Source organism: Coprococcus sp. LG101-27, assembly GCF_027695515.1.
GTDB lineage: Bacteria > Bacillota > Clostridia > Lachnospirales > Lachnospiraceae > Allocoprococcus > Allocoprococcus comes.
This window is the reverse complement of the sequence record NZ_JAQEUJ010000008.1, coordinates 1-57,671: the sequence shown is the minus strand read 5'-3', so window position 1 is coordinate 57,671 and position 57,671 is coordinate 1. Positions and strand designations below refer to the sequence as shown.

At 40.6% G+C, this 57,671-nt stretch carries 51 protein-coding genes, 1 tRNA gene and 3 pseudogenes (1 of these 55 running past the window's edge); 9 read left to right on the top strand and 46 right to left on the bottom strand.

The window, feature by feature from the left end; genetic code table 11:
- The 23 genes from pknB to PG766_RS07725 all read right to left on the bottom strand — a co-directional run.
- Positions 1–1,408, bottom strand: the 5' portion of a protein-coding gene (pknB, locus tag PG766_RS07835) for a Stk1 family PASTA domain-containing Ser/Thr kinase (protein ID WP_118198805.1). Its footprint begins 695 nt before the window's first position; 1,408 of the gene's 2,103 nt are visible here — the first part of the coding sequence; it begins with the start codon at positions 1,406–1,408; the stop codon falls past the left edge of the window.
- The gene (locus PG766_RS07830) at positions 1,402–2,145 is read right to left on the bottom strand and encodes a Stp1/IreP family PP2C-type Ser/Thr phosphatase (RefSeq protein ID WP_022220921.1); all 744 of its coding nucleotides are present in this window, start codon (positions 2,143–2,145) and stop codon (positions 1,402–1,404) included. The genes pknB and PG766_RS07830 overlap by 7 nt, the downstream gene beginning before the upstream one ends.
- Before the next feature lie 3 nt (positions 2,146–2,148).
- The gene (gene rlmN / locus PG766_RS07825) at positions 2,149–3,186 is read right to left on the bottom strand and encodes a 23S rRNA (adenine(2503)-C(2))-methyltransferase RlmN (RefSeq protein ID WP_055157425.1); all 1,038 of its coding nucleotides are present in this window, start codon (positions 3,184–3,186) and stop codon (positions 2,149–2,151) included.
- A complete protein-coding gene (gene rsmB / locus PG766_RS07820; protein WP_118198804.1) occupies positions 3,186–4,490 on the bottom strand; it encodes a 16S rRNA (cytosine(967)-C(5))-methyltransferase RsmB in 1,305 nt (434 codons plus the stop codon). The genes rlmN and rsmB overlap by 1 nt, the downstream gene beginning before the upstream one ends.
- Positions 4,477–5,187, bottom strand: a complete 711-nt coding sequence (locus PG766_RS07815; RefSeq protein ID WP_008372155.1) for a zinc metallopeptidase — start codon at positions 5,185–5,187, stop codon at positions 4,477–4,479. The genes rsmB and PG766_RS07815 overlap by 14 nt, the downstream gene beginning before the upstream one ends.
- A gap of 337 nt (positions 5,188–5,524) precedes the next feature.
- Complete coding sequence (fmt, locus tag PG766_RS07810; protein WP_118198803.1) at positions 5,525–6,463, bottom strand: methionyl-tRNA formyltransferase; 939 nt, start codon at positions 6,461–6,463, stop codon at positions 5,525–5,527.
- A gap of 25 nt (positions 6,464–6,488) precedes the next feature.
- A complete protein-coding gene (def, locus tag PG766_RS07805) occupies positions 6,489–6,959 on the bottom strand; it encodes a peptide deformylase (protein ID WP_008370813.1) in 471 nt (156 codons plus the stop codon).
- 24 nt (positions 6,960–6,983) lie between these two features.
- Positions 6,984–9,212 (bottom strand): replication restart helicase PriA, encoded by a 2,229-nt coding sequence (gene priA, locus PG766_RS07800; RefSeq protein WP_270590714.1) that lies wholly within the window; start codon positions 9,210–9,212, stop codon positions 6,984–6,986.
- Entirely contained in the window at positions 9,191–10,747 is a 1,557-nt protein-coding gene (locus PG766_RS07795) for a UDP-N-acetylmuramoyl-L-alanyl-D-glutamate--2,6-diaminopimelate ligase (RefSeq protein WP_055246345.1), read from the bottom strand. Before PG766_RS07795 ends, priA begins: the two co-directional genes overlap by 22 nt.
- Before the next feature lie 153 nt (positions 10,748–10,900).
- The gene (locus tag PG766_RS07790) at positions 10,901–12,418 is read right to left on the bottom strand and encodes a Mur ligase family protein (RefSeq protein ID WP_008370817.1); all 1,518 of its coding nucleotides are present in this window, start codon (positions 12,416–12,418) and stop codon (positions 10,901–10,903) included.
- Positions 12,419–12,451: 33 nt separating this feature from the next.
- Positions 12,452–13,156 carry an aspartate/glutamate racemase family protein gene (locus tag PG766_RS07785; RefSeq protein WP_008370818.1) on the bottom strand — a complete coding sequence of 235 codons (705 nt, stop codon included), beginning with the start codon at positions 13,154–13,156 and terminating at the stop codon, positions 12,452–12,454.
- A 25-nt stretch (positions 13,157–13,181) separates the two neighbouring features.
- Positions 13,182–14,393, bottom strand: a complete 1,212-nt coding sequence (locus PG766_RS07780) for a carboxylate--amine ligase (protein ID WP_055297612.1) — start codon at positions 14,391–14,393, stop codon at positions 13,182–13,184.
- A gap of 116 nt (positions 14,394–14,509) precedes the next feature.
- Positions 14,510–15,763, bottom strand: a complete 1,254-nt coding sequence (locus tag PG766_RS07775; RefSeq protein WP_118198842.1) for a Y-family DNA polymerase — start codon at positions 15,761–15,763, stop codon at positions 14,510–14,512.
- Between the two features lie 218 nt (positions 15,764–15,981).
- On the bottom strand, positions 15,982–16,182 hold the full coding sequence (locus tag PG766_RS07770; protein WP_117835589.1) for a hypothetical protein: 201 nt from the start codon (positions 16,180–16,182) through the stop codon (positions 15,982–15,984).
- A gap of 234 nt (positions 16,183–16,416) precedes the next feature.
- A complete protein-coding gene (locus PG766_RS07765; RefSeq protein ID WP_117555551.1) occupies positions 16,417–17,256 on the bottom strand; it encodes a tyrosine-type recombinase/integrase in 840 nt (279 codons plus the stop codon).
- A 135-nt stretch (positions 17,257–17,391) separates the two neighbouring features.
- Entirely contained in the window at positions 17,392–17,592 is a 201-nt protein-coding gene (locus tag PG766_RS07760) for a hypothetical protein (protein ID WP_008370830.1), read from the bottom strand.
- Between the two features lie 23 nt (positions 17,593–17,615).
- On the bottom strand, positions 17,616–18,521 hold the full coding sequence (locus PG766_RS07755; RefSeq protein ID WP_055297615.1) for a YitT family protein: 906 nt from the start codon (positions 18,519–18,521) through the stop codon (positions 17,616–17,618).
- Positions 18,497–20,530: a beta-galactosidase gene (locus PG766_RS07750; RefSeq protein WP_118198800.1), complete on the bottom strand. Its 2,034-nt coding sequence runs from the start codon at positions 20,528–20,530 to the stop codon at positions 18,497–18,499. Before PG766_RS07750 ends, PG766_RS07755 begins: the two co-directional genes overlap by 25 nt.
- A 31-nt stretch (positions 20,531–20,561) precedes the next feature.
- Positions 20,562–21,371 (bottom strand): carbohydrate ABC transporter permease, encoded by an 810-nt coding sequence (locus PG766_RS07745; protein WP_008370839.1) that lies wholly within the window; start codon positions 21,369–21,371, stop codon positions 20,562–20,564.
- A complete protein-coding gene (locus tag PG766_RS07740) occupies positions 21,364–22,257 on the bottom strand; it encodes a carbohydrate ABC transporter permease (RefSeq protein ID WP_055297617.1) in 894 nt (297 codons plus the stop codon). The genes PG766_RS07745 and PG766_RS07740 overlap by 8 nt, the downstream gene beginning before the upstream one ends.
- A 71-nt stretch (positions 22,258–22,328) precedes the next feature.
- Positions 22,329–23,609, bottom strand: coding sequence for an ABC transporter substrate-binding protein (locus PG766_RS07735; RefSeq protein ID WP_118198799.1), 1,281 nt, complete (start codon positions 23,607–23,609; stop codon positions 22,329–22,331).
- Between the two features lie 16 nt (positions 23,610–23,625).
- Positions 23,626–24,477 carry a PfkB family carbohydrate kinase gene (locus PG766_RS07730; protein ID WP_055246327.1) on the bottom strand — a complete coding sequence of 284 codons (852 nt, stop codon included), beginning with the start codon at positions 24,475–24,477 and terminating at the stop codon, positions 23,626–23,628.
- Between the two features lie 9 nt (positions 24,478–24,486).
- Positions 24,487–25,482 (bottom strand): SIS domain-containing protein, encoded by a 996-nt coding sequence (locus PG766_RS07725; protein WP_004074321.1) that lies wholly within the window; start codon positions 25,480–25,482, stop codon positions 24,487–24,489.
- A gap of 315 nt (positions 25,483–25,797) precedes the next feature.
- On the opposite strand from PG766_RS07725, the gene PG766_RS07720 reads away from it, so the two are divergent.
- Positions 25,798–26,508, top strand: coding sequence for a GntR family transcriptional regulator (locus tag PG766_RS07720; protein WP_118198798.1), 711 nt, complete (start codon positions 25,798–25,800; stop codon positions 26,506–26,508).
- Positions 26,505–27,242: a GntR family transcriptional regulator gene (locus PG766_RS07715; protein WP_008370857.1), complete on the top strand. Its 738-nt coding sequence runs from the start codon at positions 26,505–26,507 to the stop codon at positions 27,240–27,242. Before PG766_RS07720 ends, PG766_RS07715 begins: the two co-directional genes overlap by 4 nt.
- A gap of 304 nt (positions 27,243–27,546) precedes the next feature.
- Here the strand turns inward: PG766_RS07715 and PG766_RS17095 are convergent, their stop codons facing one another.
- Positions 27,547–27,654, bottom strand: coding sequence for a helix-turn-helix domain-containing protein (locus PG766_RS17095; RefSeq protein WP_227084887.1), 108 nt, complete (start codon positions 27,652–27,654; stop codon positions 27,547–27,549).
- A gap of 151 nt (positions 27,655–27,805) precedes the next feature.
- On the opposite strand from PG766_RS17095, the gene PG766_RS17090 reads away from it, so the two are divergent.
- Complete coding sequence (locus tag PG766_RS17090; RefSeq protein WP_082421158.1) at positions 27,806–27,973, top strand: helix-turn-helix domain-containing protein; 168 nt, start codon at positions 27,806–27,808, stop codon at positions 27,971–27,973.
- Positions 27,974–28,051: 78 nt separating this feature from the next.
- Here PG766_RS17090 and clpB read toward each other — a convergent pair whose 3' ends face one another.
- The 13 genes and pseudogenes from clpB to PG766_RS07640 all read right to left on the bottom strand — a co-directional run bounded on the left by clpB (position 28,052) and on the right by PG766_RS07640 (position 42,237).
- Positions 28,052–30,652 (bottom strand): ATP-dependent chaperone ClpB, encoded by a 2,601-nt coding sequence (gene clpB / locus PG766_RS07700; protein WP_118198797.1) that lies wholly within the window; start codon positions 30,650–30,652, stop codon positions 28,052–28,054.
- Between the two features lie 166 nt (positions 30,653–30,818).
- On the bottom strand, positions 30,819–31,853 hold the full coding sequence (locus tag PG766_RS07695; protein WP_118198796.1) for a DnaJ C-terminal domain-containing protein: 1,035 nt from the start codon (positions 31,851–31,853) through the stop codon (positions 30,819–30,821).
- 66 nt (positions 31,854–31,919) lie between these two features.
- Positions 31,920–32,390 carry an Hsp20/alpha crystallin family protein gene (locus PG766_RS07690; protein ID WP_008370865.1) on the bottom strand — a complete coding sequence of 157 codons (471 nt, stop codon included), beginning with the start codon at positions 32,388–32,390 and terminating at the stop codon, positions 31,920–31,922.
- Between the two features lie 294 nt (positions 32,391–32,684).
- Complete coding sequence (locus tag PG766_RS07685) at positions 32,685–32,846, bottom strand: hypothetical protein (RefSeq protein WP_243000039.1); 162 nt, start codon at positions 32,844–32,846, stop codon at positions 32,685–32,687.
- 31 nt (positions 32,847–32,877) lie between these two features.
- Complete coding sequence (locus PG766_RS07680) at positions 32,878–33,111, bottom strand: hypothetical protein (protein WP_243014392.1); 234 nt, start codon at positions 33,109–33,111, stop codon at positions 32,878–32,880.
- A gap of 113 nt (positions 33,112–33,224) precedes the next feature.
- Positions 33,225–33,557, bottom strand: a complete 333-nt coding sequence (locus PG766_RS07675) for a hypothetical protein (RefSeq protein WP_270590712.1) — start codon at positions 33,555–33,557, stop codon at positions 33,225–33,227.
- 252 nt (positions 33,558–33,809) lie between these two features.
- Positions 33,810–34,040: a hypothetical protein gene (locus PG766_RS07670; protein ID WP_118198794.1), complete on the bottom strand. Its 231-nt coding sequence runs from the start codon at positions 34,038–34,040 to the stop codon at positions 33,810–33,812.
- Between the two features lie 202 nt (positions 34,041–34,242).
- Positions 34,243–35,199, bottom strand: a complete 957-nt coding sequence (locus PG766_RS07665; protein ID WP_117555945.1) for a carbohydrate kinase family protein — start codon at positions 35,197–35,199, stop codon at positions 34,243–34,245.
- 51 nt (positions 35,200–35,250) lie between these two features.
- A complete protein-coding gene (locus PG766_RS07660; protein ID WP_118198793.1) occupies positions 35,251–37,071 on the bottom strand; it encodes an amylosucrase in 1,821 nt (606 codons plus the stop codon).
- A 104-nt stretch (positions 37,072–37,175) separates the two neighbouring features.
- Complete coding sequence (locus PG766_RS07655) at positions 37,176–38,660, bottom strand: glycoside hydrolase family 32 protein (protein ID WP_118198792.1); 1,485 nt, start codon at positions 38,658–38,660, stop codon at positions 37,176–37,178.
- A 25-nt stretch (positions 38,661–38,685) separates the two neighbouring features.
- The gene (locus tag PG766_RS07650) at positions 38,686–40,365 is read right to left on the bottom strand and encodes an ABC transporter substrate-binding protein (RefSeq protein ID WP_117822665.1); all 1,680 of its coding nucleotides are present in this window, start codon (positions 40,363–40,365) and stop codon (positions 38,686–38,688) included.
- Positions 40,366–40,386: 21 nt separating this feature from the next.
- Positions 40,387–41,268, bottom strand: a pseudogene (locus PG766_RS07645) (carbohydrate ABC transporter permease); the annotation flags it as partial.
- Between the two features lie 30 nt (positions 41,269–41,298).
- Positions 41,299–42,237: an ABC transporter permease gene (locus PG766_RS07640; RefSeq protein WP_117822661.1), complete on the bottom strand. Its 939-nt coding sequence runs from the start codon at positions 42,235–42,237 to the stop codon at positions 41,299–41,301.
- Between the two features lie 225 nt (positions 42,238–42,462).
- Here PG766_RS07640 and PG766_RS07635 point away from each other — a divergent pair, with 225 nt between their 5' ends.
- Positions 42,463–43,488: a LacI family DNA-binding transcriptional regulator gene (locus PG766_RS07635; protein WP_117555433.1), complete on the top strand. Its 1,026-nt coding sequence runs from the start codon at positions 42,463–42,465 to the stop codon at positions 43,486–43,488.
- Positions 43,489–43,610: 122 nt separating this feature from the next.
- On the opposite strand, the pseudogene PG766_RS07630 reads toward PG766_RS07635, so the two are convergent.
- Positions 43,611–44,036: pseudogene (locus PG766_RS07630) on the bottom strand (AAA family ATPase); the annotation flags it as partial.
- A 101-nt stretch (positions 44,037–44,137) separates the two neighbouring features.
- A pseudogene (locus PG766_RS07625) lies at positions 44,138–44,800 on the bottom strand (MATE family efflux transporter); the annotation flags it as partial.
- Positions 44,801–45,028: 228 nt separating this feature from the next.
- On the opposite strand from PG766_RS07625, the gene PG766_RS07620 reads away from it, so the two are divergent.
- Positions 45,029–46,252, top strand: coding sequence for a M28 family metallopeptidase (locus PG766_RS07620; RefSeq protein ID WP_118198790.1), 1,224 nt, complete (start codon positions 45,029–45,031; stop codon positions 46,250–46,252).
- A gap of 280 nt (positions 46,253–46,532) precedes the next feature.
- On the opposite strand, the gene PG766_RS07615 is transcribed toward PG766_RS07620, so the two are convergent.
- A tRNA-Gly gene (locus tag PG766_RS07615) sits at positions 46,533–46,603 on the bottom strand.
- Positions 46,604–46,806: 203 nt separating this feature from the next.
- On the opposite strand from PG766_RS07615, the gene PG766_RS07610 reads away from it, so the two are divergent.
- The gene (locus PG766_RS07610; RefSeq protein ID WP_118198789.1) at positions 46,807–47,631 is read left to right on the top strand and encodes a polysaccharide deacetylase family protein; all 825 of its coding nucleotides are present in this window, start codon (positions 46,807–46,809) and stop codon (positions 47,629–47,631) included.
- A 33-nt stretch (positions 47,632–47,664) separates the two neighbouring features.
- On the opposite strand, the gene PG766_RS07605 is transcribed toward PG766_RS07610, so the two are convergent.
- Complete coding sequence (locus tag PG766_RS07605; RefSeq protein ID WP_117555425.1) at positions 47,665–48,459, bottom strand: Cof-type HAD-IIB family hydrolase; 795 nt, start codon at positions 48,457–48,459, stop codon at positions 47,665–47,667.
- Between the two features lie 177 nt (positions 48,460–48,636).
- On the opposite strand from PG766_RS07605, the gene PG766_RS07600 reads away from it, so the two are divergent.
- Together PG766_RS07600 and PG766_RS07595 are read left to right on the top strand one after the other, a co-directional pair.
- The gene (locus tag PG766_RS07600) at positions 48,637–48,984 is read left to right on the top strand and encodes a DUF6465 family protein (protein WP_117555423.1); all 348 of its coding nucleotides are present in this window, start codon (positions 48,637–48,639) and stop codon (positions 48,982–48,984) included.
- A gap of 11 nt (positions 48,985–48,995) precedes the next feature.
- On the top strand, positions 48,996–49,244 hold the full coding sequence (locus PG766_RS07595) for a hypothetical protein (protein WP_022219869.1): 249 nt from the start codon (positions 48,996–48,998) through the stop codon (positions 49,242–49,244).
- Positions 49,245–49,303: 59 nt separating this feature from the next.
- Here the strand turns inward: PG766_RS07595 and PG766_RS07590 are convergent, their stop codons facing one another.
- From PG766_RS07590 to PG766_RS07570, 5 genes are read right to left on the bottom strand one after another with little or no spacing between them, the layout of a single operon-like run.
- Positions 49,304–51,139 (bottom strand): alpha-amylase family protein, encoded by a 1,836-nt coding sequence (locus tag PG766_RS07590; protein WP_118198788.1) that lies wholly within the window; start codon positions 51,137–51,139, stop codon positions 49,304–49,306.
- A gap of 2 nt (positions 51,140–51,141) precedes the next feature.
- Positions 51,142–53,325 (bottom strand): alpha-galactosidase, encoded by a 2,184-nt coding sequence (locus tag PG766_RS07585; RefSeq protein WP_118198787.1) that lies wholly within the window; start codon positions 53,323–53,325, stop codon positions 51,142–51,144.
- A gap of 27 nt (positions 53,326–53,352) precedes the next feature.
- Positions 53,353–54,195, bottom strand: a complete 843-nt coding sequence (locus tag PG766_RS07580) for a carbohydrate ABC transporter permease (RefSeq protein WP_117555417.1) — start codon at positions 54,193–54,195, stop codon at positions 53,353–53,355.
- Positions 54,195–55,070: a carbohydrate ABC transporter permease gene (locus PG766_RS07575; RefSeq protein ID WP_118198786.1), complete on the bottom strand. Its 876-nt coding sequence runs from the start codon at positions 55,068–55,070 to the stop codon at positions 54,195–54,197. The genes PG766_RS07580 and PG766_RS07575 overlap by 1 nt, the downstream gene beginning before the upstream one ends.
- 14 nt (positions 55,071–55,084) lie before the next feature.
- On the bottom strand, positions 55,085–56,359 hold the full coding sequence (locus PG766_RS07570) for an ABC transporter substrate-binding protein (RefSeq protein WP_118198785.1): 1,275 nt from the start codon (positions 56,357–56,359) through the stop codon (positions 55,085–55,087).
- A gap of 290 nt (positions 56,360–56,649) precedes the next feature.
- Between PG766_RS07570 and PG766_RS07565 the strand changes: the two genes are divergently transcribed.
- Positions 56,650–57,501, top strand: coding sequence for an AraC family transcriptional regulator (locus PG766_RS07565; RefSeq protein WP_117822643.1), 852 nt, complete (start codon positions 56,650–56,652; stop codon positions 57,499–57,501).
- The last annotated feature ends 170 nt before the right edge of the window (positions 57,502–57,671 follow it).

The following is a 57,671-nucleotide window of genomic DNA, read 5'->3' as shown; positions in this document are numbered from 1 at the left end:
CTACACTCTGGATCATGATCTTTTCCGGTCCTGAACTTATTACAACCTTGATCACCGTATTTTTCTTGACTTTCTTTCCTGCTTTTGTCTTCTGCTCAATAATCGTACCTGCTGCCTTATCTGATGCTTTCTCGGATTCTACTTCCAGCTTCAGCTGCTTCTTTTCGCACATCGTCTCTGCAACATTCTGCGGCTGTCCGACCAGATTTGGCACTTCAATCTCATTGGAAACTGAAATCTGACTGTCTGAACGCTTACCGAACACACCTGCTGCTTTGCCGATCAGGAAAATCAGCGCAAATGCAACGATCACTGCAACTGCAACCATGAGGATCTTCATCATCTTGTTCATCTTCGGATCTACGCCATTTTTACTGTTACCGTGTCTGCCCCCGTTATAATTATCCTCTTCGTCATCCTCATCATAGTCATCATTTTCGTCATATTCTTCATCGTCATAGCCATCATCATACTCTTCGTCATCATAACCATCGCCCTGACGCTTTTTCATACGTGCCATCCGCTCCGGCGAGATCATCACCGTATCTCCCATACTCCGGATCGGAACCATATCTACAAATTCGCCACTCGGATCGACCAACGCCCTCTTCAGATCCTGGATCAGTTCTCCGGCACTCTGGTAACGTCTTTCCGCGCTCTTCTGTGTACACTTGAGAATAATCTTCTCCAGCGCCGGATATAAATCCGGTGCATACTCAGAAGGCGGGGTAATATTCTCCTGTAAATGCTTCATTGCAACCGAAACAGTAGAATCGCCATCGAAAGGAACCCTTCCGGTCACCATCTCATACATGGTGATACCTGCAGAATAGATATCACTCTTCTCATCACAATAGCCGCCCCGTGCCTGCTCCGGAGATACATAGTGTACCGATCCCATTGCACTGGTGCTGACTGTCTGCGATGTTGTCGCCTTTGCAATACCAAAATCTGTAACCTTTACCTTTCCTTCTTTGGAAATGATAATATTCTGCGGTTTGATATCTCTGTGTATGATGTGATGATTGTGAGCTGCCTCAATACCAGTACACATCTGAATTGCAATACTGATCGCTTCCTTGGAAGAAAGCTTTCCTTTTTTCTGCACATATTCTTTCAGAGTGATTCCTTCTACCAGCTCCATGACCATATAATAGAGTCCTCGATCCTCCCCTACATCATATACATTGACAATATTCGGGTTCAGAAGCCCTGCTGCTGCCTGTGCTTCTGACCGGAATTTCTTTACAAAGTTTTCATCTTCCCTGTATTCTTTTTTCAGGACTTTCACTGCGACATATCTGTTCAGCATACAGTCCTTCGCCTTATATACATCCGCCATTCCACCGGCTCCGATCTTGCTCAGAACCTGATAACGACCACTTAAATAAATCCCGTCTTTTACCATATACTCACCTCATCAGAAAACGGTTCTGCAAGAACAACACTGATATTGTCATTGCCTCCGTTCTCATTCGCCCGGTCAATCAGATTCTGACCGGCTTCTACGATATCTCTTGCCCCTTTAACTATCGCAAAAATTTCTTCATCCTCTATCATATTACTGAGTCCATCGGAACACATCAGGATGATATCTCCCTTTTTGAGGCTGAATTCATAAAAATCCACCTCTACATCCTCTTTTACTCCAATTGCTCTGGTAATGATATTCTTATCCGGATGATGTCTTGCCTCTTCCTCATTGATTCCTCCCAGACGAACCATCTCTTCTACCAGGGAATGGTCTCTGGAAAGCTGCCTGATATCCTTATTCAGAAGATACAGACGGCTGTCACCTACATTTATAAAATAAAGCGTATGATCGATCACAGTTGCCGCAACCAGAGTGGTTCCCATCCCCTCCAGATTAATGTCTTCATCTGCTTTCTCGATCAGCTTGTGGTTCGCTGTCTGAGCCGCATCTTTTAAAATCTCTTCCGGCCCATCCTTTAATGTATGCTTCAGTTCTTCTTTCAGAACTTCCACCGTATATTTTGACGCAAAATCGCCTGCCTTGTGTCCACCCATTCCATCGGCTACTACCAGAAGATTCGGCAGCGTACCTAATGACTCATCTGTGGCAAACACGTAATCCTGGTTCATTTCACGTTTTCTTCCAACATCTGTCATAGAAAATATTTTCATATTTTATACTCCTTGCATCGTCTTGCGCCGTAACTGTCCACAGGCTCCGTCTATATCTGAGCCCATTTCTCTTCTTATAGTAACATTTATCCCGTTTTTTTCAAGTTTATTTTTGAAATTCTCGGCACTTTTTTTGTCCGGTTTTTCGTAGTTTCTCTCCTTGATCGGGTTCACCGGAATCAGGTTTAAATGGCAGTTTCTGTCTTTTAAGATTCCCATCAGCTCTTTTGCATCTTCCGGTGTATCGTTTACGCCGTGAACCAGGCTGTACTCAAAAGTGATCCTCCGTCCGGTTTTTTCAAAGTAATAATCACACGCTTCCAGAACCTCATGAAGCTCGTATTTATTTGCCACCGGCATCAGCGATCTTCTCTTTTCCTGGTTGGAACCGTGCAGGGAAAGTGCCAGCGTGATCTGCAGCTTTTCTTCTGCAAGTCTCCGGATGTTCGGTACAATTCCACAGGTAGACGCCGTGATATTTCTCTGGCTGATATTGAGCCCGTGCTCATCACTGACCATGTGAATGAATTTCAGAAAATTGTCATAATTATCCAGCGGTTCTCCGGTTCCCATGATCACAATATTAGAAACTCTCTCGCCAGTGATCTTCTGGATCTGGTAAACCTGTCTTAACATCTCTGACGGTGTCAGGTTTCGTTCCAGCCCGTCCAGTGTTGATGCACAGAAACGGCATCCCATCCGGCAGCCAACCTGCGAGGATATGCATACCGAATTGCCATGTTTATATTTCATCAGAACACTTTCTACCATATTCCCGTCTTTCAGACAAAACAGGAATTTATTGGTCCCGTCAATCTTTGAAATCTGTCTTTTTTCCATTTCGACTCTTCGTATTTCGTATGCTGCTTCCAGTTTCTGGCGTAAAGTTTTTGGAAGATTGGTCATTTCTTCAAAATCATCCACCAGCTTTTCATGGATCCAGGAATAAATCTGTCGACTGCGGAATCCTTTTTCTCCAATCGCCAGCATTTCTTCCTGCAACTCTTCAAATGAATACGAAGCGATATCTTTTTTTTCCATTATCTGCCCCTCCGGATAAATTTAGCAATATAGAAACCATCGGTTATATCAGACGGAAAAATCTGTTTCTCCCATTCCAGGTCAAATTCCGGATGTTTTTCGGCAAACCATCCGGCGTTTTCCTCGTTCTCTGTCCTGCTGATCGTACAGGTGCTGTACATCAGTGTTCCCTCCGGCTTCACATATCGGCAAACCGCATCCAGGATCTCTCTCTGAAGTGCTGCAACTTCAGTCTCCGTCTCCGGGTTCATCTTATACTTCAGATCAGTCTTCTTCGCAAGGACACCAAGACCGGAACACGGAAGATCCGCGATCAGAACATCTGCTTTTTCCTCAGAGTCCGCATCGAAGCAGGTTGCATCCTGCTGCACTGCACGGATATTTTCAAATCCCATCCGTGAAATATTTTCCCGAATCAGCTCTACCTTCATCTCTGTCAGATCCCTTGCCTCTACCATACCTGTCCCATTCAGGATCTGTGCCGCATGGAGCGCTTTTCCTCCCGGTGCCGCGCACACATCCAGTATGTAATCTCCTTCTTTGATTCCTGCCTGTTCTGCTACCATGATCGAAGCTGCATCCTGTACCTGGAATTTTCCTTCCCGGAACGCCGGGATTGCTGCCAGATAATCATAGCCTGAGATCAGAAGCGCAGACGCAAGAAGCGGATGTTCTTTTACCTGAATGCCTTCTCCTGTCAGCTCTCTGATCAGCTCTTCTTTGGTGGTTGCATTTCCATTGATCCGGATTGTTGTTGCACGTTCTTTATAAAAACCTTCCAGGATGTATTTCGTCTTCTCTTCTCCATAATCTCTCACCCACATACGGATGATCCATTGTGGCATGGAATACTTTATTGAGAGAAATTCTTCTGTATTCTCCGGATACGCAATCTTATCAATGTTTCGCGCGATATTTCTAAGTACCCCATTTACAAATCCCCGCAGGTTCTTAAAGCCTTTCCGGGTAGCAAGGTTGACTGCTTCATTGCATGCTGCCGAATCCGGAACCTGATCCATGTATTTGATCTGATAGACCGCACAGCGCAGGATATTGCGGATCACCGGTTTCATTTTTTCTGTCTTTACTTTTGAAAACTGGTTGATAATATAGTCCAGTTCTATCCTCCGCTCTGTTGTCCCTTCTGCAAGCCTGGTCAGAAATGCACGGTCCTGCTTGGACAGATACTGATATTTTTCCAGCACCTGTCTGAGCACGATATGACTTTTCTCTCCACGCTCGATTTCCAGCAGGATTATCAGTGCAAGTTCTCTTGTACCTACTCCCTGGTTATTCGTCGTCATTTCTTCTTCCTCCTGTCAGGATCAGTATTCTTAAAAGCTGCAGAAGTGCAGATGCTGCACTCGCCACATAGGTAAGCGCTGCCGCTGTAAGAACACTTCTTGCCTCACGTACTTCTGATTCATATAGCATGCCTGAATTTTTCAGGATTTTAAGTGCTCTTCCCGATGCATTAAACTCTACCGGAAGCGTGATGATCTGGAACAGCACTGCCAATGAAAACATCAGGATCCCAAGATTGATAAACAATGTAGACATTTCTCCTCTGATAAATAATCCCATTATGATCAGCGGCCATGAAATCCCGGATCCAAAATTCGCCACCGGAACAAGTGCTCCGCGTATTGTCAGCGGTACATAATGCCTTGCATGCTGGATCGCGTGTCCACATTCATGTGCTGCAACTCCAAGTGCCGCAACCGATGTCGAACCGTAGGTGGAATCTGAAAGCCGCAGTACATGGTTTGCCGGATCGTAATGATCGGTCAGTTTTCCACTTACTCTCATCACCTGTACATCATAAATCCCTTCCATCCTGAGGATCTGCTCCGCTGCCATCGCACCGGTGATCCCGGCGTGGTTGCGAACCTGATCGTACCTAGCGTAGGTGGAATTCACTTTGGCGGATGCAAGGGCGCAAATGATGACGCCGATGATGACAAGGAAATAAGTTGGATCAAAATAATATGGGTAATACATGTTTGCCTCCTTGTTGAATAAGGGTCCGCCCGGAAGCGAAAGATATTCGCACGCAGGCCCGCTCGCGCTTAGTCCGGAAACGTAGCGGTACTAAATTCGGCTTTCGCTAACGCTCAGCCTTATTAAGTGCCGACGTTTTCGATGACCTGCTTAGCGAATATCTTTCGCTTCCAGGCTACATTTTTCAATGGGTGTCGGCTGTTTGTCCTATCGTGCGGTGCACGATGGGACAAATGCGCCAAAGGGCGCGAAAAACGCTTTGCGTTTTTTTGCGCCAGATATGTTAGGTCATAAAATATTTGTTATATTAGCAAAACTCAAATTTTAAAATTAAATTCTAACCTAATTTTTCTCCTGTTTCTATGTGGTATCCGCGTAGGAAGGCATCGGCTTCCATGCGTTTTTTGCCTGGGATCTGGAGGGACTTGATGGCTAGTCTGCCTTTGCCGGTCTGAACTTTGAAGCCGTGTTTTGTGACTTCTGTGATCGTTCCGGGCTCATGAGTATCTATGGTTTCTACAACATCCTCTACTTCTGCTTCCCAGATTTTCATCGTTTTGCCTTCCCACTGGGTGTAGGCACTTGGCCATGGATTTAAGCCGCGGATCAGGCGTTCGATTTCTACTGCTGTTTTCGTCCAGTCGATCTCACCGGATTTTTTGTTGAGCATTTTTGCGTATTCAGTGGTGCTTTCGCCCTGTTTTTGTGGAGTAATGGTTCCTTTTTCCAGTTCTGCAAGGGTATGGACGCAGAGTGCGGCTCCTTTTGCGGAAAGTTTATCGAAAAGGCTTCCTCCTGTTTCTTTTTTTTCTAATGTGATTTCTACTTTTTCCAGCATATCACCCGTGTCAAGTCCTTCATCCATCTGCATCGTTGTGACACCGGATACTTTTTCTCCATTGATGACCGCCCATTGGATTGGTGCAGCACCGCGGTATTTCGGCAGAAGGGATGCATGGACATTGATACATCCGTACGGTGTCATTTCCAGAATCTCTTTTGGAAGGATCTGTCCAAACGCCACGACTACGCAGACATCTGCCTGATATTTTTTCAGTTCTTCGATACATTCAGGTTCCCGGATCTTCTTTGGCTGATAGACCGGGATATTATGTGCAAGTGCACATTCTTTTACCGGAGTGAACTGCATTTCTTTGCCTCTGCCCTTTGGCTTGTCCGGTTGTGTGACAGCGAGCACTACTTCATGTCCTGCTTCTACCAGTGCTTCCAGTGTTCCGACTGAGAAATCAGGAGTTCCCATAAATATTATCTTCATCTTATCTTAACCTCCCGCTTCCAGCCTAGGCTTCTTCGTATTCTGTGCTGTGAAGTTCGCCTTCTACTTTTTCTACATAAAGATGACCGTCCAGATGCTCCAGTTCGTGACAGATTGCTCTTGCCATCAGTCCTTCGCCTTCGATCTCGTATTCTTTCATATCTTCATCAAGTGCTACTGCTTTTACATAATTCGGACGGGTAACAATACCGGATTTACCTGGTACACTAAGGCATCCTTCTTCCCCGGTCTGTTCTCCGCTGCTCTCTACGATGCGTGGGTTGATCATGACAACCGGACCTTCTCCGATATCGATGACAACGATTCTTTTGAGAATTCCAACCTGTGGTGCAGCAAGACCTACCCCCATTGCCTCGTACATGGTCTCTAACATATCATCGATCAGTTCTGTTGTTCTTGGTGTCATCTTTGTTACTTCCTTACACACCTTTGTCAGTACTTCATCGCCTATTTCTCTGATTTTTCTAATTGCCATTTGTTCTTCCTCCTGCCTTTTCTTTTAAAATCCACTCATCGGATCAAAATCAAACTGAATCCGCATCTTTGCAAATCCCCGGTTCAATTCAATATATTGTTCCATTTTATCTTTCATTTCAATCAGGATCTCATAGGATTCCTGCTTCAGATACAAAACTTTCCGGTACACATCCTTGACCTTTCCGACTGCCGGAGCTGCCGGACCGATCACCTGTACCTTGCGGTTCTTCGTGATCCGCATTGCATATAATTTGAGATAGTGCATTCCTTTTTCCAGAAGTGCTTCATCCTCACAGGCTACCAGTACCGCCATCAGATGCTCTGCCGGCGGATACCCCATCAGTTCCCTGTAATTCATCTCTTCTGTATAAAATGCCTGATAATCCTGACGTGCTGCCGTCTGGATACTATAATGCTCTGGGCTGTAGGTCTGAATCACGACCTCTCCTTTTTTTGCCCCTCTTCCGGCCCTTCCCGCAGCCTGCGTCAGAAGCTCGAATGTCCTCTCTGCTGACCGGAAATCATCCGAGTATAAAGACATATCCGCAGCAAGCACGCCAACCAGGGTCACATTTGGAAAATCATGTCCTTTTACGATCATCTGTGTTCCGACAAGAATATCTGCCTCTTCATTTGCAAATGCAGATAGAATCTTTTCATGTCCTTCTTTGGATCTTGTAGTATCCAGATCCATCCGAAGTACCCTTGCCTGCGGAAATTCCTTTTTTACCAGTTCTTCAATCTGCTGTGTTCCTGCGCGGAAACCTCCGATATGAGGGGAGCCGCAGGACGGGCATTTTTTTGCAACCGTTTCTTCGTATCCACAGTAGTGGCACACCATTTTCCCATTATTGTGCGCTGCCAGTGAAACATCACAATGAGGACATTTTACTACATATCCGCAGGACCTGCAAGAAAGGAATCCGGCATACCCTCTTCGATTCAGAAACAAAATGATCTGTTCCTTCTTTTTCAGACGGTCTTCCATCAGCTCATGGAGCCTGTCACTTAAAATAGAACGGTTCCCTTTTTGCAGTTCTTCACGCATATCCACCGTGTAGACCTCCGGGAGTTCTGCTTTTGCAGTCCGCCTCTTTAATTCCAGCAACGTATACTCTCCCAGCTCGCACCGGTAAAATGCTTCCATGGAAGGGGTTGCCGATCCCAGTACCACACTTGCCCCTTCCAGGCTTGCGCGTTCGATTGCCGTCTCCCGCGCATGATACCGGGGAACCTGTTCACTTTTATAAGCTGCCTCATGTTCCTCATCGATCACGATCAGCCCAAGACTCGGAAACGGGGTAAAAAGCGCAGATCTTGGACCGATCATCACATCAATCTCTCCTTTTTTCGCCCGCATCATCTGGTCATACCGCTCTCCCGCTGAAAGTCTGGAATTCATGATGGAAACGCGTTCCCCAAATGTCCTGTAAAAGCGCATCACCGTCTGGTAAGTCAATGCGATCTCCGGGATCAGCACGATTGCCTGCCGCTTTTCCTTTACCACCTGCCGGATCATTTCCATATAGACCTCTGTCTTGCCGCTTCCAGTCACACCGTATAAAAGATAGGTCTTTCGGATCCCTTTTTCATAATCGTTTTCAAACGTCCGGATTGCTCTTTCCTGCTCCTCCGTGTAGGTAATAAAATGCCGCTGCTGCTCTTTTTCTTTCACAGGATTACGGTAAATCTTATGATTTTTGATTTCCAGAACCCCCTGCTCTTCAAGAGCTCTCACCACCGTCAGCGTGATATTCAGCTTCTGGCTGATCAGAGAATATTCTACCTCTTCATCATCCAAAAGTGCTTCCATCAGTCTTGCCCGCGCTTTCTGGTTCTTGTGAAGATATTCTTCCAGCTTCTTTTCGCCTGCTTCTCTGGAAATACATCTTTTTAAAATCCGCTGTTCCTTCTGCTGCTCGGTACGCTTGATCGGAAGCACCGTTTTCAATGCCTGGATCATTGTACCTCCATAATATTCTTTCATCCACGCTGCAAGTGCAACCAGCCTTGCCTCAATCGCTACACTTGATGTATCTGTGCGCAGAATATCCTTTATTTTTTCCGCATCATAATCACATGTTTCCGAAAAACCGACAATATACCCCTTCGTTTCCCGGTTCCCCCGTCCAAACGGCACAATGACGCCTGCACCGGTTCGTAAATCTCCTTCCAGTTCTTCCGGTACACGGTACTGAAATACTTTATCCAGTTTTTCATGTGTAATATCTATAATAATGTCTGCGTACATTCTGTCTGTTCCTTTTTTTGTCTCTTTTGTGCAGCAAGCCTGACGGCTTTTCGCACCAGTTCCCGGTCATCCATCGGATACCTGACTCCCTGGATCTCCTGGTAATTTTCATGTCCCTTTCCCGCAATCAGTAGGATATCCCCTTGTCTTGCCATTTCCACCGCAAAGAGTACTGCCTCTTCCCGATCCTGGATCATCCGATAGGCTCCGGAAGTTTCTTTGATGCCTTCTTCAACGTCTGCCATAATCTTCGCCGGCTCTTCCCATCTCGGATTATCTGAAGTGATGATCGTCAGATTCGCAAGCTCTCCTGCCACTCTTCCCATCCCGCTTCTTCTGCTTCCGGCACGGTTGCCTCCACATCCAAACACCAGTAAAATACGTTCTGGTTCGTAAATTCTCAGCATTTTAAGCACTTTTGCAAGACTCATGGCATTATGCGCGTAATCAATGTAACACAGGATATTTTCTCCTGCATCTACCCGTTCCATCCTGCCTCTTACCACCAGATGCTTTAACACGTCTCCTGCTTCTTCTCTTTCAAATCCAAGACAGCTCACCGTCTGTAAAGCAGCCAGTGCATTGTACACATTAAATTTTCCAGGAAGGGCAAGCTCATATTTTCTATCATCTGCATAAAATACCGTTTTAAGTTCTCCACCTTCCATCAGAAAACTGATTTTTTCTGCCGTCAGTACATGACTGTTTCTAAATCCTCTTTCCTGCCCTTCTTCTTCCCGACAGGTAAATCCGTATTTCGTGCAACATTTTCTCTGGAACATATAGCTGCACTGTGCATCATCCAGATTCCCTATTCCAATCCTGCACTGTTCAAAAAGACATGATTTGTAATATCGGTATTCCCCAAGACTTGCATGCTCGCCTGGTCCGATGTGATCCTCCCCGAAATTAGTGAATACCGCAATTTCAAACCAGATTCCATCGATCCGATGCTGCTTTATTCCCTGTGAAGATACCTCCATCACCGCATAGTGGCAACCTGCTTCTACCATTTTAGCAAAATACGACTGAATGGTAAAGGCATCCGGAGTCGTATTTTGCGAAGTTACCACTTCATTTCCAAGATGGTGGCCGATCGTACCGATCAGTCCGCATTTTTGGCCAATACTTTCCAACATCTCCCAGATCATCACTGCCACCGTACTTTTCCCCTTTGTGCCGGTCACGCCAATCACTTTCAACTTATCAGCAGGACTTCCAAACCAGATCCTGCTGATCCCGGCAAGAGCTTCCCGTGTATCTTTTACCAGAACGACGGCAACATTTTCCGGAAACTTCAGCATCCTTCCCCCAGATACCAGTTTTTCTATCAGAATGCAGGATGCCCCAAGGTTGCAGGCTTCTTCTATATAATCATGTCCATCTGCCCGGCTTCCCTGAATGCAGACAAACAGACTGTCTTCTTCTGCCTTTTGGGAATTACAGGTAATCCCCCGGATTTCCATCTCTTCTTCTAATTCCGGCATTTGGATCACCGCATGCTGAATCCTTTTAAACAGAACCGAAAGCTTCATAAGGCTCCTCTTTTTGGACTCTTTGTTTTCAGAATATGCTGTTTCCCCTCAAACGTCACACCGGATATGAAAATATATAAAATGGGTGGATTTCCTGCTTTCGTTTTCACGCATCCTGTGCGTTTGCAGGAACACCCACCCATCTCTCAGTTTCTATTGATGCTTTTTATCATACTCGGCAAGATATTCTTTAACATACTGTGTATCTGATTTGCAGTCCAGATACTCACAGCCATATTTCTGTCTTGTCTCATTTCCTTTTCCGGTAATCAGGAAAATAGTCTTTCCCTCTGCTTCATCCATCGCTGCTTTGATTGCTTCTCCCCGATCCTCGATCATGGCATACGGACAGTTTTGTGCTTCCACATACTGTGCGATTTCTTTGGAAATCTGCTCTACCGGCTCATATCCCGGATCTTCCGCTGTCAGATAAACCTTTTTCGCATACTGACCCGCTACCGTTCCAAGGTCTCTTCTCCGGATAAATGCTTTCTTTCCGGGGCATCCGAAGATCGATACGATATTATAATCCGGATATTCATCTTTTATTGAAGAGAACAGCTTTTCAAAACTAAGCTTGTTGTGTGCATAATCCACAACAGCGATCAGATTCTTATCTGCACTTCCATAAAGCTCCATACGTCCGCTGGATCTTGCCCTCAAAAGACCGCTGTGCATATACTCCTTCGGGATTTCAAGAAGAATGGATGCCGCAATGACAGCCAGTGCATTTTCCACATTGAAAAGTCCCGGCATCGTCAGACGGAATTCTTCATCAAACAGCTCTGTCTTTACCATAAATACCGTTTCATGTCCGTCTTTCTGGATCTCATAACCATAAACATCCGCTTCCGGATTCTTTGTACTGAACGTCAGCACCTTCTCACAGACCTTTGACTCTTTCAGAATACGGTCTGCAAAATCTGCATCCATGTTCACAACTCCGTAACGTGATTTTCCGAAAATTTTCAGTTTAGACGAAAAATAGTCTTCAAAATCCGGATGCTCGATCGGACTGATATGGTCCTCTGAAATATTCAGAAAAATTCCCACATCAAACTGCATGTTATCGACACGATTGTATTTTAACGCCTGTGAAGATACTTCCATCTCGGCAAATGTAATACCACTTTCTACGGCATGGCGCAGATGCTCCTGCAATTCTACCGACTCCGGCGTAGTAATATGGGATTCTTTCTTGATCACTCCGTCATAAATATCGATTGAAGAAAGGACTGCACTTTCCTTTCCACCGGTTGCTTCCATATAATCATCCACGATTGCTTTCATATAGTAAGCAGAAGTGGATTTTCCTTTTGTTCCGCCGATTCCGGTGATCGTCAGTTTCTTCCACGGTGCATTATTGAACTTCTCTGCAAGTGGAGGCATCGCCTTACGGATATCGTCTACCAGAAAATATGGAACATCTTCTTTCGTTTCATATTTTACTTCGCTGACATAAGCAATCGCACCTTTTTCGATCGCTGCATCCAGATACTCAGCCTTAAATGCCGCACCTTTGCAAATAAACAATGTCCCTTCCGTCACCTCTCTGGAATCATAGGTCAGATATCCTACGTTTTTTTCTTCTTCCCCATTTGAATAAAATTCTTTCATCATACGCAGGTTCTGTAACAGATTTGCGTACTCCTGTAATGTGTATTTTTCCATCTGGTATTTATCTCCCTTATATTCTTTCCGGTATTATTCCCGGTACTCTGCGCCTGATCTGATGATGGATTCTCTTACCAGAACATCCATTGCATCCATGCAGTCTGCCGGTACCTGATAATATTCTTTGAATACCGAAATCTCTGTGCATGCAAGAATTACTGCATCACAACCTTTTGCCTTCAGATCATTATAAGCACGGTCAAATTTGTTCTTGTCTCCCGGCTTTCCTTTTTTGATATCATCATAGATCAGCGACATCACATCTTTCTGGCAGGCTTCTCCCGGAACTACCGGTGTGATTCCAAATTTTTCGCAGGCTCGGTGGTAAGTCTTTGCCTGCATCGTTCCATCTGTTCCCATGATCCCGATCTTCTTCACTTTTGGATGAGCCTCTACTACATATCTGACACTCTCCTCTACCATATTGATGATCGGAACACTTGTAGATTTCTGGATATCTTCCAGGAAATAGTGCGAGGTATTGCACGGAATCGCAATATTTTCCACTCCCAGCATCTCCAGATCTCTTGCGTCCTGTGTGATCGCTTTCAGAAACGGAAGCTTATTTCCTGTAAGGATTGCCTGTGTCCTGTCCGGCATTGTCGCATGACTTAAAATGATCATGTTGATATGCTCCTGATCACTCTCCGCCTTTGTCCTCGCGATCACTCTTGCATAATAAAAACTTGTCGCCTCCGGTCCCATTCCGCCGATAACACCTAATTTTTTCAGCATATCATTCTCCCTGTTTCAGCTTCTCTTAGCTGTAATATTTCTTAAAGTTACCAAACTGTCTGAGATGATTCTTCACCATAGCAAGATAACGTCTTGGTTTAAAATCACCTCTCTTAAATACCGGATTGACCATCTTCTTTTCCTTAAGAAGGCGTCTCATCTTCTCACGGTTTGCTTCTTCTTTGATATATTTGAAAGCAACTGCCTTCGGTACTGTCATCCAGAGATGTTCTTCTTTTGCAAATTCAAGCGGCAGTTCTTTTCCGTAAACATATTCTTCTACTACATATTTTGCAACATTGAATCCAGATCCTGTCACATAATAATTACTTCGTCCCTGGCGGGTGTTGATCTCGAAGAAACGGTATTTGCCATCACGCCTGTCATACTTGATATCAAAGTTGGAGAATCCTACATAGTGCAAATCTTCCAGCAGATTCTTCACCTTCATCATCAGCTCTTCGTTTGGCTCTGTGATGATAACTGCATGATTTCCAAGTCCGTGTGGTGTGTGTTCTTCCAGGAGTACATGTCCCAGACACATCATTTTAACTTTTCCATTCCGGTCAGAATAAGAAGTCAGAACACGCATATATTCATCATTTCCCGGAATCATATCCTGGATGATCAGTTTATCTGTATAACCTGCCCCATAGATATCCCGAATTACTTTTTCCAGTTCTTTTCTGTCCTTGATCGTGTAGATCTTATTCTGGGTTGCAAACGGATGCTCCCAGTAAGAAATACTGTCAGACGGCTTTAAAATTACCGGGTACGGGAAATTCATCTCAAAATCCAGTCCCATGGACTGATCGTAAATAATCGTTCCCGGATAATCTACCCCATGCTTTTCGCACAACTTGTAGAAAGTCTCTTTCTGCTGCAGACTGTTCATCAGATCAAAATCGATATATGGTGCGATAATATTTTTCTCAAGCTCTGCCTTATGCTTACTGATCAGCGCCACATAACTGTCACCACATCCGATGAGCATAATCTTTTTGTCTTTATGCTTTTTTGCAAATCCATTGACTGTCTGAAGAAAATAATCGTCCGTATCAATCTTCGGATTCGGATGATATTCGATGATCTTACTTCCGTAACTCGGTCCTGTTGCAAACTTTCCAAATATATATGTCTTCACCTGATACTGCTCATAAAATGCGCGGGCAACACTGTAAGTATTGATATCTCCACCAAGCAGTACCGGAATAAATTCTCTGTCTTTAAATTCCATTGTTTAAAGAAGCTCCTTTCTATCCCCTTATATTTCTACATATCATCTCATTATACTCCAGGGATTCTTTAGGTGTCAAGGCATGGAAACAGCTCTGAAAGTTTCCCGGGAAATTTTCAGAACTGTTTCTTTTCATATTTCTTCTCTTTTTCTCTCTGCTCCAGAACACTGCCCCGTATCACCGCATCCGCCCCATACTTTCCGCGGATCTCTCCCATTGCCGCACTGAGCTTTTTCAGCTTTTCCATGCTCTTCTTCGGCTTCTCAGATTTCACCTCGAATTGCAGGTCAAACAGGCTTAACTGCTCCGGTTCATCTTCATCCACAAGCTTCGCTGTGCGAACACCAAGCAATCTGATCGGCTTACCGTTCCACAGCTCATCGAACAGACTGCAGGCCGCCTCGTAGATCACCTGATCTGCACCGGATGCTCTGCCAAGCTGCTTCTGGTGAGATACATTCTGAAAATCACTGTAGCGGATTTCCACACTAACCATATTGGCTTTCTGCCCTGCTTTCCTTAGTCTCTTTCCCACACTTTCTGCCAGAGAAAATAGAACCTTTTTTGCATCCTCTGCCTTTTCCACATCTTTTGGAAGTGTGGTGGAATTACCGACACCCTTTGCTGCGGTCTCCTCGGATTGCACCTTTGCATCACCGATTCCATTCGCAAATTCCCACAGCGTTCTCCCATGACTTTTCAAATGGAATTCCAGAAGCTTCGGATCTGTCTTCGCAAGCTCACCAATTGTCCGGATTTCCAGCTTTTCCAGAATCGCCACACTGGACTTCCCTGCCATAAAAAGCTCACTCACCGGGAGCGGCCACATTTTTTCCTTGACCTCTTCCGGGAAAAGAGTGTGGACACGGTTTGGCTTTTCAAAGTCTGATGCCATTTTTGCCAGAAGCTTGTTTGTCGAAATTCCCACATTCACGGTAAACCCAAACTTTTCATAAACCCGGGCTTTGATTTCATACGCAGCCTCCACCGGCGAAGAAAAACGCTGTGCGATTCCGGTAAAATCCATATAGCACTCGTCCACACTGACCTGCTCGATTTCCGGTGTATAGGTTTTCAGGAAATCCATCAGTCTCCGGCTATACTCCCTGTACATCCTGTGATTTGGCGGATCCATGTGAAGATTCGGACACTTACGGAACGCATTTACCACCGGCTCTCCCGTCCGGATGCCGAATTTCTTTGCCGAAGGAGATTTCGCCAATACGATCCCATGGCGTGATTCTCTGTCACCGCCGATGATCGCGGGGATCGTACGGATGTCCACATCGGCACCATTTTTCAGTTGTTCTACTGCCGTCCAACTAAGGTAGGCTGAATTGACATCTATATGGAAAATGATGTGTGACATTCCTGCTGTCTCCTCTCTGTGAATAATCGAGCAGGCTGACTCCTGCTCGATTTGTATACTTTGTACACCATCTCGCTTAACAGCCAGGTGATGTACATTCGACAAATGCAGATCCTTGTGCAAGCACAAATCTGCACTTGGCTCATCGTATACACAAAAAATACGGAATATGATATTCATTTTATCATATCCCGCATCCATTTTCATTATTTTATCTTTTATTTATCAAGCTTACTGCCGATTTCACTCCATCCACAGTTAAATACATATTGTGCAAATTCTTCCAGCTGCTTCTCATTATATAAACTTAAATCCATCGTTTTCAGCTTGGATTCTACTATTTTTTTGTTGTATCTCAGATCGGATACATATGAACAGTCCACTCTCTTTATCATATCATCAAATATATCTCTTTCCATATGTTCCCTCTTTTCTACATAATGTTAATTATGTTGTAGTTTTCGATATAGGTATTTTGACTCGAAAATATGAAAATAAAAAGGAAAAAATAAATGTTTTACATAATTAAAGTGAAAGGACTGTTTTGCATTTTTGTAACGTTTTTTAATGTTGACAGTCTTTGTAATACAGACTAGAATATAGTTGGACTGAGTTTGGACGATTTATATTACAACATAATTAACATTATGTCGTCATTCTACAAGCATCTCTAACATTTCCATGCTCTTTTTCCATTCCATAATTCCATCCGAAGCATAAATCCTTGTCACCTCGATACTGCTGTGTCCCAGAATATCCGCAAGCTGCAACAGATTTCCTGTAACCCTGTAAAAAATTCTTGCAAACATATGTCTGAAATTATGCGGAAATACTTTTTCGGTTTCCACCCCCGCACTTACTGCAAGCTGTTTTAATTCTCTCCATATATTCGACCGGTCTTTTTCATGACCTGATCTCGTTATAAACACATTTCCCTTTTGAATTCTGTTTTTTCTTATATAATACAACAGTCTTTTTCTCAACTGATCCGTTAAAATAACCGGTCTGTATTTTCCTTTATTCCACACCTTCACGATCCCTCTTTGAACACTATCAACTGAAAAATATCTTAGCTCACTGATCCGGATTCCTGTCCCTGCAAGCGTCTCCATAATCATTACAAGCTGTTCCTTTCCCTGCTCTTTTGCTTTCCGCACCAGTTTGATATAATCGGATTTCTGCAGTTCTCTTTCCATCATCTTTGAATTACAGCCCTGTACACGGACTCTGCGGAGCTTCCATTTTCCAAGCCCAACGGCAAGTAAATACTGATTCAGTGCCACAAGCATCGAATTTACACTGCTTACTGCATAATGCTGCATCAGCCACTCCCGGTAAGCAAGCAGAAGTTCCTTATCTATTTCTTCCGCTTCTGCTGCATAGGAATAAAAAGTCGTTACATCTGTCATATATTTCTTCTTTGTTGCCTCCGATGCTTCCCGCTCGATCAAATACTTCATAAAGATTTCTTTTTCAAATTTCATTCCGCTCATAATGTGTCCTCCTAGTTTTTTCTTTTTACTCACATTATTTCACAGATCTGAAATTTTATTAACCGAAAAAGCAGTAGGACAAAAACTTTTTTCATTGTCCTGCTGCTCATATCCGCCTATTTTTCTTAATTGATTTTAATTTGCATGAATCCTATCATAGTAGTACTGGAAATCTGGAAGTGGAATATCCTTCTTTTTAATATTTTTCTGAGGATAAAAAAGTAATTCCACCTCTTTTGGTGGCATCATCTGGAGTTCTTCAATCGGAATTTCTCCCGCATGATAACGTTCCATAATCAAAGATAATGTTCCGGATCCAATCTTATACCGATCCATGCTAGAGCTTCTTAATTTTTATATTATATTGGCTTGAATCCTTTTCCACGCACTTCATTCGATTCCATTGTAACAAGAAACGCTGATGAATCTACTTTCTTTACAGCTTCTTGAATCGTATGCATTTCTTTATTGTTACATGCACACATTAATACTTCTTTTTCACGTCCTGTATAACTTCCTTCTGCCTTAATCAAAGTTGCCCCTCGTTGTGATAGCTCATCAATTTTTGCCGCAATTTGCGGCCCCTTTTCTGTTACAATCAAAGCAAGTTTTCCAGCATCAACGCCATACATTAGCTTATCTACGACAAATGATAGAATATACGTTCCAATTAATCCATAAATAATCTTATCAATGTTTCCATGCATCAGAATTCCACCAATAATTACAATAATAAAATCCATAACAATGATAATTTTTCCTACAGAAATATGTGGCTTTGCCTTGTGTATTGCCATCAAAACAAAATCTGCTCCACCTGTAGAGGTATCTCTCATGTAAATTAATGCATATCCGATTCCTGAGAATACACTCATACAAATACAAGATAACATCATATCACCTTGGTAAATTGGAAGCAATGGAACAACCCAGTCCATCAGTATATTAGAAATTAACATTGTCTTTATTGATCTTAAAAAAAATTGTTTTCCCAACAACTTGTAACAAATTAAAATAATTGGAATATTCAAAATTGTCGTCATTGTACCAATTGGAATTTTCCAAAAATAATAAAACACGATTGCAATACCTGATATACCTGCTACCGGAAATCCAGATGCCACTGCAAAATTATAGACTCCAATCGCAATGAAACAACCACCTACAATATCAAGTAAAATATCAATTAAAAATGTCTTTGCCTTTGATTTCAATGTGAATTCCTCCCTATTACGGAATCTTATTTCTTTTGCATCACAATACATTGATATGTTTGCAGTTTTATTGAACCTGTAAGGATTTCATCAGTAATCAAATTTGTATAACATTCATTCAAAACCATCTTCACAGGATGTCTGTTAAAATTCTGAAGAAAATATACATCATCTTTCTGTTCTTTTCCACTTCTTTTTGAAACAGTAACTCCATAAGGCAATGTTTCCGTCAAATTTGCTTCCACATTTGCTTCCTCAATTACATCGCCCAAAAATTCTTTCAAAAATTCCAGATCTGGTTGAACAGCAACATAGTAAGCTTTTCCTTTGCCATACGCATTTTCTGTAATTGCTGGAGTATTTACATTGTAATCTTGCAAGTATGTTCCCAACGGCTTTGCAGTTTGAAGTGTCACAACTTCTCTTAACACACCGGCTTTATATACACCGTCTTTATAGGAGAAAGTATTTGGAAAATATTCATTCCCCACATCAATCTCATCAACTGATAATCCTAGCAATCTCTCATGTGGTCTCTCTCCAATAAAACATAAATCTGTTTCATTTACTACTCCACTCCAATAAGTTGTTACATATATTCCACCTGCTTCCACGTATGCTTCTACTTTATGAATATACTCTTTTTTATGTAAGTACAAGGTCGGAGCAACCACAAGCTGATAATCTAACAACTCTCGATCCATGGAAATTATATCAACTTCAATTCCTTTTTCCCAAAAAACCCGATAATATTTTAAAAGTTCTTCCGTATAATCAAATTTTCTCGATATTGCTTGTGCGTCAGAAAGAGCCCACCAATTTTCCCAATCCATAATAATAGCTACCTTCGCCCTATTACATGTACTTAGTATTTGACTGCTTAGCTTTTCTAGATCTTTGCCAATCCAAGCAACTTCTTGAAAAACTCTATTCTTTTCTGACGCATCATGATCAACAACCGCTCCATGAAACTTTTCACTCGATCCTCTGCTTTTTCTCCATTGAAAATAAAGAACACTATTCGAACCTAACGCAATTGCCTGCATTGAAGATAAGTAATTCATCCCCGGTCTTTTTACATTATTTTCCTCATCCCAATTCACAAGTGATGGTGTTGATTCCATCATCAAAAATGGCTTCTTCTGAAATCCTCTCATCTGGTTATGCATAAAGGCTGCCCACACAGCAATCGGTACTTCATCTTCTTTTGTATGCCAACTCGGATAAGAGTCCCAAGAAATCACATCCAACTCCTTTGCCCATTTATCATAATCCAATGGTGAAAAATACATCATCATGTTTGTTGTAACTGGAAGATCCGAATATGTTTTAACAGCTCGAATCTCTTCTCTACAAAAGTCCTGTAACTGTTCGCTCACAAATCTTTTCCAGTCCAATTTCAAACCGTGTAATTCATCCTCTCCCCTCGGAGAAGGTGAATGAATCTGTTCCCAATCGGTATAAGTATGACTCCAAAACGCACTCCACCATGCATGATTCAATGCATCCAATGTTTTGTATTTTTTTTTCAACCATTTCCGAAATGCTTTTTGACATTCTTCGCAATGACAAGAAGCATCCCTAAAATTTCCTCCGTATTCGTTTGATATATGCCAAAGAATTACTCCTGGATGTTTTCCAAAGCGTTCTGATAATTTCAAATCCAACTTTCTAGTTTTTTCTCTCATAACAGCAGACGTGTAACAAAAATTATGCCTTTTTCCTGGTAAATTCTGTATCCCGTTTTCATCTGTCTGCATTACTTCAGGATATTTTTGAGTCATCCAATTTGGCATTGCACCTGTTGGTGTAGCTAGATTTGTATAGATGCCATTGTCATATAAACGGTTAATAATTTCTTCTAAATAGTCAAACTGATATTTTCCTTCTTCTGGCTCTAAAAATGCCCACGAAAATATTCCTAGTGAAACATTATTTACATGCGCTAATTTCATTAACCGGATATCCTCTTCAAGAATATCCGGTCTATCTAACCATTGTTCAGGATTATAATCTCCACCATGCAGAAGACCTGGCATATTTATTTTTTTATATTCCATTTCTAATCCCTTTCTTTATAGATATCATTTATTATTTTACAGCTCCAGTAATACCTTCTGCAAAACTCTTCTGTAAAATAAAGAATACTAAGGCGGTAGGCAATGTACATATTAAGACTGCCAACATAAGCATTCCATAGTCTGTTACATATCCCTCTGTCAGATTTGCTACAACCATTGGCATTGTCATGCTCTCGGATTGTGTCATGATTACTTTCGGCCACATATAACTATTCCAAGCATTCATAAATGTAATAGTCATAGCCGCTGCATATGTTGATTTCATTGTAGGAATAAACATCTGAAAGAAGATTCTAATTTCCGAAAGTCCATCTAATCTGGCAGCTTCAATAATATCACGAGGAAATGATCTTGCACTCTGCCGAAACATCATGATTAAAAATGGGGTTGATATCGTTGGTAAAATGAATCCCAACGTACTATTTAACATTTTCATTTTTGCAACCATCTGAAACAATGGGACCAATATCGTAATAAATGGAACCATCATCGCAAGAAGAATCACACCCATCACGGCATCTTTTGCTTTATCATGATAAATTTCAAATCCATATCCTGCCAAGGAACATATCACCATCGAAACTATTGTAAGTAATATTGCATATTTAAATGAATTGACCAATGCAGCCCATACATCTTGATTTGCCAGCAGATTTTTCAAGTTTTCTCCCAAATGAGAGCCAAACGATAATACACCTTTTGATACATCCACACTTTTGTTTGTGGATGCACTTACCATCCAGTACAAAGGAAATACTGAAATAAAAGTAACCAAAATCAAGAATGCATACATTCCTATATTTTTCATTTTTTTAATCACGTTTATCACCCACCCTCATTTGTATAAGTGCTAATACTGCAACCAACAGTAATATAAAGAAGGACATCGCTGCTGCATATCCAAAATTCGGCACATACTTAAAACATAAATTATATATGTAATGTGACATAGAGATCGAAGCATTCGCAGGACCTCCATCGGTCAAGTTAATTGATTCATCAAATAACTGTAATGTTCCATTTGTTGACATTATTGCTGTCAACAAGATAGTTGGTTTTAATAATGGAACAGTAATCTTAAAAAATGTCTGTATTGCTGATGCTCCATCAATTTTTGCAGCTTCGTATACTGAATATTCAATGTTTTGCAATCCAGAAAGGAAAAATACCATATTATATCCTGTCCATCTCCACAAAAGAGCCAATATGATAACTATTTTTGCCGCAAATGGTTGTGTCAAAAAATTATATGGTTTATCCAAAATTCCCAAATTCACTAGAACATAATTTACTAATCCATCATTTGCAAACAAAGACCGAAAAATAATTGAGTACGCAACCAATGAAGTTGTACACGGCAAAAAAATCATTGTTCGGAAAAATCCTTTAAACCGTAAGTCTTTTTTATTTAGAATACAAGCTAACACCATCGCTACTACAAGCATAATGGGCACTTGAAGAATGAAATAAAAAAATGTGTTTTTTATTGACTGAATAAATACATCATCTTGAAACATTCTGATGTAATTTGTAAATCCAGCCATCTGCATATTTCTACCTTTCCCCGTCTGAAAAGATAAAACTAATGCTTTGATCATTGGCCAAAAACTAAACACCGCAATCAAAAATGTTGCTGGTGCCAAAAAAGCCCATCCTGTTAAATTATGCTTTTTTTCTAACGTCATTTTTCTTGGTTTGTTAGACACAAAAACTCCTCCTTTCTATCCATAAGGGGGATGGTTCTACATTCCATCCCCTTGTATGATAGGAATCTCTCTTACTGTCCCATATTAAAATTAACAGTATCTTCCGCTTTTTTAAGCTCTTTCTCTAAATCTGCACCATTTGTAATATTTGTTGTCGCAACAGAGATTGCGTCTCTTGCTTCATGGAAATATGGTCCCGTAATAATAGAAGGAACTTTTGTTGAATAGTCAACTATTTTTTCAAACACTGCATCACCAGAGAAAAATTCATTCGGTACTGCATATGCATCAGAATCTCCTGCTGGTGTCCATGTAGCAATTGCTCCACAAGAGAGAATATTATTATATAACTCTGTACTTCCAGCAAATGTAGATGCAAGAAAATCTTCTGCTAACTCTACGTTTCCACAATTCCCTGAGATTGCCCAGGAAGAACCTCCAATATTTGAATAGTTTGTGGCACCCTTTACATTTGTAAGTTTTGGAATATTTGTAATAGCCCATTTTCCTGACTGATCCTCAGCTGTCTGAATTGTTCCCATAATCCAACACCCATTAATCACACCTGCAACTTCACTGTTCAACATTGAGCCAGTGTATTCATCCCAGTTATTTACTTCCTGTAACACACCTGAATCTTTCATTTTACAATATGTATCAATTACCTTCTTCAAAGTGTCATTTTTTGCAATATTCGTTGTTCCATCTTCATTAAACAAAGATGCTCCTGCAGACTGTAACATCATCGTAAGCAAATCACATTCGCCTGCTGTCGTTGTCAATAATGGTTTTCCTGTTTTTTCCAGTACTACTTTGCCTTTTTCAACCCACTCATCCCAGGTAATATCTGTAAAATCTTCTAAAGTCATTCCAGCTTCTTGCAAAATATCTGTACGATAACAAGCAATTGCTGCTCCGTTGTCAAAAGGCACTCCATAGTGTTTTCCATCTACAACAGAAAAATCTGTTTTACCAGGAGCAAATTCTGAAAAATCAATTTTCTTTTCAGAAATTTCTGTAAATACATCTGGATAAGATAATACATTTTTTTGGAATGCCTGGTCTTGCATCAAAAAAATATCTGGCAATGTGCTTAGATCTCCTGATATACCAGCCGTAGTAAGTCTAGACTGTACATCTACATCTCCAACTTCGACAATATCAATTTTCACATCTTGATGATCTTCTTGATAAATTTTTGCAGCTTCTTCCATTGCAAAAATATTAAATGTTTTGTCCCAACACCATACTGTAATTGTATTATCGTCTTTTTTGTCCCCTGAACCTCCGCATGCTGCAATCCCCATTGCCATCGTAGCTATCAATAAAATTGCCACTATTTTTTTTCTCATTCGTTATATTCTCCTTCTACCATGCCCCTTGATACCCTATTGTTACCGCACTATTCCGAGCTCCTGCTTCCATCGAATCTTGAACATTCAATCCATTCAAAATCCCATATAAAAATCCGGCAATAAAACTGTCGCCTGCACCCATTGTATCAACAACTTTACACTCTATGATTCCAAATCGATACCAAGAATTTCCATCATACCCAATGCTTCCATTTTTCCCCAATGTTGCAATAATGACTTTAGGTCCTTTTTGTTGCATTGCTTTCATGAATTCCTTTAATTGTTCCGTACAATTTTCTTTTTCTTTTAAGCCCATGCTATGATATTTCTGTCTAAACTCATTGCGTGATTCCTCGTCAAAAGAGAAGAATGCATATGTCACATATGGAATCGCTTTCTCAACAATTGGATTTGCAAATTTATTGGCAAAATCAAATGCAACTGGAATTTCTTTCGAAATAAGTGGAAGCTCATCTTCAATCATTCCCCAAATTCCTGTAACCGCTAAATCATGTTTCTTTATAAAGGAAATGTCTTGTTCTCTTAGCTTAAAGTCTGCCAAAACACCTTCTTCATATTTTCCAAACACTCTATCTCCGTCTACAATGTCAACATGTGTAACTGCGGTCTTTCCATCCAGCACTTGAATATGAGAAGTATCAACTCCTTTATTTTGAATTGCACTTATCATGATTTTTCCGAATGAATCAGTTCCAACAGCACCTGTATAAGAACTTTCTCCACCTAATCGTTTTATGTATACAGCAACATTCACTGGGTTTCCCCCTGGATAAGATTCATTCAATGAATCATAATAATCAATACAATTATCTCCTATTGCTGCTACTCTTATCTTTCTGTCCATTTTGCCACCTTAATAGTCCAGACATCTGTAATATCTTCTGATTTCCATAGGATGACAATTGACTTTTTCCATATGTACATCAATTCTCTGTGTTACCGCATGCATCACTAAATGTGATATATATCCTCTGTACTCTGGACTAATTCCTTTTAATTCAAATTTCTTGGTATCAATAATATTGTATTTTCCACAAATGCGTGGCAAGAAGTTTGCAACGCGCTCGCTCAATGATCTCTGAGAATCTTCCCCAATAAATACTGTAACTGGTGTATCTTTGTCAATTATTTCTAACATTCCATGGAAAAATTCTGCACTGTGGATAGATTTTGTACGAATCCAATGCTGTTCTTCCCAATAACACATTGCATAAGAATATGTGGCACCATACTGGTTCCCAGCCCCAACAAAATAATGAATTTTGTCGTCCTTATGACGATTTGCAAATTCTTCTCCGAAAGCATCTGCTTCCTTTTCAACTTCCACAAGTGCAGTTGCCAAATACTGATCCAACTCCTTGTATAAATCCTCATATTCTGGAAATTCTCCTGCATTATACATAAATCTATCTGCTACCATATAAAATTTCAATTGTTCATTGGCAGGATATGTAATCACATAGTCTACAAGTTTTGCAAGTTCTGCAGTAGCAACATCAATAAAACCAATCACCCTTGCTCCACTCTTCTGTGCTTTTTTTACTCCATCTACGATTTCAGAAGTTGTTCCTGTAACAGACGAAATAATTACAATAGTTCCTTCTCCAACTTTTTTATTTCCAGTTGTCAAATACTCTGCTGCGTTTTCAACAAAAAATGAAAGTTTTGATTTTTCTTTCATATGAACCTCTGCCTGGAGGCAAGATGCATATGTTCCACCGATACCGAGCCAACAAATATTCTTGTATCCTTCTTTACAAATTCCATCAATCAATTCATTAATTTGATTTCTCAGAGCAAGCGCTCCATTCACACTTTCAATCTGTTTCTGTTCATTAAATTTCAACATAGTGTTTTCCCTTTCCCTTCTTTTGTATTGGTGACTATTTTTAAATTTAATATACCACTTTTTTCATTTTTTTCAATATTTCACGCAAAAAATATTGAATATTGTTGTATTTTTATAAATATAAATGCATTTTTTTATACACAATGCATATATTTCTTTTATTCTGGTATGAAGCACATTTCAGGTTTACTATACCAGTTTTTATATTTATTTTTTATTTATTCATTTCTTTTTTCCTTTCCATTTGCTTTTTAAGAACTGACAACGTATAATTTGATTATAATTTACAAGTAAATTATAATATTAGGAGTTCTTATGAAAAAAAATTTATTAACTTTAGATGTTGCATTATCAAAAGAAATCAAATACATGCTAAAGGAAGAACACTATCTTCCAGGTGACAAACTGCCTTCGGAACGAAAGCTGGCAGAGCTGTTTCATGTACAACGCTTAACTGTTCGTGGAGCCTTGAATCTGTTACTTCAAGATAAAACAATTATCTCAAAACCACGAAGTGGTTATTACGTAGCGCCTAAACGCATTTTACAATCCATTCGTAATTTTTCCTTACATTCAGAGGAAGATAGCGGACAATTAACTTACGAATTATATGATTTCAAAAAAATAGAAGCAGATAACTATCTTGCAAGCGAAATGTTACTTCCTGAAAAATCGAAAATATACAAAATTGTTTGGCTTTATTCAGATGGTACTCAACCAATTTGTATCAATACAACTTATATTCCTGAATATATCTATCCAGATCTCACCCAACAAATTGCTGCTTCTGCTCCTGCAATTGATTTGATTACAAACAATTGTCAAATAACCTTGGCAAAATCGAATCAAAAAGTCACCTTACTTTACGCAGACACAAAGACTGCTCAAATTTTAAATATTCCTGTTGATAGCCCTTTAATGAAATACAAAGGGCTCATGTATGATAAACAAGGACATCTTGCAGTCTTTTTTGAAAATAATATGCTAATTGATCGTTTTGGTTTTATCAGGGAGGTAGTTTTATGAGCAATGATGATGTATTAGCCGCACAAATAAAATCTAGTATCATTACAAAAATTAAAACACAGGAATATCTTCCTGGGGAGTTGCTTCCTAGCGAACGGGATTTTGCAACAATGTATAGTGTAAGTCGGTATTTGATTCATGACATCTTTGACGAATTAATTAGCCAACATTACTTAATTCGCGTTCACGGAAAGGGAACTTTTGTCCGCAAACCCGAACAAAATCGAGTTGCTTTAGGAGTACTAAATGAATCAAAAAATGCCAGCTTTACCTCTTTAGTTCGTAACTTTGGTATTGAAATTTCCAATAAATGCTTAGGCACAGGTATAATCAAAAACAGAAAATACTTTGCAGATAAACTTGGACTTTCTGAAGAAGATGAAATATACGGTATTCATCGAATTCGTCTTGGAAACAAGGAACCTCTTGCAATTGAGTTTACCTATGTTCCTCTTCATTTTTTTTCAGATATCGATAATTACAATTTTGAGCACATATCGCTTTATGATTATATGAAATCCAAAAATCATTTGCCTGTAAAATTTAATGAGACAATGATGATGGTAGAAGCTGGCGAAAAACTTCAAAAGCACCTTCATCTTCCAAGTGCCACCTCTATCGTCAACTATATTGAATTCATAGGATACGATGAAAATGGTAATTTAGTTGAATATACAGAAAGTTATTCACGCCCTGATAAACTTGAAGTGCGCTTTGTCACAAATGATATCTAAATTCACTTTAATTTTACCATTTAGTATGTGTATGCACCATAAACAAAACAAGATAGAATATACACAAAATAATACTTTTTTAGGGGCGGGGAAAATTGACCACCTAAAGCCGCTTAGAATTAACCATTTTTAGTCGGATAGAAAAGCTTTTCCTTGAAATTTTCTTCACGCTTGTCATCGAATACAGCAGAAGCATTGTTTAGGGTGTCTTAATTTATGAGACCATTATAGTACTCAATATAACAAAAATAAGGACAGCTTTTTAGAACCTCATTAGTTCAAAAAACTGTCCTTATTTTCCATCCTATCGTTTTTTATCTTTTATGTTTTCTTTTCTGTATTTGTGCGGTGTCATTCCGTAACGTTTCTTAAATCGCCTGAAAAAATAGCTTTGATTCTCATACCCGACAATCCAGGGCTATTTCTTCAATCGAAAGCTTTGTATCGCACAACAGAAGAACCGTCATCTGAAATCTTTTTCTTTGCAGAAGCTCCTGAAAATTGTATCCGGTTTTTTGCTTTATCAGCTTGTATCGCGATTATGTGATTGAAGAAGCCATTTTATTCTCCGGTGCAAGCCCGAGGAGGGACGGCGTCTGCTTCAGTTCACGAATAAACCGATCAGTACAATCAGCACTTTTTTGTGTTTTTCAGGCCAGAACCACTTTCAGACTGCCTTCAAAAAACAGTTTGGTATAACTCCAAACGAATACAGGCGCAAGCGGTTATAAACCGTCCTGCGCCTGATGATGTCACCATGATCGGATTCGATGATCTGCCGATTGCAGATTCTTTATATGTCACATTTCTTATACTTCTCTTAAGTGCTGCTTGATCCTTGCAGTAAGTTTTCCATCCACATTATCGATCAGGATCGTATCTCCGCTGCCAACATTTCCTTCCAGAATCAGTTTAGCTGCCTCGGTTTCAACATTCTTCTGAAGATATCTCTTCAATGGTCTTGCACCATAGGTCGGATCATATCCGCCTTCCACTACAAGCTGTTTGGCTGCTTCGGTAAGCTCGATCCTCAGTTCTTTATCTGCAAGCCGTTTATTGATATCATTGACAAGCAGGCTGATGATAGAGTAGACATTATCTTTCGTCAGCGGACGGAACATAATCGTCTCATCCAGACGGTTCAGAAATTCCGGTCTGAAATGTGCTCTCAGATCATTCATGACCATCTCCTCTGCCTCTGGTTTGATATCGCCATTTTCATCGATACCATCCAGCAGATAAGAAGATCCGATGTTCGATGTCATGATCAGGATCGTATTCTTGAAATCAACGGTACGTCCCTGCGAGTCCGTGATACGTCCGTCATCCAGTACCTGCAGAAGTACATTAAATACATCCGGATGTGCTTTTTCTACTTCATCGAAAAGCACTACGGAATACGGTTTTCTGCGAACGGCTTCCGTAAGCTGACCGCCCTCATCATATCCGACATATCCCGGAGGCGCTCCGATCAGACGGGACACGGAATATTTCTCCATGTACTCACTCATATCGATACGCACCATATTGTTCTCATCATCAAACAGATTCTCGGCAAGTGCTTTTGCAAGCTCTGTCTTACCTACACCTGTAGGTCCAAGAAAGAGGAAGGAACCAATCGGCTTAGTCGGATCTTTGATTCCTGCTTTGGAACGGATGATTGCATCGGTTACTTTCGTAACGCCTTCGTCCTGTCCGATGACACGTTTGTGAAGTTCATCTGCAAGGTGCAGTGTCTTGCTTCTCTCGCTTTCGTTTAATTTTGCAACCGGAATACCAGTCCAGCGGGAAATGATCTTAGCAATCTCATCATCGGTAACACTTTCATGAACCAGTGACAGATCTTCATCTTTTACCTTTGCTTCCTCTTCTTCCAGCTGTTTCTGCAACTGTGGAAGACGTCCGTACTGAAGCTCTGCTGCCTTGTTCAGATCATAGCTCCTCTGAGCTGCTTCGATTTCACGGTTCAGCTGTTCAATCTGCTCACGGATCTTCTGTACATGTTCAACAGAATGTTTTTCGTTATCCCACTGTGCTTTCTGCTTTGCGAATTTTTCCCGTTCTTCGGCAAGTTCTTCCTGCAGTTTCTGCAGTCTTTCCTTGCTCAGTCGGTCATCCTCTTTCTTCAAAGCAGCTTCTTCAATCTCCAGCTGCATGATCTTACGGTTCAGTTCATCCAGCTCTGTCGGCATAGAATCCAGCTCTGTCTTAATGGATGCACATGCTTCATCAACCAGGTCGATTGCCTTATCCGGAAGGAAACGGTCTGAAATATAACGGTTACTCAGAGTAACCGCCGCAACCAGTGCGCTGTCTGTGATCTTGACACCATGGAATACTTCATAACGCTCTTTCAATCCACGAAGGATAGAAATGGCATCCTCAACTGAAGGCTCATCCACCATAACCGGCTGGAAACGACGTTCCAGAGCGGCATCCTTTTCAATATACTGGCGATACTCATCCAGAGTTGTCGCACCGATACAATGCAGCTCACCACGGGCAAGCATTGGTTTTAACATATTTCCGGCGTCCATTGCACCGTCTGACTTTCCGGCACCTACAATGGTATGCAGCTCATCGATAAACAGGATGATGTTTCCATCACTGTTCTTGACTTCTTCCAGAACTGCTTTCAGACGCTCTTCAAATTCACCACGATACTTGGCACCTGCAACCAGTGCTCCCATATCCAGTGCAAATACTTTTTTATCTTTCAAAGCTTCCGGTACATCACCACGCACGATACGCTGTGCCAGACCTTCTACTGCTGCTGTCTTACCTACACCAGGTTCACCGATCAGAACCGGGTTGTTCTTTGTCTTACGTGACAGGATACGGATCACATTCCGGATCTCTGCATCACGTCCGATGACCGGATCCAGCTTCTGCTCCCTGGCTTTTTCTACCAGATCTTCCCCGTATTTGTTCAAGGTATCATAAGTAGCTTCCGGATTATCACTGGTTACTCGCTGATTACCTCTTACCGAAGAAAGTGCCTGAAGGAAGCTTTCCCTTGTGATTCCAAGTTCCTTCATCATACCTTTGATCTCACGGTTCGCATATTTCAGAAGTGCGAGGAACAGATGCTCAACCGATACATATTCATCACCCATCTGCTTTGCCTCATCCTCGCCATGGATCAGCACATTATTCAGATTCTGACCAATATACATCTGACCGCCCTGTACCTTCGGACGCTTCCGTAAAAGCTCTTCCACACGGTTCATCATCGTCTCTTTTGTAATGCCCATCTTCTCAATCAGCTTGAGAATCAGGCTGTCATCTATTGTAAGCAAAGAATACAGAAGATGTTCCTGTTCAATTTCCTGGTTGCCATAATCTGCCGCAATCTTTTCAAGGTTCTGTACTGCTGCCATAGAACTTTGTGTAAATTTATTGATATTCATAACATGAGTCCCTCCTTTGCCTTGCTATCTTTGTTCTACTCGAACTATAGCACTTGTTATTAGCACTGTCAATAGTCGAGTGCTAAATCTATATAAATTTTTACTTCCCTGTCAAATCATCGAACTCATTTTATGAGTCCCATCTATATGAAACGCCCCGGATCCTTTATCTTCCTCCGGCAGCGGCTTTCTTATATTCCATCAGTTTCTGTCTTGCTTCTGCATTTAAATGTCTCGGAACCTGAATTTGTACCGTTACATACTGATCACCATGGACATTTGCATCCTTCATGGAAACGATTCCTTTTCCTCTTAAACGAATCTTGCTTCCTGACTGTGTTCCTTCTTTGATCTTACACATCACATCACCATACAGGGTATGCACCCTTGCTTCTCCACCAAACACAGCAGTTGTATAAGGAATGCTGACCGTTGTATAAACATCCATACCTTTTCGTTCATATCCGGCTTTTGGCTGAACAGTTACTTTCAGAAGAAGATCTCCTGCCCCACCTTTTCCGGTTCCCGGCATTCCTTTTCCACGAAGTCTTATGCTCTTTCCGCTGTCAATTCCTGCCGGAATATGCACCTCAAGTGTCTGTGCTTTTCCGCTCTGATCCTGCAGAGTAATTCTTTTATCACATCCAAATGCTGCCTCATCAAATGTAACAGACACACTGGCATTCAAATCCTGACCTTTCTGATCAAAGCCTGCTGACCCGTGGTCACCAAATCCTCCGAAGCCACTAAATCCGGATCCATCGTCATAGAAACTGCTTCTGTGAAAACCATGACCTCCGAAACCATCTGTGCTTTTACTGCTGCTTCCGTGGAAGATATCTTTAAACATATCTCCGAAAATATCATCTGCATTTCCTGTAAAATGATACTCCTGATATCCTCCAGGACCACTTTTGAATCCCTGGAAACCATTTCCAAATCCACTGCCCTGATAGCTGCCTCCTGCAGACTGGTCAAATGCAGCGTGTCCGAACTGATCGTACATCTTCTTCTTTTCCGGATCACTCAGTACCGAATAAGCTTCTGTTACTTCTTTGAATTTCTTTTCTGCATCCGGATTTCCGGCATTGGTATCCGGATGATACTTCTTCGCCAGCTTCCGGTAAGCTTTTTTGATTGTCTTCTCATCTGCATTCTTTGCTACTCCGAGCACCTCGTAGTAATCCCGCTTTGCTGCCATGCTCTGTCACCTCCTGCCTGTAAAACACCCCGGAGATTGCTCTCCGGGGGAAATTTATCTTCTATATTAACCTTCAATTGTGATATATTTCTTCTCTTCTACCGCTGGTTTTGCTTCTTTTTTCGGAACAAAGAGTTTCAGAATACCATGTTTAAATTCTGCTTTGATATCTTCTTCTGTGATATCTTCACCAACATAGTAACTTCTCTGACATGCTCCTGCGTAACGTTCACGGCGGATATACCTGCCGGTTTCTTTCTCCTGTTCATCCTGATCAAGACCTTTCGCTGCACTGACTGTCAGATAACCATCTTTCAATTCTGCAGTAACTTCATCTTTCTTGAACCCTGGAAGATCAATCTCAAGTTCATATCCATCTTTCATTTCCTTGATATCTGTCTTCATCAGATTATTCGCATGATGTCCATAGAGCTTCTTTTCTGCTCTGTTCTCTGCTTTATCTGCATATCCGTAAAACGGAAATCCAAACCAATCATCATCAAATAAATTATTATTAAAAATACTAGGCATTAACATAAGTCCTGTCTCCTTTCAAACACTCATAATACGTTCGGAACACTTTCTGGCGAACCTTTCTTTTCGTTCCCCTTCCTTTGTTCTACCTGTACTATAGCACGCATTATTAGCACTGTCAAGAGGTGAGTGCTAATTTTTTGAGATTTTTTTTGCACCAGCTTTTAAGATTGCTTGTATGTCTTTTCTATTTATTCCAATCATAAAGAATCCTTTCGATTTTACAAATGTCGCAGATTCACACGATATTCTTTTAAAGACGCTTCATCGGCATTGGAAATCTGATATTCCAAATGCTTAATCAATTTCTTCTTTCCAGTTTCCCTTTTGAAGCTCATACTGTGAGATTTGTGTCATTTTCGACTTGTTATCCAGATATTTCTCCAGTTCGATTTCTCCCATAACTCTGTCAAAAGTCAGCACTGGATCACAGATGTCCAGATAATCTTGAATTAGCATTGGCAAAATTTTTTTCGGGACTGTTCTTTTTTCACAGCCCCTCAGCTACAGTTTTTTTACTCTCTAAAACAGAATTTACAAGATATTTTTTATACAAAAAAAGAACCTCACTGGTCGTTATTCCTGTTGTTCTGGCATATTCCTTTGATGTAATCTGTCTGCCCTGTCTCCATTTCCGATAGACATACTCCAGAAGGTCTTCTTCCAGTTCTCCTCTGGCTTTTGCAGTATCAATATTTCTGTTTTCTGTTTTTTTATCCGCCATTACTTCACTCTCTGTGTTCTTGTTTTCCTCTTTTGCTTCTGGTCAGTTACTTCAAACCATGGTTTTCCCCATTATATTGTTCTTTTTTTAAGTTTGTCAATGCATTTTACCTGTTAATCATCCGTTTCCTTTAATTTTGTCTGGTCTGTTGTCTGGGTATCGATACATATCGCATGAACAGCAAACCGTTTGCTGTATCCATTCCCGGTACAGGTGGACAGCGTCAGGATCTTGTTCGTTGACTTTGGTCTGATCCCGGTATCAAAATCCGAGTCTTTTACCATCTCGTCAATAAACGTCTGGTATTCTTCCCCCGGCTGATAACCGACTTTATATACATTGCCGCCATTCACCGCATCCTCATAGGAGAAGATCTGATAGCGGTAGGCAGGCAGTGCTTTCGGTATAGACCGTAAAGTACTGGTTCTTTTTCCAGAAGCCTTCATCCTTGTATTTCTTCAGACTGCCGAACATACTGCCATTGTTCATGTTGTGTCCGTAAATGATGTTATAAAGGTCGGAAAAATCTGACTGATTCAGTCCTTCCAGAAAGATACTTCCGGCGATATGCTTATTGCCATGGATATCTTTGCGCAGATATTTTTCGTTGTCCCCGGAGTGCACGATAGGATAGTTGATACCAAGCTCATTCTGATCGTCGAACCGTATCCAGCCGATGCCGTCCGGGTTTTCTGTTTTTAACTGGTCAAATTCGACTTTAATGTCGGTGCTCCACCAGTCTTTTTCTTCTGCTTCCCGTCATCTGGTTCGGATTCATCACTGACATATTCTTCGGCAAGTTTTTCATAATCTTTCGTCGACTGCCATCGATCAATATACGGCGGCAGAATATTCCACAATGCCACACCTATCAGAATTACAGCCAGAAAAATCCATATCAGCCATCTATAAGAATTCTTTTTCCTCATGTCACGCTCCCGCTCTTGTTAGTTCTATCAAACTGCTATTGTCATTATGGAATGCACCGCCAGAAATGTCAATCCTTTTCTTCGCACTGTTTATCCATTGGAACTGCCAGCCAGTGTTTCTGATTCATGTACTTTGCCGGAGCAAGGTGATACATTTCGATATAATTGCTTATCATATCCGACTCTGCCTGAACTTCCATGATTAACATTGCAAATTCTGAATTTCATCTCTGGTTGGCATTACACGCAGTGCCCCTTTTCTTGTTGTAATCACAGATGCTGCCGCATTTGCAAAAGTCAGCATTTCCTTCAGGTTTTCTTCCTCTAAACCTTCCATTCCGTGTTCACAGATATAATGTAATACACAACCACAAAATGTATCTCCTGCTCCTGTCGTCTCAATTGTATTCTTCTGAAGGAACGGTTTTACTTCTACCATCGTTCCGTTATAGTATGCACGACTTCCTTCTTTTCCCATAGATACAAGGATCAGCGGAATCTGATATCTTTCTCTAATCCAATTTACCCCTGCCGTATAGTCTTCTTCACCTGTCAGCCATTGGATTTCATTGTCTGAAATTTTCAGAATCTGACAATGTGCTAATCCATACAATACCTGTTCCTTTGCCTCATCCAAAGAGTTCCAAAGTGGTGGACGTAAGTTCGGATCAAAGGAAATAACTGCACCGGATTCTTCTGCAATACGGATTGCTTCTTTTGTTGCTTCGCGCACTCCTCCATGTGTCATGGACAACGTTCCGAAATGGAAGATTTTTGTTTCTTTAATAAGTTCTGCCTGAACCTCTTCTTTATTCAGCATCATATCCGCTCCCGGATTACGATAAAACGAAAAATCTCTGTCTCCATCCGGATAAGTATGTACCATAGCAAGTGTCGTATGGATTTCCTTATCTGTACATAATCCACCTGCATCAATCCCTGCTTCTGTTATCGCATCTCTCAGCTGTTCTCCGAAAAAGTCTTCCCCTACTTTTCCGATAAATGCCGTCTTATGTCCGAGTTTCGTCAGCATTGCAAGTACATTGCATGGCGCTCCTCCCGGATTTGCCTCAAAAAGTGGATTTCCCTGATTACTTTTTCCATTTTCTGTGAAATCAATTAACAATTCTCCAAGTGCCACTACATCATATTTTTTCATTATATTCTCCATTCTGCCTCCAAAAATGACATTGCTTTTTCCATAAAATTCCTATTTTTTCACGCACCATCTGTACTGATAAGGATTCATCCATACCGAATTTATTTCCAGTTTTTCTCCTGTAAATAAATCCTCATATTCACCTTCCAGACAATTCAGCCATGCATTCTGTCCATATTCGGAAAAATTAGCCAGACAGATTAATTCTTCATTTCCTGCTGTTCTTCTAATCGCAAAAACCGCATAATTTCCTGTATCCCAGGTAGAAATACCGGCAGTTTCTCCAAAGCAATTTTCCTGACGCCGTATTTCTTCCATCTGCTTCAGACCATTCCAGATGTCGTACTGTACTGTACCCGCTTTTTTTCTCTTGTCTGCATTGTCCCACTGGAACGGACTGCGGTGCAGATACCTGCTATCCGCAGCAATATCTGGATTTTTCTTATAATCATAATCATTTACCTGACCGATCTCGTCCCCGGATGAAAGCATTACAAATCCTTCCATACTCATACATGCCGCATGCATCATGAGCACTCTTTGGATTCCTTGTTTCACCTGTTCTAAATCCCCTTCAAATCCACCTTTTTCAATTCCGCACAAACTCGCAGTTGTTCCACAGCTTCTGGCATCTTTCGTCGCTGGATCGTAATTATATAATTCTCCTCGCGCAAAGCTATATGGATAAGTACCTTCAAAGAAATGATACAAATATTCTTTGTGCCGGATTGGGTTTATTTCCAGCTTTTTCTCCTGTTCTTCATCCAGTCCCCAGCCAATATCATCATGACAGCGAAGGTAATTGACAAAATAGCAGTTCTTCGGAAGGCTGTGGATCACATCCATCTGATGCTTCAACATCCTTGTGTCTCTCGTAGCCAGTGCTGCCCACAGATTTACCATGCTGGAAACTCCATATAACATATGACATTCCGGTTCACTCTCTGTTCCAAAATAAACCGGCAGTTCTTTTGGTTCCATAACAACCTCACCTTTCAGGATCACAGCCGGGCAGATCATTTCAACAATGATACGCAGCATCCGGACAATACTATGAACCTGGGGAAGATTTCTGCAGCTTGTTCCTAATTCTTTCCAGATATAAGGAACTGCATCAATACGAAACACTTCTACTCCAAGATTTGCCAGATACAGGATATTCTCAATCATTTCATTAAATACTTTCGGATTATGATAATTCAAATCCCATTGATAAGTATAAAATGTTGTCAGTACATGCCTGTGCATCTCTTCACACCATGTAAAATTTCCCGGAGCGGTTTCCGGAAACACTTGCGGCATAGTCTTTTCAAATTGATCCGGAATTTCTCGCGTCTCATAGCACTGATAGCGATCCATATATTCCTGTTCGCCTCTCTTGGCTCGTATCGCCCACTCATGTGTATCTGCCGTATGATTCATAACTACATCCAGACATAAGCTGATGCCACGCTTTCTCAGCTCTTTTGTCAGTCTTTTTAACTCTTCGTTTGTTCCTATTTCCGAATCGACCTGCTTAAAATCTTCCACCGCATACCCACCGTCATTATATGGATGAGGCATCTTTAAAAGCGGCATCAAATGAAGATAGGTAATCTTCTGCTCTGACAGATAATCCAAGTGTTCTATCACACCTTTTAATCCCCCCGCAAACAGCTTCGGATACATCGTCATTCCAAGCATATTTCTGTTGCGATACCAGTTTGGTTCTTTCTCTCTTCTACCGTCTAATCTCCTAAGCTCCGCCGATCTGTCCTGATAAGCCCCTTCCAACATCTGCATTAGTTCTTCATAACATTGTTCATTGTGATATAACTGCAGATATTTTTCATGCAGTTCCTTCTCATATCTTTTTCTTCTTTCCTCTATCATCAATACTCTATGCTCCTATACTACAAAGGGGATTCCCGTTCCAGGAATCCCCCTATCATTATCCATACGTCTTCAAACTCCATGTAAGTTTTATCATGTATTTTCTAAACCAGATCGTATTTCACTACATCGATTTTAGCTGCACCTTCAGCAAAAAATGAAATTCCTTTTGCCTCTTGTTCTGTAAATAGGACAGCCGACATAACCTGCTCGCCATCATTAATAAATATCTCTGCGCTAAATCTATCCAAAATCACACGAAGCTTTAATTCATCGGCATCTCCATTTACCCGGCATCTTCTCTGATGAACCAATGCTCGTTCACTTCCTGAAAATTTTCTATCAATTTTCAGGACAGACTCATCCGGGCGGAAACTCAGTTCTGTATGAAACTTCTCATTCTGTGCAAAGCGTAATGCAAATTTTTTATAGACATTCCCCTTATCTTCCGGACGTATCACAAGTTCCATGTCTATGGTTCGTCCTTCGATTTTATCTAATGTGATTATATCATTATTTATTACCACATTGTTGTACTCAACTCTGTTTTTACGCATTGCATCAAGTTCTTTGACTGGAGTTTGGTAAAGTCTTCCATTTTTTACAGACAATTCTCTCGGCAGACTCATTTGTGCAAACCACTTCGAATCGTTATCACGATGAGCTAGTGTATCCCAGTTCTGCATCCAACCAATCATAATTCTCCTGCCATCTGGGGCTTCCAACGTCTGCATTGCATAAAAATCAATTCCATAATCCACAGATTGCGTAAACTGCTCTTTTAAGGTATATGTATCTTTGTCCATTTCTCCTATGATACATAAAGTACCGTTTCCATTATGAAATTCGAAGCCTTCCGGCAACATATCCTGTGGACTGGTCAAAAGAACGTGTTTTCCATCCAGTTCAAAGAAGTCCGGACATTCCCACATCTTTCCAAAACGTTTCTTATTTTCTGCAAGGATGCTGACAAATCCCCACTCAAATCCATCCTTGCTTCTATAAAGAAGAATCTGTCCACTTCCGTCTGCCGGTCTGCTTCCGATAACACAATAGAAGTTCCCGTCTTTTCCTTTCCAGATCTTTGGATCACGAAAATCCACTTTACTTGCACCTTCCGGAAGATCTTTGGCTGTCAGAACCGGATTCTTCTCATATTTCTTATAATCTTTTCCGTTGCCAACAGCCACTGCCTGTGTCTGAATATCCCTTACCGTTCCATCTTCCATTTTCTCCTGATCCACTGCAGTATAGATGAGCAGCTGTCTGCCGTCTCCTAACTCTGTTGCACTTCCTGAAAAGCATCCAATCTTATCATACTCTTCATCCGGTGCCAAAGCTGCCGGAAGATATTCCCAGTGAAGCAGATCCTTACTAACCACATGCCCCCAATGCATACTGTTCCAGTATGTATCATATGGATGATACTGATAAAAAAGATGATACTCTCCCCGATAGTATGAAAAACCATTCGGATCATTCATCCATCCGACATATGGACTCACATGAAAAACCGGTCTGTCTTCTGCTTTTATCTGCTTTCCCTGTTCATCTTCATATTTTCTAGCCTTTTCTAACATCTCACTCATGCGAATCCTCCTATTATTCGTATCGTTATTTTTCTTCACTCAATGACTCTTGATACTGATCAAAGTATTTCTGTTTAATTGAAAGATAATCAGAAAGTCCATACTGTTCCATTTTCTTCAGATAGGAATCCCACTCTTTTTCAATTCCTCCATTCAGGATCCAGTCTGCTTTCTTCTGCTCTGCATATTTTTTAATATCGGTATCGTACTGAGATACTTTATTGGTATCATCAATGCTCATAAAGACATTTGGGTAAACATACTTGCTATTCATATCCTGTAAATAAGTTTCATGCATATTGTCTAAACGCCATTTTGCATCTTCCGGCTGTGTTACATATACATCATAATATTCATTCAGTACTGCAAGTGGACCATTTACAGATTGTGCCTCACGTACTTCTACCGGCGACTGCGTTCCAAGATCCATGTGCTTCAGCATTTCTCCGCCATCTTTATTTTTGGTCAGTTCAAAAATGTTAAAAGAATCCTTTTCTCCATAAGTTCCCCAGTTATTCTGTGGTGACTGAAGGGGTGCATACATCTGATCGATCCATGCAGCAGCAAGTGCTGTGTCACGACAGCTGGATGTAAGGACACATCTTCCACGATCGAATCCGCTTGTTTCGCTGTTGTTCTGTCTTGTGATATTTCTCATTCCATTCGGTCCTGTCAAAGCCGGCAGCATAACATAATCTTCATTGTTATCAATATTTGCAATATCCCATGTAAAGCAGAGACCATATCGATGATTCTTTCCTTTTGCTACATAGGTGGACCACTCTTGTGTAAATGCTTCCGGGTCAACCAGATCCTCTGTTACAAGCCTATGCAACCATTCAATTCCTTCTTTATACCCCTCCTGAACCGTTGTATAAATAACTTTTCCTTCATCCGTTACAGCGAAATGATCCCCTGTATCTCCATAACCCTCTCCAAATCCATTGATCAAAATTGCAGGATCCTGATCTCCATTATTGATAATAAATGACATTGGGATCACATCACCTTCAATTGAAAATTCTTTTTCAAGTTCATCTGCATGATCACGGAACTGAATTAATACCTGTTCCAATTCATCTGTTGTTGTCGGAATCTCAAGTCCAAGATAATCCAGCCATTTTTTGTTAATATACGGAATATCTCCGATTGCCTGAATGGCTTCTTTCCCAGCTCCAAGCTGTTCAATCCATGGAAATGAATAAATATGCCCATCCGGTGCTGTACACATTGTCCTGTATTCTGGGTATTTTTCAAATACTGCCTGTAAATTCGGCATATATTTATCTATCAGATTTTCCAATGGAATAATGATTCCCTGCTTTGCATAACGCAACAGATCATACTCACTCATTCCGGCATTGAATAATCCATCCGGCAGATTTCCAAACTGGGCAAGTGCCAGGTTTTTCTTATCAGAAAACTGATCTGATACAAAACAAGTCCAGTCAATATGAACATTGGTCTGCTCTTCCATACGCTGAAAGATCACTCGTTCATTTGGCTCCTGTGTTGATGTAGCCGGTGCACTTGTAATAAAGGAAAGTTCTGCGGTTTCCTTCAATGGAAACTGCACTTCCGATACAGGTGTATCCGGATCAATTTCAGCTGCAAGCTGCCGCTCTTTTCCACATCCTGCAACTCCTACCATCATCGTCATAGACAGTACAATTACAAGTAATGCATTTACTTTTCTTTTCTTCATATCTGTATCGTTCCTTTCTTATTAGCCTTTTACCGATCCTACCATAATTCCTTTGTCAAAATATTTCTGGAAGAACGGGTACATTACTAACAGTGGTAAACTTGATACTACAATGGTTGCATATTTAAGCTGTTCTGCTATTTTTGCCATTTCTGCCGTGCTCTGGATATCGGCGATCATTCCCGGCTGTGGTGTATTCTGTACCAGGATAGAACGGAGCACTAACTGCAACGGCTGCAGATTTGCATCATTCAAATAAATCATTGCATCGAAATAACTGTTCCACATTCCAACGAAAGACCAGAGTGCCAGAACTGCAATGATCGGCTTACATACCGGAATCATAATTTTAAAGAAATGCTGGATCTCATTCGCCCCGTCAAGCGCAGATGCTTCTCTTAATTCTGTCGGAATTGATTGATAATAAGTTCTTGCGAGAATCATATTCCATACATTAAATGCCCCCGGAATCAGGATTGCCCACACCGTATTCACCATGTGCAGCTGATTGATCAAAATGAATGTAGGAATCATTCCACCCCCAAAGAACATTGTGATCAGGAAAATAATATTGAAAAATTTTCTTCCTACAAATTCTTTTTTAGACAACGGATATGCTGCCAGCAATGTCACAAAAACGGAAATAACTGTAAATGCAAGTGAATACAGGAAAGAATTTAAGAATCCACGCCAGATCATTTTATTCTGTAACACTCTTCGATATGCGTCTAATGTCCAGTCCTTAATGTTAAAACTCAATCCCTGGTTATTCAAAACAGTCGGATCCATAAAGGACGCTAATACCACATAGATAATCGGTATTGCTATAGAAAGGACGAATAAACCAAGAATGGTAAACCCGATTCCAAGGATTACTTTGTCTGTCCTTGAATATTTTTTCTTCTTTTTTTCTCCATCTTTTCTCCCTCTTTCCTATAATCCTTCTCCGTCATTCAGTTTCTTAACAACCCAGTTTACAAAAATCAGCAAGATAACATTTACAACAGAATTGAAAAGACCTACTGCTGTAGAATATCCATAATCTCCATTCAAAAGTCCGATACGGTATACATATGTAGACAGGATTTCTGATGCCGGCAAGTTCATATCTGTCTGTAACGCATAAGCTTTTTCAAAACCTATACTCATAATATTTCCGGCCTGTAAGATAAACTGAATTACAATAATATTTTTAATTGCCGGCAGCTCTACATACCAAATCTGCTGCAGAAGATTCGCTCCATCCATGATGGCTGCTTCTTCCAGCTCCTTGCTGGCATTTGCCAATGCTGCTGTGTACATAATAGATGACCATCCTGCCGCCTGCCAGATTCCACTTGCAATATAGATTGTCCGAAATGCAGAAGGCATTGTCATCCAGTTTGTACTGATTCCGAGTACTTTATTCAGCGGTCCTACAGGTGATAAAAGCATACGGACCATACCACAGAGTACAATGACTGAAATAAAGTTCGGCATATAGATCAAAAGCTGGACTTTCTTCTTAATTCCTGTCTTTCGGATACGATTCAGAAGCAATGCAAGAATAATCGGAACCGGAAAGCCCCACAGCAATCCGTAGATACTCAATTTTAATGTATTCATCAGATAGTTCATAAAATCCGGTGAAGATAAAAATCGTCTGAAATACTCAAGTCCGACCCAGGGACTCCCAAGAATTCCTTTGATTACATTGTAGTCTTCAAAAGCAATCAGAAGACCACCCATCGGGAGATACTTAAAAATAATTGTCAGCAAAAGTCCCGGCATCAGGAAGAAAAGATATAACTGCCAGTTTTTCTTCACATAAGTCATCTTTTCTCTCCAGGTTCGCTTACTTACGGACTTTGCTTGGTTTTGCATTCTTTTCATGCATTTCTTCCTCCATTCCTTTAACTTATCGTGCAAAACCGGTTAAGTAACCGGTTACTTTATGATTTGATAATACTATATCCATCTCACTCTGTCAACACTTTTATGTACTAAAATAACCGGTTACGTAATCGGTTATTTTTCCATTGCGTTTTTCCATGAGAATTGCTATACTAAAGAATATTATAGACTATTAGCCGTCATATTGAAGGAGATTCAACTTTTATGAGTAAAAAACAGGTAACTTTTGCAGATATTGCAGAATACACAAATTTTTCAAAGACTACAATATCAAGATACTTCAATCATCCTGATTCTCTTACCTTAGAAAATCAGGAAAAGATTTCACAGGCTCTTGACACACTTGGATATAAAAAGAATAAGCTGGCAAAGGTTCTGGCGAATGGAAAAAGTGAATTTATCGGAATCATTGTTCCAAACCTCTACCTGCACTATTATTCTGAGATGCTGGCACAATTTCTTTCCAGCTACAGAGATTATCATTATAAATTTCTTGTTTTCGCCAGCGAACATGGAGCTGAAGAAGAACAACAGTACATTGAGGAACTTCTATCTTATCAGATTGAGGGACTGATTGTTTTAAGTCACACGCTTCCATCCGAGAAGCTCGCTTCCTATCAGATTCCTGTCATCGCAATTGAACGTGAAGCAGAACATATCAGCAGTGTCAATACCGATAACTATATGGGCGCACTTCAGGCTACTTCCCTGTTGATCCGGGATAAATGTGACATATTGATTCATATAAATGTCAATGTGGATAAATCCATCCCAGCTTATGACCGCATCCGGGCCTTTCAGGAAACTTGTGAAGAATATCATGTTCCATATGATATCGATCTGAGTGTAGAAGGTAATTCTTATCATGAGATTTTAAATGTGATCCGGGAGATTTTTAATAAGATAGAAGCAAAATACCCAGATCAAAAAAAAGGTATCTTTCTTGCGAATGATACCTATGCCAATATGTTTCTTAATTTAATTTTCCAAAAATACGGAACCTTTCCTTCAACTTATGAGATTGTTGGATTTGACAATTCCCCGATTGCCAGCGAGGCAATCCTTCCAATCACAACCGTTGGCCAGCAGATTGATGTAATTGCTAAAACCGCCATGGATCTTCTGGTCCGACAGATGGATGAGCAGAAAAAGCGTGCTCCCAAACCATTGGGCGAACCTATTCACAAACAAATTACACCTGTATTGATCCGCCGTAATACAACACAATAGTTTATTTTTCCAGATTAAAAAACACTTTCTGCTACCACTAGGTTTCCTATATTATTTTAACATCCAAGTTATATGCAAAAAACAAGAAGTTTTTAAGGTTAAACCGTAAAAACTTCTTGTTTTTACACCCCTAAACATTCCATAATGATCTTCTCACATCTGTCATATTCAAGCTGCGAACTGTTCAGACATAAGGTATAATTGCTGGCTTTTCCCCATTTCTGATCTGTGTAAAAATTATAATTTGTCATACGCCTTTTATCTGTATCTGCCAGCATTTTGGCAGCTTCCTTTTCACCGACATGATATAACTGACCGATACGCTGTATTTTTTCCGGCATATTCCCATGAATAAACACATTTAGCACATCCTCCCTGTCTTTCAGGATATAATCTGCATTTCTTCCAATGATCACACAAGATTCTTTCTCTGCTATATCTAAAATCACTTTTCTCTGTGCCTCGTATACCATATCTTCTACTGATTTTCCTGTAATGTCACGCCCTGCAAATGCATAGGCAAATAATCCTTTCTTCGGTGATAATTCTTTTTTCCATCTCTGTTTCCTCCTTAGCTTAACGCATTGACTTTATATTTTCTGATTCTCTTTAAAAATAAATATCCTATCAGACATGAAATCACTTCCGTAATCGGAAATGCCCACCAGATCAGCGAAACTCCCACCTGACCGATTACAGTTGCGTAAGCTGCACCTTTCACTCCCATTTCGGGACAAGGTCCTATACCATAGATCATGATCGGATCAAGGATAATATTTACCACAGCACCAACTACCTGACCGATTGTAGAATAAAGAGAGTGTCCTGTCGCCTATAATAATTTTTCAAATAAAGAAAAGAAAATAATACCAAAAGAAATCACACAGCATATCCGCAGATAACTGACTCCCATTTCAAGTACTTCTGCATCAACAGTCTGTGATGAAATGTATGCTCTCACTCCAAAGAAACCAAATAATAAACAAACCACATAAATGATCACGCCAAGAACCAGACTGTTACCATCTACCTTCGCAGCTTTTTTCCTGTTCCCCTGTCCAAGTGTCCTTGCCAGAAGTGCATTGGTTCCTACACCGGTTCCGATTCCTACTGCTACTATGAGCATCTGCACCGGAAATACCAGAGTCAAAGCATTTAATGCTGCTTCACTGCCTGCTTTCATATTTCCTACAAATGCACTGTCTACGATATTATAGACTGCCTGTAATGCCATGGATAAGATCATCGGGATCCCCATTTGGACCATCAGCTTATTCACCGGCATCTCCTTCATCTTGTTGCTTTCTACCATTTTGTTTTAACTCCTCTCTTTTTGGCACAAAAAAAATATCTTGTAAATTCTGTTTCAGATGGTGCAAAGGCAATTGACTTTTCTATCACAGAAGAAAAACAGCTGTTAGCAATATAAGAAAAAAATACGAATGATACTTAAAACCGTGCTACTAAACTTGTCGGGATTTTGCTATAATGTATGTCAGAAGGAAAAATCTGAAAAAAGAAGAAAAGGAGTATTTTTGAGATGGATTTACAGCAGATTTTTAACGACACGGATTTTGTCCATACAAGTGGGACAAAAGAAGAATTGCAGGTTGCAGGATATCTGAAAATGCAGTGTGAGAACATGGGGGTTCCGGCACAGATCGAAGGTTTTCGCGTGGCAATGGGCGATATTGAAGAGGTTCATTTGTATGCAGATGGGGAAGAGATAACATGCAAGGCTTTTTCCTGCTGCGGAAGCGGTGTGGCAGAAGGAGAGCTGTATTACATGCCGGGAACAGATCCAGTATCGATTGCAGGAGCCAAAGACAAGATTGTTCTGATGGACACACAGGGATTTGGATTCTTTACTTACCGGGATCTGATGAAGGCAGGTGCAAAGGCAATTCTCTGCCAGTATGGTAACTTATATTATCCACAGCAGGATATTGACCAGAGAGATCTTCGGGAAGCAGTTGTCAGAGAAGAAAAGAAAGTCCTTTGTGCAATGATTCATACAGGAGATGCGGTTAAGCTGGTAAAAAATCATGCGAAAAAGATGCGGTTAGAGATTAAGCAGAAGGAATATGACGGAGAATCCCATAATGTGATCGCAGAACTTCCGGGAAAAAAGGAAGAGTGGATCATGCTTAGTGCACATTATGATACAACCGCTCTTTCACATGGTGCTTATGACAATATGAGTGGATGTGCAGGACTTCTCGGAATTATGGAATACATGAAAGACAAAGAACGCAATTACGGTCTTCGCTTTGTGTTCTGCGGAAGCGAGGAACGTGGTTTATTAGGATCGAAAGCTTATGTGAAAGATCATGAGGCAGAGCTGGATAAAATCGTATTCAACATCAATCTTGATATGATCGGAACCTATATGGGTAAATTCATTGCATGCGTGTCAGCAGAAGAGAAGCTTTCTCATTACATCAGCTATATGTCAGCGGAAATTGGATTCCCGATAGCTTCTGAGACAGGCGTGTACCCCAGTGATTCCACTCCATTTGCAGATAAAGGTGTACCGGCAGTCTCATTTGCCCGTCTTGCAAGCGGAAATGTTGCACCGATCCATTGCCGGTACGATGTGAAGGCTGTGATGTCCATGGAGCAGCTGCAGAAAGATATTCATTTCCTGAGTTTATTTACAAATCGTTTCACAAACGCTGTGGTATGCCCGGTGAAGAGAGAAATTCCGGAAAATATCAAAAAAGAATTAGATGAATATCTTTTCCGTAAAAGAAAAGAGAATTAAATGAAAGGAAGAACTGTCGCAGTGTAAGAAAAATTTATTTGACTTTTGAAAAAACTGGAAATATAATTATAGTAGACGAGTAGCAGGTAAGCGTAAATCCAGCTTAGCAGCTACTCGTTTTTTGCTTTGTTAAAATAATATATTTGCTATGAAAAAAGTGTGTAGCTTGTCAGCGTAAGTCCAGCTTATAAGACAAGGTGCTCACTTTTTTGTGCCAAAAAAAGAACCGCCCTGATCGTTTCATCAACCATCTGAGGTTCTTCTTTTTACGCATAACAAAAGCGGGTGATGGGAATCGAACCCACGTATCCAGCTTGGAAGGCTGGTGTTCTACCATTGAACTACACCCGCGTCTTAAAGACAAATAATATAATATCACATCTCAGAAAAAATGCAAGTCTTTTTTTCATTTTTTGATCACTTTTTTAATCACTTTGATTACTTTTTGTCCACTTTATTTTCTGACCTCTATTTTATCTATTTCGGTTCTTTTCCTTCCATTTCCACATATATTTTATCAATCACCTGTTTTCTATCCGATCGGAGTTCCTTTTATGTTTTCCAGATTAAAATCAAAAAATATTATACGGATCTGTTTTCTTTTCCTTGCGGCTTTCTTTGTGGGAATCGGCGCTGCATTTCTGCATGATCATTTCTTTTCAGCCGCTGTTCCCACCTCTTCTGAAGGCAACTGGGGGCTCAGCTTCCAAACTGATGGGGATCCCCCTGTCGGCAATGCCACATTTGACGAGTTGAAAAAATTTGATGCCTTTTACGCACAGGACACCGGTGAAAAGGTAATCTACCTTACTTTCGATGCCGGTTATGAAAATGGAAATACACCGGCTATTCTGGAAGCTCTTACGAAACATCAGGCTCCGGCAACGTTCTTCGTCGTCGGCACACTTCTGGAAAGCAATCCAGAACTTATCAAACAGATCCTCGCTGCCGGTAACACCATCGGCAACCACACCTGGCATCACAAAGACATGTCACAGATCTCTACAATGGACTCCTTTTCTGAAGAAATCCAGACAGTTGAAAAACTGTATCAGCAGATCACCGGACAGGAAATTTCCAGATTTTATCGTCCACCACAGGGCAAATACAGCGAAGCCAACCTGAAAATGGCGCAGGAGCTTGGCTATCACACATTCTTCTGGAGTCTCGCCTATGTCGACTGGTATCAGGATAACCAGCCATCCCACGAAGAGGCTTTTGAAAAACTGCTTGGAAGGATCCATCCCGGTGCCATCGTTTTACTCCACAGTACGTCCTCTACAAACGCTGAAATCTTAGATGAACTTCTCACCAAATGGGAAGAAATGGGCTATCATTTTGGTTCTCTTGATGATCTTATAAAAGCTGCTGCATCTTAGAAAATTTTCTCTGTAACTTTACCGGAGGATTCTCTAATCGATCAGTCCATATTTCTTCATCGCATAAGCAATTCCATCTTCTTCAACGGTCTTTGTCACAAATTCTGTATAAGGTTCCAGCACCTGGTCATGCGCGCCCATCGCAATCGCATGCCCGGCATGCTGGAACATTGCCAGATCATTGCTGCTGTCTCCAAATACATATGACTGGTCTCTCGTCATTCCAAAATGCTCCAGTACCCAGTCAATCGCAGTTCCTTTTGTATAGTCCTTCAGGATACATTCAAATGTATTACTTCCACGGTCGATTACTTCCATATCATCTTTAATAAATTCAAAAAATGCTTTTACATCACTTTTTTCATCCGTATAAATAAAGATCTTATCATATGGACATCTTCTCTGCTCCATATAACGCTCGATTCCAAGTCCACGGTTATTCATGTGTTTTTTTGTATTTTCCAATCTGTCAAATCTTGAAACTCTTGAAGTGAAATACACATCTTCTGCTCCCTCAAAAATCCCATCAATCTGACATTTTGTCATATAATCAGCGATCTCATCGCCCCTCTCCGGATCCAGATGCTTTTCAAAAATAACTTCTTCATCAAATGTAAAATAAATCCCACATCCACACAGATATCCATCAAATGGAAGTTTTTTCAGTTCCACCGGGACACTGCAGTACGTTCTTCCTGTATTGATAAACAAAAAATGTCCTGCGTCGTGTGCCCTTTTAAGTGCATCTACCGTACTTGCGGGAATCTCTTTTGTAATTTCACTGAGTACGGTCCCATCAATATCAAAAAATAATGCTGCTCTATTCATTCTACCTCTTCCTCCCGATTATACTCCAATTACACGATACTCATTATACTCATATCTCACCATTATGCGCAACCCTTTTTCATTTTCTGCAAAATATCTGTGATAAATACCATTTTGACTTCTCCATATAAAAGTAATATAATAGATGTTGTACAATTTGAAAAAGGGGTAATAATAATGAATAAAAGAATCGATAAGAAAAAACAGAAAAGAACACTTGAATCAGCAGTAACTGCTACAGCTACATCATCAGCACCGGCTACAGCAACTCCTGTTGTAGAGATAAAAGAAGTTGTAAAAGAAGTCAAAGTACCAGTAGAAGTTCCTGCCAAAAATCCTGCATTCTATGTTCAGTACCAGAGTGCAGAATATACTGTAGCCGCTATCACAGAACGTGTGATTGCTGACTGCAATGCAAAGGGACACGCTGTAGAAACTCCGGAAGCTCTCTCCATTTATCTGAAACCAGAAGACAAAAAAGCATATTACACCCTTGGAGGGTTCAATGGATATATTGAATTATAAAGGAGTATTTTATGGCGCTTAACTTTCAACAGCTTGGAATGCTTGCAAAACTGAAATCCGCATTTTCCACTTTTCAACAGGAGCATCCTAAATTTATGCCTTTTATTCATGCAGTAAAAGGAGATGCATGCCGCAAAGACAGCATCATCGAAATCTCCGTCAAATCTCCGGAAGGACGGAATTATACCACTAATTTCCGTGTTACCGAAAAGGATTTGGAACTTATCCAGATGCTGAAAGATATGCAGGAAAACCAATAAAGTAAAAAAAGCAGGTAAGAAAGGATAAAATTTCTTACCTGCTCTTTTTCTATCTTACTTTAGCATTTCTTTGCTAATACAAAGGAATGGCCTTCCATTTTTATTGCCTGAAGGCTGACTTTTTTACCGGTATATAAATCCATATACTCTCCCTCTTCTTCGATCCAGGCTGTCCGGTCCTCTTCTGCGAAATTAAAAAGTGCTGTCATCTGCTCGCCCTCCAGTTCCCGCACAACTCCAAGGATTCCATTTTCCCAGGTATCAAGCGTCCAGACATTTGCCGATGCGTCAAATACTTTTTCCTTACTTCGAATGGATCTAAGTTTTCCAATTCCATCAAACAGTTCTTTTTGTACCGTTCCTTTTCTCTTTCGTCCGTCTGCCAGCTTCCAGTCAAATTTTCCTCTGTGGATATACCTGGAATCAACCCGTTTTTCCGGATCATTTTTATAAGTATAATCATTTACCTGACCAATCTCATCTCCACTGTAAAGCATTGGAATTCCGGATTGCACCATCATATATGCATGCAGCATCAGATCAAATCTGACTGCTCTTTTTTTCTTTTCTTCATTTTGTTCAAATCCGGCACTTTCAATTCCACACATGGAAGCTGTCGTTGCACAGAATCTGGCATCTCCTGTTATCGGATCTTCATTATAAAGTTCCCCGCGGCTCACACTTTCTGCGATTTTTCCTGTGAAAAAGTCATTCAGATATCTTTTGTGTGGGACTTCCTGCATTCCCCAACCGGCAAGTGTCTGGAAATCCAATCCCCATCCAATATCATCATGACATCTGAGGTAATTTAAGAAAGTATACTCTTTCGGAAGGTTGTTCATAATATCAAGCTGCATCCGTAAAAGTCTGGTATCTCTCGTCGCAACCGTATTCCATGTAGTAGCCATCATAGTTACATTATAAAGCATATGACATTCCGGCTTTTCTATGGTACCAAAATAAGGAACTACTTTTTCCGGTTTCATCACGACTTCCCCTAATAATACAACCGACGGACACACAATCTCCCCGATCATACGCATCATCCTGACTATCGTGTGTACCTGTGGAAGATTTCTGCAGCTTGTCCCCATTTCCTTCCAGATATAAGGAACTGCATCGATCCGCAGAATGTCAATCCCCTGATTGACCAGGAAAAGGAAATTATACATCATTTCGTTAAACACCCTCGGATTCTTATAATTCAGATCCCACTGGTAAGGATAAAAGGTAGTCAACACGTAGTGTCCGATTTCAGGAAGCCAGGTGAAATTCCCCGGTGCAGTTTCCGGAAATACCTGTGGCACTGTTTTCTCATATTCTCTGACATAGTTTTCATTGTCACAGAAAAAATACCGGCTCATATATTCGCCTTCACCCATTCTTGCCTTCTGTGCCCATTCATGATCTTCGGAAGTATGGTTCATTACAAAATCCATACACAGATTCATGTCTTTTTCATGGCAGGCTTCAGCCAGATCTGCAAGGTCTTCTATGGTTCCAAGTTCCGGCTTTACTTTTCTGAAATCCGCAACCGCATAGCCTCCATCGGATCTTCCCTTTGGCGAATCAAGAAACGGCATCAGATGAACACAGTTTACACCACATTCTTCCAGATACTTAAGCTTTCCTTTGACTCCTCTTAAATTTCCGGCGAAATTATCAATATACAGCATCATTCCCAGCATGTTTTTTTTACGATACCACGCCTGATCCTTTTCCTTCTCCAGATCTCTCTTTCGAAGTTTCGCATTTCTTGCTTGATAGTAATTCTTCATCTGTTCACAGAGCTCTGCAAACATTGCTTCATTATCATATAATTCCATATAGAGCCAGCGAAGCTCATCCATATGCTTCGCCAGTCTCTTTTCAAAAATATCATTTGTTTTTCTCATTTTTACTCGACCATTTCCAGATAAATCTGATATGCTTTGTACTCACCAAATTCAAGAGGCATCGGAATTCCAACTTCCATCAGAGCCTCTGCCGGATAAATTTTTCCGGTTCTTGAATCTTTATAGAATTGTCCGGCACACAGACCTTTCAGTTTCACATAATTTACTGTCATATTTCCATGGATTTCAAGCATAACTACATTTACGAGTACTTCTTTCCCATCTTCTGATGCAAATTCCCATGCGCCGATTTCTTCTGCGAATGGATTACTCAGTCGATAGTAAAGTCCATTTTGTACAAGCTGTGCATATTTTTTGTATTCTACTATCTGTTCCCGGATCTCTCTGCGCTCTTCATCTGTCATTTTCGCCGGATCCAGTTCATAGCCGAAGGTTCCTGCCATGGCACAGACACCTCTTGTATGGAGTGATGTCTTTCTTCCTGTCTGATGATTCGGAACTGCAGATACGTGAGATCCAACTGCAGATACCGGATACCCAAAGGATGTTCCGTATTGGATCCTTACACGATCCACTGCATCGGTATTGTCACTGCACCAGATCTGTGGTGTATAATACAGCATTCCCGCGTCAAAACGACCTCCACCACCACTGCAGCCTTCGATCAGAAGGTCTGGATAGCGGCTTATAATACGCTCCAGAAAATCATAAAGCCCAAGCATGTAGTCATACTGCACACTGCCCTGTTCTTCTGCTGTCATAGAATATACTTCTGCCATACTTCGGTTCATATCCCATTTTACATATTCGATATTTCCCTGATCGAGCACCTGACACATCTGCTCATAAACAGCATCCACAACTTCTTTTCTCGAAAAATCAAGGAGCAGCTGGTTTCTTCCTTTTACCGGTTTTCTTCCCGGAATCTGAATTGCCCAGTCCGGATGTTCACGGTAAAGATCACTGTCTTCATTTACCATCTCCGGCTCAAACCAGAGCCCGAATTTAACACCTAACGCATTGATCCTGCTGATCAGGTCACCAAGACTTCCCTGCAGCTTTTCTTCATTTACTTTCCAGTCGCCAAGTCCACTGTTGTCATCATTTCGACTTCCAAACCATCCATCGTCCAGTACAACCATATCGATTCCCAGATCCTTTGCCTGCTCGGCAAGATGATAGATATCTTCTCCCGTAAAATCAAAATAGCATGCTTCCCAACTGTTGATCAGTACCGGTCTTACTTTTTCTTTATATTTTCCGCGACACAGATTTTTACGGATACATCTCTGCAGATTCTGGGAAAGCTTTCCAAGTCCCTGATTGCTGCAAGTTAAAATAACTTCAGGAATCACAAATTCCTCTCCTTTTTTCAGTGGATAAGAAAACTGTTCTTCCTGCAGTCCCATCTGCATTCTTGTCTGCCCGAACTGATCCTTTTCTACTTCTGCTTTAAATCCTCCGCTGTATACAAAAGACATTCCATAACAAGTACCTGCGTCTTCCGTCGTTTCTTTTTCTGCCAGTATCATCATCGGATTGTACTGATGGCTGGATGTTCCTCTGCGGCTTCCAATTACAAAAGCTCCATGTCCTACCGATGTTCTTTGCATATTTCTTTCCATCGCATGGCGGCCGTAAAATGAAATCACATCAAACTCACCGTGAAGGAAATCAATACAGGCTGCCTGTGCTTTTGTCAGTCTGATTTTATCTTCTTCTGTATTGATCACTTTTGCACTTCTTGTGATCACATCATACTCCGGAAGAACTCCATAAAGTAATTCTACCTGTAATCCTGTCACCTGATCTTTCATATAAATGATCAGAGTCTGGGCTTCCTCTTCTGCAGCATAAACTGCAGGAAGCCCCTTCAAATTGTATTTTCCATCACAAATCTCATATCCCTGATATCTAAGATCGCATCCAAAAGAACCATCTGCATTTACAAGGTCAAGCACCGGACTCCTGAAATCTCCTGTCAGTCGGCATGGAAATTCCTGCGGCAGCACATCAAGGGAATATGTTCTGTCATTTCCTGCATCCTGCGGATTTCCAGAGAAGCCACGGTCTGCATAGGTCAGAAGATAGTCCATAACTCCATCTGTCTTTCTTCCATAATATAAATGCAGTAAAAATCCATATGCATCAATCTGCATCTGATACGTTGTATTATGGGTATGTAATGTAAATGTTCTTGCTTTCTCGTTGTATATGATTCCCATGTTCTTCTCCTTAAGCTTCTGTCAAATTTATTTTACTGCTCCATTTACAACACCGTTCAGAATCTGTTTCTGGCAGATCAGATAGAAAATCAAAATCGGAAGCAGTGCCAGTAAATAGGACGCAAATGCAAGATTATAATTTGTTCCAAACTGTGTCTGGAATGTCATCTGTGCAAGTGGCAGTGTGTTCACATCGCTACCTGCCAGAATTACAAGTGGTGTCATAACATCATTCCATGTACCAAGTGCTGTGAGTACCGCTACTGTTGCATGCATCGGTTTCATGATCGGAAAAATAACACTCCAATAAGTTTTCCAGGTTGTTGCCCCGTCTACATGTGCAGCCTCTTCCAGTGCCATCGGAATATTTTTCAGATAACCGGAATATAAGAGCACATTCATCGGCATATAAAATACAAGATAACACAAAATAACACCGAAAATATTGTCAATTCCCATCTGTGCTGTCTGCTTCACAAGTGGCATCATCAAAATTGCAAATGGAACAAACATACCGCTTACAATATAAAGATAGGCTACTTTGTAAAATTTACTGGTACTTTTACTTCTTCCGATCACATAACCGATCATAGAATGAATCAGAATGGAAAGAACTACCGTTACAATCGTTATCAGCACACTGTTGCCCAGTGAATGCCAGAAATCTGTTACACGCATTGCTTCTGCAAAGTTAGAAAAGCTCCAGCTTTTTGGCAGTGATAAGATTCCGGAAATACTGTTTGTCATTTCCGACGGTTTCTTAAATGCAATCACAACTGTAAGATAAAGAGGAAAAATAACGGTTACAAGACCCAGAATCAATAAAATTGTGATTGGCCAGTTTACTCTTTCTTTCACCTTTACTTTCATTATAACTGTTCCTCCTTATTTCCCAAAAAGTTCATCTGTAATACAGAGATCACAACGATCACTACAAAGAACACAACTGCATTGGCACTCTGGAACCCAAACTGTCCTCCGGCCATACCATTGTTATAAATCAAAAATGAAATTGATTCTGTACTCTGCGCCGGGCCTCCTTTGGTAAGAGCCATGATCTGATCAAATACCATCAGAAAATTCTTCATGCAAAGTACCATATTGATGGTAAAGAATGGAAGGATCAGTGGAAATGTCAGATTCTTGAATTTTTTCCATCCGGTCGCTCCATCAAGAGAACCTGCTTCGTATACATCCTCCGGTACCGTCTGAAGTCCGGAAATATAAATAATCGTATTCATTGCAACAGACTGCCATGCACATACAATTACGATCGCAACCCATGCCCATTTTGAGCTCGCCAGGATACTGTCACCTTTTCCGCCCATCATTTTTACAACTGCCGGAAGAATATAAGTGAAAAAGTAATTGAAAATATAGCCCACTACAAGTGCTCCTAAAATATTTGGAACGAAATACATTCCTCTGAGTGCACTTTTAAATTTAATTTTACTGTTTAATCCAAGAGCTAAAACAAGACTTAACACATTTACAACTATTGTTGCAACAATTGCAAGCTTGAATGTAAACAGGTAGGATTTCCCGACTCTTGCATCAGTAAATAAATCTGCATAATTCCGAATACCTACCCAGTCAAACTCGCCATATCCTCGAAAATTTGTAAAACTATAAATAACACCTTTAATAAGAGGCAGCGTATTAAAGCAGAAAAACAACGCAAGTATCGGTATCGTAATCAGTAAAAATGTCCGCTCTCTGCCATTCATCCTTTTCAATTTATTCATGATCTGTATCCCTCCTACTTGCCTGCTTCATAATCTTCTATCATACGAATGATATCCCTGTTATATCTGATCCAGTCTTTGTCAAATTTTTTCAGGAATGCGTCAACATCCTGGTTTATGAGAAATGTCTGGATTTGTGCATCGACTGCCATTTCTGACGGATAATAGTGATCCTGGTAATCCGCCATACGGTTATCCTGAATATATGGTTTCATATCTTCCAGCTCTGGAGCCAGTGCAAAATCTTCATCTTTACAAGGCACTGCATTCTGCGCATCTAAGTATGTCTGGATACTTTCATGATCCATCAGAAAATCAAGTACTTCATATGCCGCTTCTTTATTTTCACATGCATCCATCACGCAGAACTGAAGGTCTACTCCTGAATTTAATACATTGTCCTCTTCAGAATCATTAGCCGGCATAACAAAGGATCCGATATTCATATCCGGATTTACAGATTTGATCTGCGGAATTGCATAGCTTCCGATTGTATACATCGCTGATTCACCATTTGCAAATGCAGTACATGCATCGTTGTATCCGTATCCAAACGGTCCATCTTCACCATAATTTAACAATTCAAGCATTTTTTCTGCCACTTGCGGATATTCTTTGGAGAAGGTTGTTTCTCCCTTATTCACCTGCTGACAAACATCGGATGGTGCAAGTCCGACTGCAAGTGCATTCCAAGGTGCAAGGCAGGTCCAGGTATCTTTATATCCAAAATAAAGTGGCTGGATTCCTTCATTCTGAATCTCCTCGCAAAGAGAAACAAATTCATCCCAGGTCTGCGGAATCTCCCATCCATGTTCCGCAAACATATCTTTGTTATAGAGCACTCCTGCCGCATTTGCCACATACGGAAGCCCATATGTTCCTTCTGTCGGAACAAACTCCAATCCTTCAATAATATCCAGATAAGCAGGTTTTACCTCACTAAGTCCTTCATAATCTGAAAGGTCAGCCAGTATTCCTGAATCAACAAAATACGAATAATTGATATCTCCTCCGATTCCGATAATATCCGGATAATCTTCTCTGATAAAACGTGTTTTCAAAATTGTTGTCGCATCATTTGGGGAAGATATTTTTAAATGGATATCATCATGTGTCTCATTAAATTCTTTTTCGAGCTGTTCAAATATATCTACCGCCTCTGGTTTATACTGAACAAGTTCAATTTCCACTTTTCCGCTTTTTGGATTTTGCTGACATCCCTGTAATACAGCTGATGCCATCAGAATACAGGACATTCCCAAAACAATTGCTGCTCTTTTCCTTCTCATTTTTTCTCCTTCTTCACAGGTATATTCGTTTTTAGTTACCGCTCGATATATCAAGTGCTTTCTTTATAGTTGTATTATAACATACCATTATGCGACTATAAATATCATTGTATTTGAATTTTTATTCCAAAATGCTATTATTTTCTTCTTTTTTGCTAAATGCATAGCATTTTGGTATATTTTAGTTGCAATCTATTTATTAAATCAGTAGAATAAATATATATCAACTGACTTAACATCTGCTAAACATCATTTTTTCACGGCAGAGCACCTATGAGAAAGGAATTATTATGAAAGAACTTATGTTTTCAGTATTTCCAAGCGAGAATTTTGTCGATCTTGGATTGTATCAGTTTGGTTACGAACAATGTGAACCGGCGCATAGTTTTGGTCCTGCCGTCCGTAATCATTTTCTTTTTCACTACATTATCTCCGGCACCGGAATTTTAATGGCAAATGATTCTCACGGTGTAACACAGACCTATCACGTAAAAAGTGGTCAGGGCTTTATGATTTTCCCCGGTCAGATCAATACCTATATCTCTGATGAAAAACTCCCCTGGGAATATACATGGATTGAATTTGACGGACTGCGTGCAAAGGAAACCATTGAACTTTCCGGACTTAGTTTGGATAATCCGATTTATAAAGCTACTTCTAAAGATCTTCGCGAAATACTGAAAGAAGAACTTCTCTATATTGCAAGCCACGGAGACGCAACACCTTTTCACCTCATCGGACATCTCTATCTTGCAATTGATGCTCTAATCCGTTCTACGGCTACTATGCAGACATCGAAAATCAGCCGCCTTCAGGATTTTTATATCCATGAAGCGTTATCCTACATAGAGCAGAATTTTCAAAACGATATTTCAGTTGAAAACATCGCTGCTGTATGCGGATTAAACCGCAGTTATTTCGGAAAAATTTTCAAAGACGGAATTGGAAAATCTCCTCAGGAATTTTTGTTGAATTATAGAATGATTAAAGCTGCTGAATTATTAAAACTGACAAAGCTTTCCATTAAAGATGTAGGTAATGCAGTCGGTTATCCCAACCAATTACATTTTTCCAGAGCATTTAAAAATATTTATGGAATATCGCCAAGAGACTGGCGTAATCAGAACAGACTTAAACAATAATAGAAAAAGAATGCTGCAGTTCAGACTGTGCATTCTTTTTCTATTATTTAATATGTAATACTATAAAGAATGTGCCTAGGCTCGTAGTGCCTTTTATTTAACAGGAAGTTCCTACGGATTTTGCTATGCAATAAAAAAACTGCAAACCCTTACGGTCTACAGCTCCCTTA

What these genes read in the sequence shown, in the direction of transcription:
- PG766_RS07830 (WP_022220921.1), bottom strand. Translation starts at nt 2,145, where the DNA reads ATGAAAATATTTTCTATGACAGATGTTGGAAGAAAACGTGAAATGAAC.
- rlmN (WP_055157425.1), bottom strand. Translation starts at nt 3,186, where the DNA reads ATGGAAAAAAAAGATATCGCTTCGTATTCATTTGAAGAGTTGCAGGAA.
- rsmB (WP_118198804.1), bottom strand. Translation starts at nt 4,490, where the DNA reads ATGACGACGAATAACCAGGGAGTAGGTACAAGAGAACTTGCACTGATA.
- PG766_RS07815 (WP_008372155.1), bottom strand. Translation starts at nt 5,187, where the DNA reads ATGTATTACCCATATTATTTTGATCCAACTTATTTCCTTGTCATCATC.
- fmt (WP_118198803.1), bottom strand. Translation starts at nt 6,463, where the DNA reads ATGAAGATAATATTTATGGGAACTCCTGATTTCTCAGTCGGAACACTG.
- def (WP_008370813.1), bottom strand. Translation starts at nt 6,959, where the DNA reads ATGGCAATTAGAAAAATCAGAGAAATAGGCGATGAAGTACTGACAAAG.
- priA (WP_270590714.1), bottom strand. Translation starts at nt 9,212, where the DNA reads ATGTACGCAGACATTATTATAGATATTACACATGAAAAACTGGATAAA.
- PG766_RS07795 (WP_055246345.1), bottom strand. Translation starts at nt 10,747, where the DNA reads ATGAAGCTTTCGGTTCTGTTTAAAAGGATTCAGCATGCGGTGATCCAA.
- PG766_RS07790 (WP_008370817.1), bottom strand. Translation starts at nt 12,418, where the DNA reads ATGGAAAAATACACATTACAGGAGTACGCAAATCTGTTACAGAACCTG.
- PG766_RS07785 (WP_008370818.1), bottom strand. Translation starts at nt 13,156, where the DNA reads ATGCTGAAAAAATTAGGTGTTATCGGCGGAATGGGACCGGAGGCGACA.
- PG766_RS07780 (WP_055297612.1), bottom strand. Translation starts at nt 14,393, where the DNA reads ATGGAATTTAAAGACAGAGAATTTATTCCGGTACTGCTTGGTGGAGAT.
- PG766_RS07775 (WP_118198842.1), bottom strand. Translation starts at nt 15,763, where the DNA reads ATGTCACACATCATTTTCCATATAGATGTCAATTCAGCCTACCTTAGT.
- PG766_RS07770 (WP_117835589.1), bottom strand. Translation starts at nt 16,182, where the DNA reads ATGGAAAGAGATATATTTGATGATATGATAAAGAGAGTGGACTGTTCA.
- PG766_RS07765 (WP_117555551.1), bottom strand. Translation starts at nt 17,256, where the DNA reads ATGAGCGGAATGAAATTTGAAAAAGAAATCTTTATGAAGTATTTGATC.
- PG766_RS07760 (WP_008370830.1), bottom strand. Translation starts at nt 17,592, where the DNA reads ATGGATCGGTATAAGATTGGATCCGGAACATTATCTTTGATTATGGAA.
- PG766_RS07755 (WP_055297615.1), bottom strand. Translation starts at nt 18,521, where the DNA reads ATGTATTGTGATGCAAAAGAAATAAGATTCCGTAATAGGGAGGAATTC.
- PG766_RS07750 (WP_118198800.1), bottom strand. Translation starts at nt 20,530, where the DNA reads ATGGAATATAAAAAAATAAATATGCCAGGTCTTCTGCATGGTGGAGAT.
- PG766_RS07735 (WP_118198799.1), bottom strand. Translation starts at nt 23,609, where the DNA reads ATGAGAAAAAAAATAGTGGCAATTTTATTGATAGCTACGATGGCAATG.
- PG766_RS07730 (WP_055246327.1), bottom strand. Translation starts at nt 24,477, where the DNA reads ATGGACAGAAAGATAAGAGTAGCAGCAATAGGAGATAATTGTATTGAT.
- PG766_RS07725 (WP_004074321.1), bottom strand. Translation starts at nt 25,482, where the DNA reads ATGTTGAAATTTAATGAACAGAAACAGATTGAAAGTGTGAATGGAGCG.
- PG766_RS07720 (WP_118198798.1), top strand. Translation starts at nt 25,798, where the DNA reads ATGAAAAAAAATTTATTAACTTTAGATGTTGCATTATCAAAAGAAATC.
- PG766_RS07715 (WP_008370857.1), top strand. Translation starts at nt 26,505, where the DNA reads ATGAGCAATGATGATGTATTAGCCGCACAAATAAAATCTAGTATCATT.
- clpB (WP_118198797.1), bottom strand. Translation starts at nt 30,652, where the DNA reads ATGAATATCAATAAATTTACACAAAGTTCTATGGCAGCAGTACAGAAC.
- PG766_RS07695 (WP_118198796.1), bottom strand. Translation starts at nt 31,853, where the DNA reads ATGGCAGCAAAGCGGGATTACTACGAGGTGCTCGGAGTAGCAAAGAAT.
- PG766_RS07690 (WP_008370865.1), bottom strand. Translation starts at nt 32,390, where the DNA reads ATGTTAATGCCTAGTATTTTTAATAATAATTTATTTGATGATGATTGG.
- PG766_RS07685 (WP_243000039.1), bottom strand. Translation starts at nt 32,846, where the DNA reads ATGCTAATTCAAGATTATCTGGACATCTGTGATCCAGTGCTGACTTTT.
- PG766_RS07680 (WP_243014392.1), bottom strand. Translation starts at nt 33,111, where the DNA reads ATGGCGGATAAAAAAACAGAAAACAGAAATATTGATACTGCAAAAGCC.
- PG766_RS07675 (WP_270590712.1), bottom strand. Translation starts at nt 33,557, where the DNA reads ATGAAGGCTTCTGGAAAAAGAACCAGTACTTTACGGTCTATACCGAAA.
- PG766_RS07670 (WP_118198794.1), bottom strand. Translation starts at nt 34,040, where the DNA reads ATGAGGAAAAAGAATTCTTATAGATGGCTGATATGGATTTTTCTGGCT.
- PG766_RS07665 (WP_117555945.1), bottom strand. Translation starts at nt 35,199, where the DNA reads ATGAAAAAATATGATGTAGTGGCACTTGGAGAATTGTTAATTGATTTC.
- PG766_RS07660 (WP_118198793.1), bottom strand. Translation starts at nt 37,071, where the DNA reads ATGATAGAGGAAAGAAGAAAAAGATATGAGAAGGAACTGCATGAAAAA.
- PG766_RS07655 (WP_118198792.1), bottom strand. Translation starts at nt 38,660, where the DNA reads ATGAGTGAGATGTTAGAAAAGGCTAGAAAATATGAAGATGAACAGGGA.
- PG766_RS07650 (WP_117822665.1), bottom strand. Translation starts at nt 40,365, where the DNA reads ATGAAGAAAAGAAAAGTAAATGCATTACTTGTAATTGTACTGTCTATG.
- PG766_RS07640 (WP_117822661.1), bottom strand. Translation starts at nt 42,237, where the DNA reads ATGAAAAGAATGCAAAACCAAGCAAAGTCCGTAAGTAAGCGAACCTGG.
- PG766_RS07635 (WP_117555433.1), top strand. Translation starts at nt 42,463, where the DNA reads ATGAGTAAAAAACAGGTAACTTTTGCAGATATTGCAGAATACACAAAT.
- PG766_RS07620 (WP_118198790.1), top strand. Translation starts at nt 45,029, where the DNA reads ATGGATTTACAGCAGATTTTTAACGACACGGATTTTGTCCATACAAGT.
- PG766_RS07610 (WP_118198789.1), top strand. Translation starts at nt 46,807, where the DNA reads ATGTTTTCCAGATTAAAATCAAAAAATATTATACGGATCTGTTTTCTT.
- PG766_RS07605 (WP_117555425.1), bottom strand. Translation starts at nt 48,459, where the DNA reads ATGAATAGAGCAGCATTATTTTTTGATATTGATGGGACCGTACTCAGT.
- PG766_RS07600 (WP_117555423.1), top strand. Translation starts at nt 48,637, where the DNA reads ATGAATAAAAGAATCGATAAGAAAAAACAGAAAAGAACACTTGAATCA.
- PG766_RS07595 (WP_022219869.1), top strand. Translation starts at nt 48,996, where the DNA reads ATGGCGCTTAACTTTCAACAGCTTGGAATGCTTGCAAAACTGAAATCC.
- PG766_RS07590 (WP_118198788.1), bottom strand. Translation starts at nt 51,139, where the DNA reads ATGAGAAAAACAAATGATATTTTTGAAAAGAGACTGGCGAAGCATATG.
- PG766_RS07585 (WP_118198787.1), bottom strand. Translation starts at nt 53,325, where the DNA reads ATGGGAATCATATACAACGAGAAAGCAAGAACATTTACATTACATACC.
- PG766_RS07580 (WP_117555417.1), bottom strand. Translation starts at nt 54,195, where the DNA reads ATGAAAGTAAAGGTGAAAGAAAGAGTAAACTGGCCAATCACAATTTTA.
- PG766_RS07575 (WP_118198786.1), bottom strand. Translation starts at nt 55,070, where the DNA reads ATGAATAAATTGAAAAGGATGAATGGCAGAGAGCGGACATTTTTACTG.
- PG766_RS07570 (WP_118198785.1), bottom strand. Translation starts at nt 56,359, where the DNA reads ATGAGAAGGAAAAGAGCAGCAATTGTTTTGGGAATGTCCTGTATTCTG.
- PG766_RS07565 (WP_117822643.1), top strand. Translation starts at nt 56,650, where the DNA reads ATGAAAGAACTTATGTTTTCAGTATTTCCAAGCGAGAATTTTGTCGAT.